This is a genomic window from Pseudomonas hunanensis (genome assembly GCF_013393325.1).
Taxonomy (GTDB): domain Bacteria; phylum Pseudomonadota; class Gammaproteobacteria; order Pseudomonadales; family Pseudomonadaceae; genus Aquipseudomonas; species Aquipseudomonas putida_P.
Genome location: NZ_QJRC01000074.1, coordinates 55,606 through 111,624, shown reverse-complemented (window position 1 = coordinate 111,624; position 56,019 = coordinate 55,606). Strand labels below are relative to the sequence as shown.

Below are 56,019 nucleotides of genomic sequence, written 5' to 3'. Positions count from 1 at the left end.
TGCCCAGGCGCTGCCGGTGCGGATCGAGACCCGCACGCGATTCTGGGTGAGGGTGCGGCCTTTGGCCTGAAACTGTCATTGGGGCAGCAGATCGTTTTTAAAAATATTTCTCGTTTGCATTGTCGGTTTTCCAATTTCACACGACCCCTCCTGCAAACCGCCACCACAGGCCTTTGAAGGAGCCCCTCATGCCACGCCGCGTTACCCCTCACTGCTACCCCAGAAAACCCCTCGTCGTTGCCATGTTCAGTGCCGCCTTGCTGCTGCAGGCCACGGTGATTCATCCGCTGAGTGCGGCAGGGCAGGCCCGTGCCGTCGAAGCCACTCGCAGCTATGCCATTGCCAGCGGGCCATTGGGCGCGGTGCTCAGCCGCTTTGCCAGCGATGCCGGGGTGGTGCTGTCGTTCGAGGCCGAGCTGACCCAGGGTAAGCACAGTACGGGTTTGCAGGGGACATACAGTGTCGACCAAGGGTTTGCCCGGTTGCTGGCAGGGAGCGATCTACAGGTGATGGCCGCCAGTAATGGAAATTACCTGCTTTTGCCGCGTACGAAGGATGGCGCACTCGAGCTGGGCGCAACCAGCATCAATGCCTCGGGCCTGGGGGCTACGACGGAAGGGACGGGGTCTTATACGACCGGGTCGACCAATACGGCGACCAAGATGAACCTGTCGATTCGAGAGACACCGCAGACGATTAGCGTCATTACCCGCCAGCGCATGGATGACCAGCAACTGCATACCATGAGCGAAGTGCTGACACAGGCCCCCGGAATTACCATGTCCCAGGACGGCGGCGAGCGCTTCAATATCTATTCACGCGGCAGCCAGATCAATACTTACCAGATTGATGGGGTGACCACGACGCAGGAAAACCAGACACGCACCATGCCTGGCACCTTGTTGGACATGGCCCTGTACGACCACGTGGAAATTGTGCGTGGTGCTACCGGCCTGATGACCGGTGCAGGCGACCCCAGCGGCGTAGTCAACGTCATTCACAAGCGCCCGACTGCGTATTTTCAATCCTACGTGCAAGGCACAATCGGCTCTTGGGACTACAACCGCCTCGAAGCAGACGTCTCCGGTCCGCTGATCGACAGCGGCAAGCTGCGTGGCCGCTTCGTGGCTGCCAAGCAGGACAACAACACCTTCATGGACTGGTACAGCCAGGATAAGAACATTGCCTATGGCGTCATCGAAGCCGATGTTACCGATACCACCTTGGTGCGTTTCGGCGTCGACTATCAGACCTACAAGGCCACTGGCGCCCCTGGCGTACCCTTGATGTACAACAATGGCCAGCAAACCAACTTCTCGCGCTCGACCAGCGCCGGGGCACGCTGGGCCTACGATGACTATGAAACCTTCAACTACACCATCAATGTCGAACAGCAGCTTGCCAACGATTGGCAGTTGAAAGTGGCCGCAAACTACATGGACGTAGACCGGGACGTCGGCGTAGCCTACTACGCAACCAACAGCCTGACCTCCAGCCTGGACCCGGCAACCAACCGTGCTAACGCTGAGCGAGGGAAATCGTGGGCTGACCAGACCCAAAAAGGGGTGGACGTGACCCTGCAAGGGCCATTTCAAGCGTTTGGACAGACCCACGAGCTGATAATCGGCTACAACTACCAGCAATATGACAACACGCACTTTTCCTACACCGGCGGCACCCAAGGTTTCGATTTCGATACGTGGGATAACGAACTGCCGAAACCGGCCAGCTACACGCCACTGCTGGACTTCAACATCAACTCACGGCAAAGCGGTTACTTTGCGGCAACACGCCTCAACTTCACCGATGATCTCCACGTGATCCTGGGGGCGCGCGGCAGCAACTACGAATACAACTATTACTCTAAGGTGCTCAATGCCATCCCCGAACGGGACCCTACCGTGTATGGAATGCGCGAACGTGGCGTGGTCACACCCTATGCCGGCATCGTCTACGACGTGACGCCTGAGCAATCGGTTTATGTCAGCTACACCGACATTTTCAAACCGCAATCGAACCGGGACATCGACAACAAACCACTGGATCCCGTGGAAGGCACCAACTACGAGGCCGGTTGGAAGGGTGAGTTCTTCGACCGCCGCCTCAATGCCAACGCCGCGATCTACTACATCAAGCGTGACAATCTGGGTGTTGCCACGGGCGAGACGATTCCAGGTACCAGCGACATCGCCTATAAAGCTGTCAGTGGTGCCGAAACCAAAGGTGTCGACCTGGAGCTTTCCGGCGAGGTACTGCCAGGCTGGAGCGTACAATCCAGCTACAGCTGGTCCCGTACCGAAGACTCCGATGGCAACCGCCAGCTGACCCAGTTGCCCACAGACACGTTGCGTTTCTGGACTACCTACCGCCTGCCTGGCGAATGGGACAAGCTCACCGTCGGCGGTGGCGTCAACTGGAACTCGGGTACGTCACTGTACTTTAGCCGCTACCAGACTCGGGCTAAACAGGATGACTACTATGTGGCCAGCCTGATGGCACGCTACCAAGTCACCGATCACCTCAGCACCACCCTCAATATCAACAACCTGTTCGACGAAAAGTACTATGCGGGCTTTGCTGGCAACTACGGGCACTACGGTGCACCGCGTAACGCCATGTTGAACCTGCGCTACGATTTCTGATCCAGCGCCCCAAAAGCTCAAGCGCAAAGGGGCAACCGTCCGGAAGCTTTGACACCACCCCATGTCTATCCGGAAAATAGCCCCCTTGTCTTGAGGATCATCGGAAATGGCTCTGCTTGGGCGTTACAACAGTTTGCAAATCGTGAAACACGTGGACTTCGGTCTGTACCTGGACGGCGGCGCCGATGGCGAGATCCTGCTGCCCGGGCGCTATATCCCGAAAAACGCCGAGACCGAGGTCGATGACTGGCTGAACGTGTTCATCTACCTGGACAGCGAAGACCAGCTGATCGCCACCACCGAGAAGCCCAAGGTGCAGGTGGGCGAGTTCGCCAGCCTCAAGGTCAAGGACATCAACGGTGCCGGTATCTTCCTTGACTGGGGCCTGTCCAAGGACCTGCTGATGCCGTACTCGGAAGAGGCACGGCCGCTGAAGATCGGCGATTACTGCGTGGTGCACGTGTACCTCGACAAGCGCACCCGCCGCATCACCGCCACCTCGCGTCTGGACCGCTACCTCGACGTTACCCCGGCCGACTACAAGGTTGGCCAGCCGGTCGAGTTGCTGGTGGCCGGCGAAACGCCGATGGGCTTCAAGGCCATCATCAACAACCGCCACTGGGGTTTGATCCACAAGAACGAGGTGTTCAAGTTCCTGCGCTCGGGCATGCACGAGAAGGGCTTCATCAAGGAAGTGCGCCCGGACGGCAAGATCTCGCTGAGCCTGCAGCCGGTCGGCGCGGCCCTGGCAGACACCCTGCAAGAGCAGATCATGGCGCGCCTGGAGGCCGAAGGCGGGGTGTTGGGTGTGTGTGACAAGAGCGATCCTGCGTTGATCAGCAAGCTGTTCAACGTCAGCAAGGGCAACTTCAAGAAGGCCATTGGCGGGTTGTTCAAGCAGGGCCTGATCGTCATCCATGACGATCGGATCGAAAAGGCCTGATCAGGCCTGCACGAAGGTACGGAAGTCCAGCTGCTCACCACCGGGACGGGTGTCGCGCAGCAGCGAGTCGCGGTCGGCGCTGAGGGCCAGGCTGATGGTCGAGCGGCGCTTGCCGGGGTTGCGCACTTCCATTTGCTCCTGGTGAGCTTTGAGGAAGTTTGTAGGCACCTTCAGGTGCTGCAGCTCATCGCTTTCCGGGTTGTGCAGCAGCAAGTTGACCCAGTCGGGCTGGCCCTTGCGCAGCAGCGCCACCGGCACTTCGAACCACCACAGGTTGCGCTTGCGGTCGAGGATGGCGAACAGGGTATTGCTGCTGGTCAGCACCGGCCGGGCCAGTGCTTCGTTGCGCCGGGCAATGGCGGCGGGTTTGTCGAGTTTCATGCAGGTTCCTGCGGGTTGACGCTATGAAGGCCTGCATTGTGAGGGGTGGCACCGGGCGGGGCAAGGCTTGTAACGTGCGGTGCGTATGCGGGCCCTTTCGCGGGCAAGCCTGCGAAAGGGCCGGTACTTCACCGGCGAACCGGCAGGCTCAATTCAGACGTTGCCCCATCGGCAGTGGTCACCGTCGCAGTAAAGCTGCGCAACTCGCCCATATTCTCCAACACCTGCGCAAACCGCGCCTCGCCCTGCGGGTCGCTGTTCACCAGCACGTCCCCAAGGTACTGCTGCGCCTCGGTGCCATCGGCCTCGGCATTGCCAAAGAACTCCACCCGCAGCAGGCTCGACGCCGGCCCCTGCACTTCTCCACGCAACACATTGCCTTCCAGCGCTAACAGCCGTGGTGCCTGCTGGTTATGGTTGGGTAGCGGCTGGCACGGCTTGGGCTCGCCCTTGGCATCGCAGATGATCGCCTGGTCTTGCTTGGCAAGGTCGGCCCCCACCCCACGCGACCCCACATACAGCGCATGCGCCTGGGCCGGCACGCCAAACACGATGGCGCCGGTGCGCTGGTCGGGCACGCATGAACCGCCGGCCTCGCAGCGGCGGATGTCCTGGCTGTTACCCCAGATGCGGTTGGCGCTCAGGCGCGTGGCGGTAATGTCCGGCTCCGGGCGTAGGGCCACGCCGATGCGGTTGCCGTGGATCAGGTTGCCGTCGAGGATGTTGCCCTCGCCGGTGACGCTGACACCGATCGAGTTACCGCTGAAGGTATTGGCCGCCAGGTAATTGCGCTTGCCCCAGTTGATCTGCAGGCCGTCGGAGTAGTTTTCGAACCGGTTGCGCACCACGCTGTTGTCGTTGCCCAGCAGAATCTCGATGCCTTGGGAGGGCTCAGGGTTGGCTGCGGTGGAGCGGAACAGGTTGTCGGCCACCAGGTTGAACGCCGCACCGCGGGTCAGCTCCAGGCCGTCGCCGTTGTCGATCAGCTGGTTGCGCAGCACCTTGTTGTAGTTCGTGGTGGTGGCGGTGGGGTTACCGGCGCCGTCGTCGCCGGTCAACATGATGCCCGCGCCGCCCTTGTTGGCGACGATGCGGTTGTCTTCGATCACGTTGTAGCTTGCGCGGTTGACCAGGATGCCGATGCAGAAATTGCGCACTTCCAGGCCGCTCAGGTGCACGCCCTGGGTGTCACGCAGCACCAGCCCGGGGTTGGTGGTGGTGCGCACGTTGGTGCCGAACTGGCCGGGCAGGGCGCCGGGGCAGGTGTGTACGCCCTGGTCCTTGATGTAGGCCGAGCCGTCGATGGCGATGTATTGGCCGTTTTGTGCCCAGGGCAGGCCGGTGATACGTACCGGGCCTTTGATCTCCGGCAGTGCGCGGCTGGGGCGGATGACATAGGGCGGCTTGCCCACGGCCGCAATATCGATGCGGTAGTGGCCTGGGTTCTGGTTGCTGGTTTCGATGGCCCAGCGCAGCGAGCCGGGTTGGCCGTCGTCGGCATAACGCTCGACACGCAGGGTTTCGGGGCTGGCCGGTGCGGCGGCCAGGGTGGGCAAGGGGAGCAGTGGCAGCAAGGCCACCAGCGCAGGCATCAAACGCATGGGTGTGGGTATCCGAAAACATTGTTCTTATCGAGTGTCCGCCTGCTTCGGGCGGACGTTTGCGGGGATTCTAGGGCAGCCGTACTGACTGCGCAGGGGCGCGGTGGCGATTGGGTGCGGTATTCGCCCGCAGATTTACCGCTCGGCTTATGGAAGGAAAATTCGTTGAAACTCCTGATGAAGGCGTTGGGTCCACCTACTGTCGACACGGTCCACGTGTCTCCATTTGCAGGAGTTTTGCCATGAGCGGTACCAAAGACAAAGCGAAAGGCCTGGCCAACGAAGCGATCGGCAACGTGAAGCAGGGAGTCGGCAAGGTGACCGACAACGACAAGCTGCGGGCCGAGGGCAAGGCACAGGAACTCAAAGGCGAGGCGCAGCAAATCAAGGGCAATGTGAAGGATGCGGTGAAAAAGCCTTGATTCGAGGTGGTTTGTGCCGCCCCCTTCGCGGGCAAGCCCGCAAAGGGGGCGGCACTGTCGTAAGCAAATTCTTCAATCATGGCCGGGAGCAGCACAGCAACGACAGGGTCTATTAGACTTGCCTGTTGTAATGATCAAGCGGCGAAAGGAGACGCTATGATTTTCCCCGACCTGCGCGGCCTGCCCCTGCACCGCGTGCTGGTACGCACCGTCAAGGAATTCCTCGACGACGAGATGTCCACCTATGCCTCAGCGCTGGCGTATCAGGCGCTGTTCTCGCTGTTCCCCTTCCTGTTGTTTCTGATTGCCCTGATCGGCTTTCTGCACTTGCCGGACTTCTTCTCCTGGCTGCGCTTGCAGTCGGAACTGGTGTTACCGCCCCAGGCGCTGGAGCAGGTCAACCCGGTAATCGACCAGCTGCAGCAGTCCAAGGGCGGGCTGTTGTCGGTAGGTATCGTGATTGCCTTGTGGACTGCCTCTGCCGGCGTGCGCCTGATGATGAGCGCCATGAACGCCGCCTACGACGTGCCTGAAGGCCGCCCGGTGTGGAAGCGCATCCCGCTGTCCATTTTCTACACCGTGGGCCTGGCCGGTATGCTGCTGGCGGCCGCGGCATTGATGGTGCTGGGCCCTCAGGTGATGGAGTGGATCGCTGCCCAGATCGGTATGCAGGAGTTCATCGTCACCCTGTGGACCATCCTGCGCTGGCCGGTGATCATCATCCTGTTGATGGTGGCGGTGGCGCTGATCTACTACGTGATGCCCGACGTGAAACAGAAGTTTCGCTTCATCACCCCAGGCTCGGTGCTGGCGGTGGTGGTGTGGATCGTGGCCTCACTGGGCTTTGCCTATTACGTGAAGACCTTTGCCGACTACAACGCCATGTACGGCAGCATTGGTGCAATCATCGTGCTGTTGCTGTATTTCTATATCTCGGCCGCCGTGCTGCTGCTCGGCGCCGAAATGAATGCGGTGATCGAGCACATGTCAGCCGAAGGCAAGAACCCGGGCGAAAAAGACTTCGACGGGGAAAAGCCCAAGGAAACCTTGACGGTACTGGGCCACGAGCACCCGAACCCGAGCGAGCCTCATACCGTCGAGCCGAACCCCCGATGATCCGTGACATTCTCAAGATGGGCGATGAACGCCTGCTGCGCATCGCCCCGCCAGTGCCTGAGCACATGCTCGGCACTGCCGAACTGCAGCAACTGATCGACGACATGTTCGAAACCATGCGCCATGTGGGCGGTGTGGGCCTGGCCGCGCCGCAGATCGGCATCGACCTGCAACTGGTGATTTTCGGCTTCGAGCGCAGCGAGCGTTACCCCGATGCCGAGGCGGTGCCGCAGACCATTTTGCTGAACCCGGTCATCACCCCGACCTCCAGCGAGGTCGAGGACGGTTGGGAAGGTTGCCTCTCGGTGCCCGGCCTGCGTGGCGTGGTGCCGCGCTTCAAGCATATCTGCTACGAAGGCATCGACCCCCAGGGCAACCCGATCAACCGCTTTGCCGACGGCTTCCATGCGCGGGTCGTGCAGCACGAGTGCGACCACTTGATTGGCCGACTGTACCCCTCGCGTATCCAGGACTTTGCCAAGTTTGGTTACACCGAGGTGCTGTTCCCTGGGCTTGAGGTCAGCGACGACTGACCCCGCTGCAAGGCGACAAGGCATTTGCTGCGCTGGTAGCGTTGCAGGCGGCCGGCCAAGGCTTCTGGCAGTTGTTGAGCCAGGTCGAAACCCAGGCGCTGATAGAAGGGGACAAGGTCGGGATGGCAGAACAGCCAGACAGGCCTGCGAGCCTGTACCAGCGCCGCCTCCACCAACCGTGCTGCCACCCCCTGACTGCGCTGCTGTGGGTCGACGAACAGGCCGGTCAGCCAGAAACCCTCACCCACCGCACTCAGGCTCAGCCCGGCAATGATGCCTGGGGCCCTTGCTACCCACAGTTCGGCGTCGCTTGCCGCGCGCATGCGTGAGCCGTGCTGGCGATAAAAGTGGTCCAGTAAACGGCGTTCTATGTCCGAAAGTTTCGAACAGGACATTTTTTCAGAAATGGCGAGCCCTACCCTGAAACGTGGCCAGAGGCTCTGGCCTGATGATTTGCGGCCACTTTGTCGCAGATTGTTGCAAAACCGGCAAGGGTGAATATCCGACTCTGGGGTTCAACTATTGCTGGCCGGGAGTAGAATTTTATTCGTCCCCCCTGGCAGTACGAAGCGGGATCGGTACTTCGTGCCATCTTCACCGTAGATGGCAACTTCTCCGCGCCGGATACGGCAATAGAAGTCAATCGATCAGCTTGAATGCTCAAAAGGCAAACCCACATGAAACCATTACTGATTCTTGCATTGGTCGGTATGTCCTCGTTCGCCCTTGCCGATGAGGTCACACCCGTCTCCAGCCAGCCTGTGGCCCAGCAGTACGACTACTCCATGAACCTGGACATCAAGCGGGTGATCAACTTGTCGACCATCCCCAATGTCTGCGAGGTGGTACCTGCGACCATGACTTACGAAGACCACCAGGGCCAGGTGCACACCATCCAGTACCGAGCCATGGGTGAGGGTTGCCAGCAGGGCTGATCGACAAATATCCATTCTACTAGGTGATGGCTCCATCGCCGGCAAGCCAGCTTGCCGGCGATGGAGCCATCACCTTTCAGAATTTTCTACAAGCCATGTCGATTCCTTCAGACATCGTTCGACAATAGGTGAAGGTACGCTCCACGCCGTGCCCAAACCCATTGTCCTGTCGGAGGAACCCCGATGAGCACCGCAGCCGAAACCGAGATCCGCCAACTGATCGAGCGCTGGATGCAGGCCGTGCGCGATCGCGACATCCCCAACATCACCGCCCCCTATGCCGATGACATTGTCGCCTTCGATGCCATCCAGTCCCTGCAATTCAAAGGCAAAGCCCCCTACACCGCGCACTGGGAAATGTGCATGAACATGTGCACGGGCCCCATGGTCTTCGAGCTTGCCGAACTCACCGTGCACGCCGCTGGCGGCCTGGCCCTGGCCCATTGGCTTAACCGCTGCGGGCCGGGGGATGACGAAAGCCAGTGCGGCTTCATGCGCGCCACCGTGGGCTATCGTCGTCAAGGTGGCCAGTGGCAGGTGATCCACGAGCATTGGTCGGCACCGTTCGACATGAAAACGCAAAAAGCCCTGTTCGATCTCAAGCCCTGAGCCGTTATCGCCAAACGCACTTTGCCAATGCTCTGGAGGTGACCATGAAATACCTGTGCCTGGTCTATTGTGACGAGGGGTTGCTGCACAGCCTTCCCGACAGCCCGGAAGACGCCGAATGCATGGCTTACGCCGAAACCATTCACGGTTCTGGGCGCATGCTGGCGGCCGAGGCGTTGAAGCCGGTGCAAACGGCGACCACGGTGCGCGTGCGCAAGGGGCACATGAGCCTGACCGATGGCCCCTTCGCCGAAACCAAGGAGCAACTGGCCGGCTTTTACCTGGTGGAGGCCCGCGACCTCAACGAAGCACTGAATATCGCCAAGGGCATCCCTGCCGCGCGGGTTGGCAGTGTTGAGGTGCGCCCGGTGCGCGAACTGCAACCCTGATAGCCAAGGAGAACAACCAGCATGAGCCTTGCACCCACTGCGCAAGCGCAACACGAGTTGTCCATCAGCCGCCTGATCGACGCACCACCGGCCAAGGTATTCCGTGCCTGGACCGACCCCCAGTGGCTGATGCAGTGGTGGGGGCCGCACGGCATGACCACCCCGGAGTGCGAGATGCAGTTATGGGCCGGCGGCCTGTTTCGCACCCTGATGCGGGCCCCGGATGGCAGCGAGTACCCGAACCAGGGCGTATTTCTGGAAATTGCCGCGCCGCGCCGGTTGGTGTTCACCGATGCCTTCGGCCCCGGTTGGGTGCCGTCGGACAAGGCCTTCATGACTGCCGTGATCAGCTTTGACGAGGAACAAGGCAAAACTCGCTATACCGCCCGTGCCTGGCACTGGACTGCCGCTGACTGCCGTGCCCACGAGGAAATGGGCTTCCACCAGGGCTGGGGAGAAAGCCTGGACCGCCTGGTGGAGGTGGTGACCCAGCGGATGCCCGACTAATGACGGCACTGGCGCAGGTGCGCGCCGAAGTCGAGGCGGTGTACCGGCGTGAGTCGCGGCGCATCCTGGCGACGTTGATCCGCTTGCTGGGTGACTTCGACCTGGCCGAGGAGGCCATGCATGATGCCTTCTTCATCGCCGTCGAGCGCTGGCAGCGCGACGGCATACCCGATAACCCAAGGGCATGGCTGGTTTCCACCGGGCGCTTCAAAGCTATTGATGCGTTGCGCCGACGCGCCCGTTTCGACCGCTCCCAGGCAGACCTGAGCATGCTGCTCGAAGGCCAGGCGCAGGATCCCAGTGACGACGAACTGCTGGCCGATGACCGCCTGCGGCTGATCTTTACCTGCTGCCACCCGGCACTGTCGGCTGACGCCCAGGTGCCATTGACCCTGCGCGAAGTGTGCGACCTGACCACCGAGCAGATCGCCCGTGCCTTCCTGCAAAGCCCGGCCACCATTGCCCAGCGCATCGTCCGCGCCAAGGCCAAGATCCGCGAGGCCGGCATCCCTTATCAAGTGCCGGAACTGAACGAACTGCGCGAGCGCCTGGATAGCGTGTTACGGGTGATCTACCTGGTGTTCAACGAGGGCTATTCGGCGTCATCGGGCGAGGCACTGCTGCAGCAGGACCTCAGTGATGAAGCCATTCGCCTGGCGCGGTTGCTTGTGCAGTTGCTGCCCGACCCGGAAGCGGTCGGCCTGCTGGCCTTGATGTTGCTGCAGGCGTCCCGGCAGCAGGCACGTATCGATGCCCAGGGCAACCTGGTGGTGCTGGAACAGCAGGACCGCAGCCTGTGGGACCGGCCACGCATTGAAGAGGGCTGCGAACTGGTGCGCCAGGCCCTGCAGAGCCGGGCGTTTGGCGCCTATACCGTTCAGGCGGCGATTGCTGCCGTGCATGCCGAAGCGGCAACGGCTGAACAGACAGATTGGGCTGAGATCGTTGGGCTTTATGACGTGTTGCAGCGTCATTGGCCGTCGGCGGTGGTGGAGTTGAACCGGGCGGTGGCGCTGGCGAAGCGAGATGGGCCGGAGGTTGGCCTGCGGGTAGTCGAAGGGATTCTGGCGCGGGGTGAACTGCTGGACTATCACCTGGCGCATGCGGCGCGGGCCGAGCTGCATTATCAGCTGGGGCAAATGGAGGAGGCGCGTGCGGCCTGGCGGCAGGCACTGGCGTTGACCCGACAGGCGCCGGAGCGGCGGCATATCGAGCAGCGGTTGAAACTCATTGAATGATGTTGGCGATACCGGCCTCTTCGCGGGCTTGCCCGCGAAGAGGCCGGTATTGGCTTATCAGTTTTCAGCTAGCCACAAAATTCGGCGGCGACACCAGTTCGACGGTCTGCTGCTTGCGCGGTGCCAGGATCTCGGCTTCACCCTGGACCACCAGCTCATCGTTCTGGTTGTACACATTGGTCGCGATGCGCACCTTGAACTTGGGCAACTTCTCGAGAATTTCCAGCCGCACGGTCAGGGTGTCGCCAATTTTCACCGGTTTCTGGAAGCTCATCTGCTGGCCCAGGTAGATGGTGCCAGGGCCAGGCAGGGTGCAGGCCACTGCAGCACTGATCAGCGCGCCGCTGAACATGCCATGGGCAATCCGCTCGCGGAACATGCTCTTTGCGGCGAACTCGGCATCCAGGTGAACCGGGTTGTGGTCACCGGACATCGCAGCGAACAGCTGGATGTCGCGTTCTTCGACGGACTTCTTGTACTCGGCTTTCTGGCCGACTTCGAGGGCTTCGTAAGGCGTGTTGGTGACCTGGGACATCGGTGCTTCCTTAAGCGTTGGGCGAGGGCGGCTATCATTCACTGCGCACAGGGCGGCCAAGGGCCAGCGCCTGTTCAAGCCAGCCGAGAATATCGGCGGTGACCTCGTCACGGTTGGTTTCGTTGAGTACTTCATGCCGCGCATCAGGATAGACGCGTAGCCGTACATGTCGATTGCCGGTCGCGCGCAGGGCGTCGGCCAGATGGGTAAGACGCTTGCCAGCACTGACCGGATCACATTCGCCACCAATTACCAGTATTGGCAGGTTGGGATCGATCTGCGCGAGGTTACTCGGCTGGCTGATCTGCGCCAACCCTTGCAGCAGGTCCAACCACAGCTGGTTGCTGCAGCGAAAGCCGCACAACGGGTCGTTGACGTACTGGTCGACCTCGCCGGGGTCGCGGCTGAGCCAGTCGAATGCTGTGCGGTTGGGCTTGAAGGCCTTGTTGAACGAACCAAACGACAACCACTCGATCAGTGCACTTTTACCCAACGGCCCTTGGCGCCAGGCCTCAAGCCGGGCAATCAGCCGTGCCACGCGGTACAGCGCCGCCGGCTGGTAGTTGGAGCCGCTGAGGATCGCCCCGTGCAGGCTGCCACTGTGGTGCAACAGGTAGGCCTGGGCAATATAGCTACCCATGCTGTGGCCAAGCAGGAACAGTGGCGTGCACGGGTATTGCTGGCCGATGTGCTGGGCCACGCGTCCGAGGTCGTTGACCACGGCATTCCAGCCATGATGGCGGGCGAACAGGCCGAGGCTGCCCTGTTCGGCGGTGCGCCCGTGGCCGCGTTGGTCGGCAGCGAACAGGGCAAAGCCGGCCTCGCTCAGGGCATGCCCCAGGCGTTGGTAGCGCCCGGCATGCTCGGCCATGCCATGGGCCAGCAGCACCACGGCCTTTACTGGCGTGGCCGGCAGCCATTGGTGTACGTACAGGCTGCAGTGCTCGCTGGCGGGTAGCCAGAAGGCGTCGTGGGGCATGGCGGGTCCTTGTGCGAGCGGTTACCCGGACAGTGTATGCACAACCGGCCGGATTGCAGGAAGGGCACAAATAAGATTCACAATGTTAATGGCGGCACTTGGCGTATATGCCGCCTTGGGCTTACCTGCTAACGTCGGATCAACGCCTTTTTGCCAGCAGGCAATCGGGTAGAGGACAAAAGGACGCAGTGCAGGTCCAGGCAGAGGAACAATAATAAATGCAAGCCGAATTCTGGAATGACAAGCGCCCGGCGGGCGTGCCTTCCACCATCGACATCAACGCCTACGCCTCGGTCGTCGAGGTGTTCGAACGCTCCTGCAAGCGCTTTGCCGACCGCCCGGCGTTCAGCAATCTGGGCGTGACGCTGAGTTATGCCGAGCTGGAGCGCCATTCGGCAGCCTTCACTGCCTGGTTGCAGCAGCACACCGACCTCAAGCCGGGTGACCGCATCGCGGTGCAGATGCCCAATGTGCTGCAGTACCCCATCGCCGTGTTCGGTGCCATGCGCGCCGGGCTGATCGTGGTCAACACCAACCCGCTGTACACCGAGCGCGAGATGCGCCACCAGTTCAAGGACAGCGGCGCCCGTGCGCTGGTGTACCTGAACATGTTCGGCAAGCGCGTGCAGGAAGTGCTGCCCGATACCGGTATCGAATACCTGATCGAGGCGAAGATGGGCGACCTGCTGCCCACCGCCAAGGGCTGGCTGGTCAACACCGTGGTCGACAAGCTGAAGAAGATGGTGCCGGCCTACAATTTGCCCCAGGCGGTGCCGTTCAAACAGGTGCTGCGCGAGGGCCGTGGGCTGTCGCCCAAGCCCGTGCCGCTGAACCTCGACGACATCGCCGTGCTGCAGTACACCGGCGGCACCACCGGCCTGGCCAAGGGCGCCATGCTCACCCACGGCAACCTGGTGGCCAACATGCTGCAGGTGCTGGCGTGCTTCTCGCAGCACGGCCCCGATGGGCAGAAGCTGCTCAAGGACGGCCAGGAGGTGATGATCGCGCCCCTGCCGCTTTACCACATCTATGCCTTTACCGCGAACTGCATGTGCATGATGGTCACCGGCAACCACAACGTGCTGATTACCAACCCTCGGGATATTCCCGGCTTCATCAAGGAGCTGGGCAAGTGGCGATTCTCTGCGTTGCTGGGCCTCAACACCCTGTTTGTTGCGCTGATGGACCATCCTGGTTTCCGCCAGCTGGATTTCTCGGCGCTGAAAGTCACCAACTCCGGCGGTACGGCGCTGGTCAAGGCAACCGCCGAGCGCTGGGAAGCCCTTACCGGGTGCCGCATCGTCGAAGGCTACGGCCTGACCGAAACCTCGCCTGTGGCCAGCACCAACCCCTATGGTCAATTGGCGCGCCTGGGCACAGTGGGTATTCCGGTGGCGGGTACTGCATTCAAGGTCATTGATGATGACGGCAACGAAATGCCGCTGGGCGAGCGCGGCGAGTTGTGCATCAAGGGGCCACAGGTGATGAAGGGTTACTGGCAGCAGCCCGAGGCCACGGCCCAGGCCCTGGATGCCGAAGGCTGGTTCAAGACCGGTGACATCGCGGTGATCGACCCGGACGGCTTCACCCGCATCGTCGATCGCAAGAAGGACATGATCATCGTCTCGGGTTTCAACGTGTACCCCAACGAGATCGAGGACGTGGTGATGGGCCACCCCAAGGTCGCCAACTGTGCAGCCATCGGCGTGCCGGACGAGCGCTCCGGCGAGGCGGTGAAGCTGTTCGTGGTGCCGCGCGAGGGCGGGCTGAGCGTGGATGAGCTGAAGGCCTACTGCAAGGCCAATTTCACCGGCTACAAGGTACCCAAGCACATCGTGCTGCGCGAGTCGTTGCCAATGACGCCGGTAGGCAAGATTCTGCGGCGGGAGTTGCGCGACATCGCTTGAGGTAAGTGTTGGCTACTTTGCGAGCAAGCCCGCTCCTACGTCGGTCTTTGTAGGAGCGGGCTTGCCCGCGATTGCCTCGAACAGCTCTAACAGGCCAATTACAGCCTGATCTGCGACATTTTGGTTAAAAACTCTAAAAATGACCTGTATTGTTCATTGAGTCATTTTTGTGACCGCAAGGCCTGTTTTGGCCTCTAGGCGACCCCAGGCAAAGCTGTTACTCTCGGCCCGCTTTCAGATGATCCGGTTTGCAACGAACCGTCATCTCATATCAATAATAAGCGCATCGACGCGTGAATCGAACTTCGCTGTTGCTGAAGGAGTGGGCTTCCATGATCGAAAATTTTTGGAAGGATAAGTACCCAGCCGGGATTACGGCGGAAATCAATCCTGACGAATTCCCCAATATCCAGGCAGTACTCAAGCAATCCTGCCAACGCTTTGCCGACAAACCGGCCTTTAGCAACCTGGGCAAGACTATCACTTATGGCGAGTTGTATGCGCTGTCGGGGGCGTTTGCCGCCTGGCTGCAGCAGCATACCGACCTCAAGCCGGGTGACCGCATTGCCGTGCAACTGCCCAATGTCCTGCAATACCCGGTCGCGGTCTTCGGCGCCATGCGTGCCGGGCTGATCGTGGTCAATACCAACCCGCTGTATACCGCGCGGGAGATGGAACACCAGTTCAACGACTCCGGCGCCAAGGCCCTGGTGTGCCTGGCCAACATGGCCCACCTGGCCGAAAAGGTGGTACCCAAGACCCAGGTCAAACACGTCATCGTCACTGAAGTGGCCGACCTGCTGCCGCCGCTCAAGCGCCTGTTGATCAACAGCGTGATCAAGTACGTGAAGAAGATGGTGCCGGCCTACAGCCTGCCACAAGCCGTGCGCTTCAACGACGCCCTGGCGTTGGGCAAGGGCCAGCCGGTTACCGAGGCCAACCCGCAGGCCAACGATGTGGCCGTGCTGCAATACACCGGCGGTACGACCGGCGTGGCCAAAGGCGCCATGCTGACCCATCGCAACCTGGTGGCCAACATGCTGCAGTGCCGGGCGCTGATGGGCTCGAACCTGCACGAAGGCTGCGAGATCCTCATCACCCCGCTGCCGCTGTACCACATCTATGCCTTTACCTTCCATTGCATGGCGATGATGCTGATCGGCAACCACAACGTGCTGATCAGCAACCCGCGTGACCTGCCGGCCATGGTCAAGGAACTGGGCAAGTGGAAGTTCAGCGGTTTTGTCGGCCTCAACACACTGTTCGTTGCCCTGTGCAACAACGAGGCGTTCCGTGCCCTGGACTTCTCGGCGCTGAAAATCACCCTGTCGGGTGGTATGGCCCTGCAACTGAGCGTGGCCGAGCGCTGGAAGGCCGTTACTGGTTGCGCCATCTGCGAAGGTTACGGCATGACCGAAACCAGCCCGGTGGCGGCAGTGAACCCGGCGGAGGCCAACCAGGTGGGCACCATCGGTATTCCGGTGCCATCGACCCTGTGCAAGATCATCGACGACGCCGGCGACGAGCTACCGCTGGGCGAAGTGGGCGAGCTGTGTGTGAAGGGCCCGCAGGTGATGAAGGGCTACTGGCAGCGCGAAGACGCCACTGCCGAGATTCTCGACAGCGAAGGCTGGCTGAAGACCGGTGACATCGCCCTGATCCAGGCGGACGGTTACATGCGCATCGTCGACCGCAAGAAGGACATGATCCTGGTTTCTGGCTTCAACGTGTACCCCAACGAGCTGGAAGACGTGCTGGCGGCCCTGCCGGGCGTGCTGCAGTGTGCAGCCATTGGTGTGCCGGACGAGAAGTCGGGTGAAGTGATCAAGGTATTCATCGTGGTCAAGCCGGGCATGACCGTGACCAAGGAGCAGGTGATGGAGCACATGCGTGCCAACGTTACCGGCTACAAGGTGCCGCGCCAGATCGAGTTCCGCGACGCACTGCCGACCACCAACGTGGGCAAGATCCTGCGCCGCGAATTGCGCGATGAAGAACTGAAGAAGCAAGGCTTGAAGAAGATCGCCTGATCAGAAGCCTGAACGGCCAGTGTGGGAGCGGCGCAAGGCCGCTCTCACACTGGCCGAGATACTTCTAGAGAAGGTGAGATCAGCGCAGTTTTTCAAGCATCTGGTAGTACCACATCCCCGCCGCCAGCAGCGGGTTCCCCAACAAGTCCCCCATCGGCACCCGCACATGCTTGCACTGGGCAAAGGTGTCGAACTTCTCCAGCGTCCCGGTCAACGCCTCGGCCATGATCTCGCCCATGATGTGGCTGGTGGCAATGCCATGCCCCGAATAACCCTGGCAATACCACACGTTGTCCGACAGCTTGCCCAACTGCGGGATGCGGTTGACCACGATACCCATGGCGCAGCTCCACTGGAACTCGATCGGCACGCCTTTCAATGCCGGGAAGGTGCGCTCGATGCACGGGCGCAGTTCGCCTTCGATGTCCCGTGAGTCACGGCCGGAATAGTTGGCGCCACCGCCGAACAACAAGCGCTTGTCGGCGGTCAGGCGGTAGTAGTCGAGCACGAAGCGGCAGTCGTACACCGCCAAGTCCTGCGGGTTGATCTGTTCGGCCAGCTCACCCAGCGGCGCAGTGGTGACGATGCCGCCCATGGCCGGGAAGATCTTGCCCTTGAGCTGGCGCTTTTCCAGTTTGTGATACACGTCGCCGGCCAGCATCACCTGGCGTGCCTCGACCCTGCCGTGGGCAGTGACTACCGCCGGGCGCGGGCCATGGACGATGTCCAGCACTTCGGAGTTTTCGAAAATCAGTGCGCCCAGGCTGTGCGCAGCTCGGGCTTCACCCAGGCACAGGTTGAGCGGGTGCAGGTGCAAATTGCGCAGGTTTTTCAACGCGCCCAGGTACAACGGGCTTTGCAGGTGCTCGGCCACGGCAGCGCGGTCGAGCAGTTGCACCTGCTCGCCCATGCCACGGCGCCGGGCCTCGGCCTCGAATGCGCGCAGCTCGTTCATGTGCGAGGGCTTCATCGCCGCATGCAGATGGCCGTGCTTGAGGTCGCAATCGATGCCATAGCGCGCCACGCGCTGCTCGATTACCTGGTGCCCGCGCCAGCGCAAGTGCCAGATGAAGTCATCGACTTCGCTGCCCAGGTGGCTACGCATCTGCGAGCGCATGGCCTCGTCGCCCGACAGGCTGCCGGTGACCTGGCCGCCATTGCGCCCACTGGCGCCCCAGCCGATGCGGTTGGTTTCGACGATGGCGACCTTCAGGCCACGCTCGGCCAGCTCTACCGCGGTGGCTACGCCAGTGAAGCCACCGCCGATGATGGCTACGTCCACCTGTACGGTACCCTTGAGTTGGGGGTACTCGGTGTGGTCGTTGAGGGTGGCGGTGTAGTAGGACGGCGCGCGCTGCGCCGGGCCGTTGTTCAATGCTGCGTTCATGGGTGTTCCTTGTTATGTAGGGGCTCAGGCCTGGTGCAGGTACCAGCGCCAGTCCTGTTCGCTGACTTCGGCCATGAACTGGCGGTACTCGGCGCGCTTGACCTTCAGGTACACGCCAAGGAAGTCTGCGCCCAATGCTTCACGGGCCCAATGGGAGTTTTGCAGGGCGTCGAGGGCGGTCAGCCAGTCGGTGGGCAGGTGTTCGGTGGCCTGGGCATAGCCGTTGCCTTCGACCGGTGCGCCAGGGTCCAGCTGTTCGCGGATGCCTCGGTGGCTGGCTGCAAGGATCGCGGCTGCAGCCAGGTAAGGGTTGGCATCGGCGCCGCAGATGCGGTGTTCCACATGTCGGCTGTTGGCCGGGCCGCCTGGCACGCGCAGGCTCACGGTGCGGTTGTCCACGCCCCAGGTCGGCGCCAGGGGCGCATAGCTGTTGGCCTGGAAGCGGCGGAACGAGTTGGCGTTGGGGCAGAACAGCAGCAGCGAGTCGCGCAGGTGGCGCAGCATGCCAGCCACCGCCTGGCGCAGCAACGGGGTGCCGGCTTTGTCTTCGCTGGCGAACAGGTTGTTGCCCGCGCTGTCGGCCAGGCTCAGGTGCATGTGCATGCCGGTGCCGGCCAGTTGCGCGAATGGCTTGGCCATGAAACAAGCCTGCATGCCGTGGGCATGGGCCACACCTTTCACCAGGCGCTTGTAGCGCACCGCCTGGTCCATCGCCTGCAGTGCATCGCCGTGCTCGAGGGTGATTTCCACCTGGCCGGGGGCGTACTCGGAGATGGCCGTGCGCGCAGGGATGCCCTGGGCCTTGCAGGCGGCGTACAGGTCGGCGAGAAACGGCTCGATCTGCTCCAGTTCGCGCAAGCCATAGACCTGAGTGCTGCGAGGGCGACCGCCATCGTTGTCCAGCGCCGGTTGCGGGCGGCCCTGGGCATCACGCTGCTGGTCGAGCAGGTAGAACTCCAGTTCGCAGGCCATCACCGGGTGATAGCCGTCGGCCTTCAATGCTTCGATGGTGCGCAGCAGCACATGGCGTGGGTCGGCGATGCTCGCCGGCAGGCCCTCGCTCGGGTGCATGCTCACCTGCACGGCGGCGGTAGGCACCCGGCGCCAGGGCAGGCGCACCAGGCTGCCGTCAAGCGGGTAGGCGCGGCAGTCGATATCGCCGACGTCCCACACAAGGCCTGAGTTTTCCACGTCGTCGCCGTTCAGGGTCAGGCCGAGGATGGTGCTGGGCAGTGGCCGGCCGGTCTGGTACACGGCCAGCAGTTCGTCGCGGTGCAGCAGCTTGCCGCGTGGTACGCCGTTGGCGTCGAGGATGAACAGCTCGAACAGCTCGATATCGGGGTTGTCGGCCAGGAAACGGGTAGCCTGCTCTACGGGTGCAAAGTGCATGATGGATTCGCTCACGAGCGCACAGGGCCTCCGCGCAAGCAGGCGGCCCAGTTGAGTCAAACGGCCAGGTGGAGGCCGGGTTTGGTCACAATGGCGTCAGCGAAGTGTCCGGTGGGCGTGCGTGGCGGCAGTGCCACAGGGCCCAGAAGGCGAGGATGACATGCACCAGCGGATTTTCCCCGGCACGTCTCCGGGCCTTCGCTAGCGAAGGGCGGCACGACGGTGGGGCGATGGGCTGGGCGGGAGTCATGCCTTTGATACTCACATGCGGCGTAAGGTTGATTAAAGCAGTGAATGGCAACCTTTACATCGTACCTGGCTAAACATTGCCTGGAAGGCCGCTCGTTCAATGTGGGAGCGGCCCTTTCGCGACTCAAGGCCGCTCCCACAGGGATCGTGCAGGCAGCAGAAAATCGGCAAATCTGCGACAATCGCCCGACTTACCGAATGCCGATCATGAAAAAGCAGGCTCACCTGCATCACTAAAAAGCCCCATGACTGACCACGCCATCGACAAACTGCTGCAAAACCTCGACCACGCCATGATTGCCGACCGTCATCGTCTGCGCCGGCAACTGCACGAACTGCGCAAGCGTCCCGATGAGGCAAAGCTGGCGCAGTGGGTGGAAAAGGTCCAGGCCTCCTGCGCCCAGGTCACCGCGCGCCAGCAAAGCGTGCCAACCGTGCGCTACGACGACAACCTGCCGATCGCCGCCAAGCGTGAGGAAATCAAGAAGGCCCTGGCCGAACACCAGGTGCTGGTGATTGCCGGTGAAACCGGCTCGGGCAAGACCACCCAGTTGCCGAAGATCTGCCTGGAACTGGGCCGTGGCAGCCATGGGTTGATCGCCCACACCCAGCCACGCCGGATCGCCGCGCGCAGCGTGGCGGCGCGGGTCGCCGAAGAGCTGGGCACACCCTTGGGCGGGCTGGTTGGCTACCAGGTGCGCTTCGAAGACCAGAGCGATGCCAACACCCTGGTCAAGCTGATGACCGATGGCATCCTGCTGGCTGAAACCCAGCATGACCGCTTCCTCGAGCGCTACGACACGATCATCGTCGACGAGGCCCACGAGCGCAGCCTGAACATCGACTTCCTGCTCGGCTACCTGAAGACGCTGCTGCATCGCCGGCCGGGCCTGAAACTGATCATCACTTCGGCCACCATCGACCTGGAGCGCTTCTCCAAACACTTTGACGGCGCGCCGATCATCGAGGTGTCCGGGCGCACCTTCCCGGTGGAAACCTGGTACCGCCCGCTGACCAGCGAGCAGGACGAGGAAGGTAACCAGATCGAGGACGACCTCACCGTCGACCAGGCCATCCTAGCCACCCTGGATGAAGTGGCGCAGCATGAGCGCAGCGAGGGCAAAAGCCCCGGCGATGTGCTGATCTTTTTGCCGGGCGAGCGGGAAATCCGCGATGCCGCGGAGATCCTGCGCAAGGCGCAATTGCGCCACACCGAGATTCTGCCGCTGTACGCGCGGCTGTCGCCTGCCGAACAGCAGCGCATTTTCCAGCCGCACACCGGGCGCCGCGTGGTGCTGGCCACCAACGTCGCCGAAACCTCGCTGACTGTACCTGGCATCCGCTATGTGATCGACACCGGTACTGCGCGTATCAGCCGCTACAGCTACCGCGCCAAGGTCCAGCGCCTGCCCATCGAAGCGGTGTCGCAGGCCAGCGCCAACCAGCGCAAGGGCCGTTGCGGCCGGGTCGAACCGGGCATATGCGTGCGGCTGTACAGCGAAGAGGATTTCAACAGCCGGCCAGCGTTCACCGACCCAGAGATCCTGCGCACCAACCTGGCGGCGGTGATCCTGCAGATGCTGCACCTGCGCCTGGGCGCTATCGATGCCTTCCCGTTCATCGAGCCGCCGGATGGCAAGGCCATCAGCGACGGCTTCAACCTGCTGCAGGAGCTTTCGGCGGTCAACCGCGAGAACCAGCTGACGCCTATCGGCCGCCAGCTGGCGCGTTTGCCAATCGACCCAAGGTTGGGCCGCATGCTGCTCGAAGGCGCACGCCAGGGCAGCTTGCAGGAAGTGCTGATCGTCACCAGTGCGTTGTCGGTGCAGGACCCGCGCGAACGCCCGCCAGAGCGCCAGCAGGCCGCCGACCAGGCGCACGCACAGTGGAAAGACGTGGACTCCGACTTCGCCGCGCTGGTCAACCTGTGGCGTGGTTTTGAGGAACAGCGCCAGGCATTGACCGCCAACCCGCTGCGCAACTGGTGCCGCAAGCACTTCCTGAACTACTTGCGCCTGCGTGAGTGGCGCGATGCCCATCGTCAGCTGGCGCTGATCTGCCGCGACCTGCAGTTGACGGTGAACAAGGAACCGACCGACTACCAGAAGCTGCACAAGGCGATCCTTAGCGGGCTGCTCAGCCAGATCGGCCAGAAGACCGAAGAAGGCGACTACCAAGGGGCCCGCCAGCGGCGCTTCTGGGTGCATCCGTCGTCGGGCCTGGGGCGCAAGCGCCCGCAGTGGGTAATGGCTGCCGAGCTGGTCGAAACCACCAAGCTTTATGCACGCATGGTGGCCAAGATCGAACCGGACTGGATCGAGCCGCTGGCCGGTCACCTGATCAAGAAGAACCACTTCGAGCCGCACTGGGAGAAGAAGCGCGGGCAGGTGGTGGCCTATGAGCAGATCACCCTCTACGGGCTGATTCTGGTCGGCCGTCGGCCTGTGCATTACGGCCCGATCGACCCGGTCACCTCACGCGAGCTGTTCATCCGTGAAGGCCTGGTGGGCGGCGAGATTCAGTCACGGGCCAAGTGCCTGGCGGCCAACAAACGCCTGCTTGAAGAGCTCGACGAGCTGGAGGCCAAGGCTCGTCGGCGCGACATCCTGGCTGACGAAGAAACGCTTTATGCCTTCTACGAAGCGCGTCTGCCGGCGGAAATCCATCAGACCGCGACCTTCGACAGCTGGTACCGCATGGGCAGCCAGAAGGACGCCAACCTGTTGATCATGCGCGAGGAAGACGTGCTGGCCCGTGAGGCTAGCGAAGTGACCGCCGCGCAGTACCCTGACAGCCTGCAAGTGGGCGAGCTGCGCCTGCCGCTGAGTTACCACTTCGAGCCCGGCCACCCCCGCGATGGCGTTACCGTGCGGGTGCCGGCGCCGCTGCTGCCAAGCTTGCCGGGCGAGCGCCTGGAATGGTTGGTGCCAGGCCTGCTGGAAGCCAAGTGCGTGGCGCTGGTGCGCAACCTGCCCAAGGCCCTGCGCAAGAACTTCGTACCGGTGCCGGACTTCGTCAAGGCGTCGCTGGCGCGCATGACCTTCGGCCAAGGGGCACTGCCGCAGGCCCTGGGCCAGGAGCTGTTGCGCATGACCGGTGCGCGCGTGCCGGACGAGGCCTGGGACGAATCGGTCAACTTGGTCGAAGGCCATCTGCGCATGAACATCGAGGTGGTCGATGGCCAGGGCAAGTTCCTGGGCGAAGGCCGTGACCTGGCCGAACTGACCGCGCGCTTTGCTGCCGCCAGTCAGGCTGCCCTGGCCGTGCCGCGTGATGCGAAAAGCGAACAGCCGGTGCAGGCCAAGGCCTTCAGCGAAGTGAAGCAGACCGCTCAGCAGAAGATCGCCGGCCTGTCGATGACCGTGTACCCGGCGCTGGTGGAAGACAACGGCACTGTACGTGAAGGGCGCTTCTCGACCCAGGCCGAAGCCGAGTTCCAACACCGCCGAGCATTGCAACGGCTGTTGTTGCAGCAATTGGCCGAGCCGGCCAAGTTTCTGCGTGGCAAGCTGCCGGGGCTGACTGAACTGGGCCTGCTGTACCGTGAATTGGGCCGGGTCGAGGCGCTGGTCGAAGACATTCTGCTGGCCAGCCTGGACAGTTGCATCCTCGAAGGCGAGCAACCGTTGCCACGTGATGGTGCGGCCTTGGCCGGGCTGGCCGAGCGTAAGCGCGGTAGCTGGGCCGAGCATGCCGAGCGCCTGGCACGCCAGACGCTGGAGGTGTTGAAACTGTGGCATGGCCTGCAGAAGCGCTTCAAGGGCAAGATCGACCTGAGCCAGGCGGTGGCACTGAACGACATCAAGCAGCAGTTGGGCAACCTGGTTTACCCGGGCTTCGTGCGCGAAACGCCAGGGGCCTGGTTCAAGGAACTGCCGCGTTACCTCAAGGCGGTGGAGCTGCGCCTGGAGAAGCTGGGGTCGCAAGTGCAGAAGGACCGGGTGTGGAGCGGTGAGCTGGCCAACCTGTGGGCGCAGTACAAGGCCCGTGCCGACAAGCATGCCCAGGAAGGCAAGCGCGATGAGCAACTGGCCTTGTACCGCTGGTGGCTGGAGGAATATCGGGTGTCGCTGTTTGCCCAGCAGCTGGGGACCAAGGTGCCGATTTCCGACAAAAGATTGAGCAAACAATGGAGTCAGGTGGAAGGCTAAACTTCCACAGTTGTGGCAATATTGATGCAATTTGGGGCCGCTTTGCGGCCCTTCGCGGGCACGCCCGCTCCCACAGGTACAGCAGTGTTCTCGGGGGCGACGCGATCCTTGTAGGAGCGGGCTTGCCCGCGAACGAGGGCGCAGCCCTCGCCTTTAAATTGGTACTAAAGTGCCATTATCCTGTCATGTTTCCAGCCAGCGCCCTGTGGCGATGGCCTTTGACCAGAGGAACGACCGTGCATAACGTCGTGATCAGCGGCACCGGCCTGTACACCCCGGCCCAGAGCATTTCCAACGAAGAACTGGTGGCCTCCTTCAACGCCTGGTCGCAGCAATTCAACCAGGACAACGCCGCCGCCATCGAGCGTGGTGAAGTCGAAGCGGCGCCGCTGTCCGATGCGGCATTCATCGAAAAGGCCTCCGGCATCAAAAGCCGCTTTGTCATGGACAAGGCCGGTATCCTCGACCCGCAGCGTATGAAGCCACGCCTGCCAGAGCGCAGCAACGATGAGCCGTCGGTGCTCTGCGAAATGGCCGTGGCTGCTGCCCGCCAGGCCCTGGAGCGCGCTGGGCGCACCGCTGCCGATGTCGACGGGGTGATCGTCGCCTGCTCCAACCTGCAGCGCCCGTACCCGGCCATTGCCATCGAGGTGCAGCAGGCGCTGGGTATCCAGGGCTTTGCCTTCGACATGAACGTGGCGTGTTCGTCGGCCACCTTCGGCATCCAGACCGCCGCCAATAGCGTGGCCCTGGGCCAGGCCCGGGCAGTGCTGATGGTCAACCCGGAGGTGTGCACCGGCCACCTGAACTTCCGTGACCGTGACAGCCATTTCATTTTCGGTGATGCCGCCACCGCGGTACTGATCGAGCGTGCCGACCAGGCCACCTCGGCGCACCAGTTCGACATCGTCAGCAGCAAGCTGTGGACCGAGTTCTCCAACAACATCCGCAACAACTTCGGTTTCCTCAACCGTGCGGCGGAGGAGGGCGAAGGCGCAGCAGACAAGCTGTTCATCCAGGAAGGCCGCAAGGTGTTCCGCGAGGTGTGCCCGAAAGTGGCCGAGCTGATCGGTGAGCACCTGCAGGAAAACGGCCTGCAACCGAGCGATGTGAAGCGTTTCTGGCTGCACCAGGCCAACCTCAGCATGAACCACCTGATCGTCAAGAAACTGCTGGGACGTGAAGTGGCCGAGCAAGATGCACCGGTGATTCTGGACCGTTACGCCAATACCAGTTCGGCCGGGTCGGTGATTGCCTTCCACCTGTACCAGGATGACCTGCCCAAGGGCTCGCTGGGTGTGTTGAGCTCGTTTGGTGCGGGGTATTCGATTGGTAGCGTGATTCTGCGCAAGCGCTGATTGCTTGGGGCCGCTTTGCGGCCTATTCGCAGCACAGTTTCACAGGCAAAAAAAAGCGGGAAACGCCGGATGGGGTCGGCGTTTCCCGCTTCAGGTGAAGCAGAGGCGTTTGCAGCTTAGAACTTGGCTTCCAGGTCTACCTGCAGGGTGTCTACGTCAGCATCGCTGTTCGGCAGGTTGGAGTAGTCGGTCTTGGCCATCATGTAGGCCGCGCCCAGGGCGAAGTTCTTGTCGATTTCGTAACCCACTTTGAACTTGTGGCCACGGGAACCGGTGAAACCGTTGCCGAAGTCAGAGTCGGTGAACAGGCTGACGACACCGTTGCGCTGCACGTCGCGGTAGTTGTAGTCCAGGCTCCAGGCACCGATCTTGCTCTTCAGGCCGGCCAGCCATGCCTTGTCCTTGCCATCGGTGCTTTCGGTGTTCTTGACGAACTGGCCGTAAGCCGACAGAGGGATGGCGAAGCCGGTAAAGTCGACCTGGCCGAAGCCTTCCACCAGGTTGAATTCGTCGGTAGTGTTGCCCAGCGAGCGCAAGGCTGCCGAGGCCTTGTCGTTGTCGTAGCCGTAGATGCTGCCACCAACGGTAACCTTGACGGTATCCGCCGCGTTGAACTTGGTACCCAGCTGGGCCGCATACAGCTGTGCGTCGTGCTTGAACTGCACGCCGTCGCCGTCGACGTTGTCCTTCAGGTTGTAGTGGCCGATGCTGCCGAACACTTCGGCCGGGCCGAGGTTGGTCTTGTAGGTGGCGGCCACACCTTCCGGGTTGATGTCGCTGTCCCAGATGATGTCGCCCATGCTCACCCATGGCTGCATCATCTTGCCGCCGATCAGGTGCAGGTTCGGCACGGCGGTCGGGTGCCAGTCGAGGTAGGCCAGGTCGACCCACAGCGATTTCTTCTCGAAGTAGTTGTCCAGGCTCTGGTTGGTCGAGCGGGCGTCGGCGCTGCTGCCGGTGGCCACACGCACACCGGCGTCGACCTGCGGGTTGATCTCGCTGTAGAAGCCGACACGGGCACGTACGCGCTCACGGTCCTGGTTACCACTGCGGGAGATCGGGTTGTCGACGTTGACGTCTTCGTAGCGCAGGCGCACGTCACCCTTGATCTGGGTCTTGGCGGCCCATGCCACTTTTTGTTCAAAGGAGCTCATACGTTCGGACTGAGCTTTCTGGTCGGCCTTTTCCTTGGTTTCTTTTGCCAGGTCGCCCTGCAGTTCGTTGTACTGCGCCTGGTTGATCGAGCCATTGGCGCGGAGCATTTCGAGCAGCTTGGCGTCGACAGCAGCACTGGCCGGGGCGCTCAGAGCCAGCATCATGCCGGTGAGGCTCACTCCGGTAAGTGTAGAAACAAGACGCATAAGGTTCTCCCTACTGAAAAAAATGGGGGAGGCTCAAGCGCCTGCCCCTGCGTTGGCATGTCTTCGGAAAGGGCCTGAATAGACAGGTTCTGGGGTTCCGGAAAACAGGCGCAAGTATTGCGGGGGGCAATGACAGATTAATGTCTAATTAGTGGCACTGTTGTTAAGTAATTGAGAATAAAAGGATCAGCCTGGCGATCGTCATTTGAGTGGCGGGCATTCCTTGGGGATACTGAAGGCCTTCAGACAGCGAGCCGAAACCGTGACCAGCCTGTACAGCCTTGCCCATTTACGTGATCTTCCGGCGGCCACCTGGGATGCCCTGGTGCCGGCTGGTCAACCGTTCCTGCGCCATGCGTTTCTCAGTGCCATGGAGGACAGCGGCAGCGTGGCGCGCAACACCGGCTGGGCCGCCGAGCACCTGGTGCTGGAGCGTGACGGGCAGGTAAGGGCGCTGTTGCCGGCGTACCGCAAGTGGCACTCGTTTGGCGAGTACGTGTTCGATCATGGCTGGGCCGATGCCTGTGAGCGGGCCGGCATCGCCTACTACCCCAAGTTGCTCGGCGCGGTGCCGTTCAGCCCGGTCAGCGGGCCACGCCTGCTGGCGGCTGACCCGGCTGACGGCTTGCTGATGCTGCAGGCCCTGCCGGAGTATCTGGGCAAGGGCGGGCTATCCGGTGCGCACATCAATTTCACCGACCCGGCACTGGATGCGCAGCTGGCTGGCTTGCCTGGCTGGATGGAACGCCTGGGTTGCCAGTTTCACTGGCAAAACAGAGGGTATCGCGACTTCCAGGACTTTCTCGACAGCCTCAGCTCACGCAAGCGCAAACAGATGCGCAAGGAGCGCGAGCAGGTGGCGGGGCAGGGCATCGACTTTCGCTGGTACCGCGGCGATGAGCTGGACGAGGCGCAGTGGGATTTCGTCTTCCTGTGTTATGCCAACACCTATGCGGTGCGCCGCCGTGCACCTTACCTCACCCGCGATTTTTTCAGCCTGCTGGCCGAGCGCATGCCAGAGGCCGTGCGTGTGGTAATGGCGCGCCAGGGCGGGCGTGATGTGGCGATGGCCTTGAGCCTGGTAGGTGGCGACAGCCTGTTCGGCCGTTACTGGGGCTGCCTGGATGAGTTCGACCGGCTGCATTTCGAGACGTGTTTCTACCAGGGCATGGACTTTGCCATTGCCGAGGGCTATCAGCGTTTCGATGCCGGGGCACAGGGTGAGCACAAGCTGATTCGCGGGTTCGAGCCGGTGTTGACGCGCTCCTGGCATTACCTGCTGCACCCAGGACTACGGCGGGCGGTGGAGGAATTTCTGCAGCAGGAGCGGGAAGGGGTGAAGGGGTATGCCGAGGAGGCCAGGGAGATGTTGCCCTATCGTCGGGACTGAGTTGTTTCAGGCTGTCACCCATCCTGTGGGAGCCTAATCGACCCCGACAAAGCCCCCGGTCTGGTGGTGCCACAAGCGGGCATACAAGCCTTGTTGCTCCAGTAGCTCACTGTGGCTGCCACTTTCGACAATCCGCCCCTTGTCCAGCACCACCAGCCTATCCATGCGGGCAATGGTCGACAGCCGGTGGGCGATGGCAATCACTGTCTTGCCCTGCATCAGCGTCTCCAGGCTTTCCTGAATCGCTGCCTCCACTTCCGAGTCCAGCGCCGACGTGGCTTCGTCCATGATCAGGATCGGCGCATTCTTCAACAGCACCCGGGCGATGGCGATGCGCTGGCGCTGGCCACCCGACAACTTGACCCCGCGTTCACCTACATGGGCATCGAAGCCGGTGCGCCCCTGGGCGTCCGACAGCTGCGGGATGAACTCGTCGGCGCGGGCACGACGCACGGCTTCGAGCAACTCGGCCTCGCTGGCGCCGGGGCGGCCATATAGCAGGTTGTCGCGGATCGAGCGGTGCAGCAACGAGGTGTCCTGGGTGATCATGCCAATTTGTGCGCGCAGGCTGGCCTGGCTCACTTGAGCAATGTCCTGGCCATCGATGAGGATGCGCCCACCCTGCACGTCGTACAGGCGCAGCAGCAGGTTGACCAGGGTCGACTTGCCCGCCCCGGACGGGCCGATCAAGCCGATTTTCTCGCCTGGGCGAATGTTCAGGTCAAGCCCTTCGATAACGTAGGCGGCTTTGCCGTAGTGGAAATCGACGTCCTCGAATCGCACCGCGCCTCGGCTGACCTTGAGTGCCGGCGCATTGGGCAGGTCGGTGACCGTGACTGGCTGGGCGATGGTCTGCAGGCCGTCCTGGACCATGCCGATGTTCTCGAAGATGCCGTTGACCACCCACATGATCCAGCCCGACATGTTGACGATACGGATCACCAGGCCGGTGGCCAGGGCGATGGCGCCGACCGTGATCATTGATTGGCTCCACAGCCACAGCGCAAGCCCCGTGGTGGTGACCACCAGCAGGCCATTGAGGGTGGTGATGACCACGTCCATGCTGGTGACCACGCGCGATGCAAGCTGGGTTTTTTCGGTCTGTTCGCGGATCGCTTCGCGTGCGTATTGCTGTTCGTAATCGGTGTGGGCGAACAGCTTCAGGGTGGCGATGTTGGTGTAGCCATCGACGATGCGCCCCATCAGCTTGGAACGGGCGTCGGAGGAGATCACCGAGCGTTCCTTGACCCTTGGCACGAAGTAGAAGAGCGCGGCGATGTAGCCGACGATCCACAGCAGCAGCGGCAGCATCAGGCGCCAGTCGGCCTCGGCGAACAGCACCAGCGAGGTGATGGCGTAGATCAGCACGTGCCACAGCGCGTCCACGGCCTGCACAGCGGAGTCGCGCAGGGAGTTGCCGGTCTGCATGATGCGCTGGGCGATGCGCCCGGCAAAGTCGCTTTGGAAGAAGTTCAGGCTCTGCTTGAGCACGTAGGTGTGGTTTTGCCAGCGGATCAGGCTGGTCATGCCGGGGTTGATGGTCTGGTGCACCAGCAGGTCGTGCAGGCCGAAAAACACCGGCCGCAGCAGCAGGATCACCACCAGCATCCAGATCAGCTCGCCACTGTGCTCGCTGAAGAAGTTGGCATTGGGCGTGCCCTGGGCCAGGTCGATGATGCGGCTGAGGTAGCTGAACATCGCCACCTCGATCAGGGAGGCGAACAGGCCGACCACCAGCAGGGCCAGGAAGCTAGGCCACACCTGGCGCAGGTAATACAGGTAGAACGGCCACACGGTAGTCGGCGGTGACTCGCTGGGGGCTTCGCGAAAAATGTCGATCAGTTGCTCGAAACGGCGGTACAGCATGGGTAACGGCACTCCTGTTCCATCCTGCCCTCAGGCGGTTTCACGTCCCTGTGAAGCCTGCGGTCAGTCGATGCGTTTGGCCGACTTGATGTACACCGGGTCCGCCGGTACATCGCGCATGCCTTTCTTGATGGTGGTCGGCGAATTGACGATCTGGTCGACCACTTCCATGCCCTTGGTCACCTTGCCGAATACGGCGTAGCCACGGTCACGCCCTGGGTTGAGGAAATCGTTGTCGGCCACGTTGATGAAGAACTGGCTGGTGGCGGAGTTCGGGTCCGAGGTGCGCGCCATCGACAGGGTGCCACGGGTGTTCAGCAGGCCATTGCTGGCTTCGTTCTTGATCGGGTCGTTGGTGTTCTTCTGCACCATCTGGTCAGTGAAGCCGCCGCCCTGCACCATGAAGCCCGGGATCACCCGGTGGAAAATCGTGTTGTTGTAGAAACCGCTGTCGACGTATTGCAGGAAATTCTTCGTGCTGACCGGTGCCTTCTCGGCGTTCAGCTCGATTTCGACCTGGCCGAAGCTGGTGTCCAGCAGAACGTGCGGGGTCTTGTCAGAGGCCATGACGCTGGTGGCGAAGGCGACCGAACAGGCGGTGAGCAGGAGTTTTTTCAGCATGGGCTCAAAGATCCTTGAGAGGTGGAGGCGGCTGCGAGGAACTGCAGCAGGGTCTGGTTGAAGACCTCGGGTTGATCGAGGGGTGTAGCGTGCCGGGAATCGTCGACGACGACCAGCCTGGCATTGGGCATAAGGGCGACGTAGCGTTCTTTCAGTTGTATCGGGGTGTAATCGTGGTCGGCGGCGATGACCAGGGTAGGACAGTGGATCTGCCCGATGCGTTCCTGCACGCCCCAGTCGACAATGGCGTCGAAACTCTTGAGGTAGGCGCGTTTGTCATTGCGTGCCCAGCGCTGGGCCATCGTCTGCCGCAGGTTTGCTTGTCGGGGCATGGGGAACAGCCGCTCGGCCAGGCCCTTGCCAACGGTTTCGACACTCAGGACACGCGCCAGGCCCCAGCGCTTGAACCACCATACCCAGTCACTGCGGGTGCGGCGCTTGACCTCGGGGGCACTGTTGACGATGCACAAGCTGCGCAGCCATTGCGGGTGGTCGACGGCAAACTGGAAGCCGATCATGCCACCCATGGACAGGCCGACGAAGTGTACGGGGCCTGTGTGCAGGTGTTCGAGCAAGGCCAGCAGGTCGGCACTGAAGGTGGCGATCTGGTAACCGTCGCGGGGTTTGTCGGAACGGCCGTGGCCACGGATGTCCATGAGGATTACCCGGTAGTGGCGGCTGAGCGCCGGCACCTGCAACTCCCAGTCCTGGCAGCTTGAGCCCAGACCGTGCAGCAACACCAGGGGTTCGCCCTGGCCATATTCCTCGTAATGCAGTGCGCATCCTTCGTGTTCGAAATAGGCCATGGGCGCGGTCCTCTCAAGCTTGTGGGGGGGCTGCGAAGGGCACGTCCAGTGGCGCGGTGTCGAAATTGCGCAGCAGGTCGATGAGAATCTGCGTAGCCGGGCCCAGGGTCTTCTCTTTGCTCGAATAAAGGTAGAACAGCGGGTGACGGCTGCCACCCTGATCTAGCGGTAAAGGCTTGAGCACGCCTTCGCGCAGTTCACGCTCGATCATGTGCCGGGGCAGCCAGGCAAAGCCCAGGCCGCTGCTGACGAAGGTGGCAGCGGTGCCCAGGCTGCCGACGGTCCAGCGTTGTTCGGCACCCAGCCAGCCGACGTCGCGTGGCTGGGCGCGGCCGGAGTCGCGGATCACCACCTGCAGTTGGCTTTCCAGGTCCTGGAAGGTCAGTTCGCGGCCCAGGCGGTGCAGGCTGTGTTCGGGGTGAGCGACGGCGACAAACTCGACCGCGCTCAGTTCGGCGCCCAGGTAGCCGCCGATGCTGTAACTGCTGATGGCCAGGTCGGCGATGCCTTCGTGCATCACTTCTTCCACGCCAGACAGCACTTCTTCACGCAGGCGCACCCGGCAGCCGCGGCTCTGTGGCATGAATGCGGCCAGCGCGCGCACCAGGCGGGCACTGGGGTAGGCGGCATCGACCACCAGGCGCACTTCGGCTTCCCAGCCCTGTTCCATGTGGTGGGCAAGGTCTTCGAGCTGGCTGGCCTGCTTGACCAGGTGGCGCGAGCGGCGCAGCAGCACATTGCCGGCCTCGGTCAGCACCGCCTTGCGGCCATCGATGCGCAACAGCGGCACACCCAGTTGCTCTTGCATGCGGGCCACGGTGTAGCTGACCGAGGACTGCGAGCGGTGCAACGCCTCGGCGGCCTGGGCAAACCCGCCGTGATCGACCACTGCTTGCAGGGTTCGCCACTGGTCTAGGGTTACGCGCGGCGCTTTCATCTTTCGCTCCTGTTGTCCTAAGCTGCGCTCTTTCAAGGAGAGCGGCCGATGAAGAAATGTTGTGCGGCAATACTGATGTGCCTGCCCCTCGCGGCCATGGCGTACCCCATCGATGTGGAGAAAGAGCTGACCGGGGTCAAGCTCGACTACACCGCCTATGACACGGCCTACGACATCGGCGCCATCACCCTCAACAACTATGGGCAGGTCCCGGCGGCGTGCAAGGTGACCTTTCGCAATGGCCCGGAGGCACCGCGCGTGCGACGGGTGAACGTACCGGCCGGTAAAAGCGTCGATGTCACCGCCAAATTCAATCGGCAGATCATCAAGCTGCGGATCGCCTTGAGCTGCAGCGCGGAACAAACTGATTAATCGATTGATTGAACCCACTTTTTACGCTTTTTTATCGATAGGTCAAGCCTTAATCTCACCTCCATCGAATCGCAACCCTATTTGCCGATGGAGGCACCCCATGTCCCGCGTACTGATCATCGAAAGCAGCGCCCGCCAGCAGGATTCCGTTTCCCGTCAGCTGACCGCTGATTTCATCCAGCAATGGCAGGCTGCTCACCCGGCCGATCAGATCACGGTGCGCGACCTGGCGGTCAACCCGGTGCCGCATCTGGATGCCAACCTGCTGGGTGGCTGGATGAAACCCGAAGAACAGCGCAGCGCCGCCGAATTGGATGCCCTGGCCCGATCCAACGAATTGACCGATGAGTTGCTGGCAGCCGACGTGCTGGTGATGGCCGCACCGATGTACAACTTCACCATCCCCAGCACCCTCAAGGCCTGGTTGGACCATGTGCTGCGCGCCGGCATCACCTTCAAGTACACGCCTACTGGCCCACAAGGCCTGCTGACCGGCAAGCGCGCCATCGTCCTGACTGCCCGCGGCGGTATCCATGCCGGTGCCAGCAGCGACCACCAGGAACCGTACCTGCGCCAGGTGATGGCCTTCATCGGTATTCATGATGTCGACTTCATCCATGCCGAAGGCCTGAACATGAGCGGCGAATTCCACGAGAAGGGCCTCAACCAGGCCAAGGCCAAGCTGGCGGCGGTAGCCTGAGATTCACTGAATTCCCAACCCTGACACCTGTTGTTGCTCCTTTGGGTGTATCTGCCCGGCCTGCATGGCCGGGTTTTTTTTGCCCGGCATTTTGTGCAGGCCAGTGCAGCCCCTACATTCCTCATGGTTGAACTCATTTGCCGCAACCCGCTAAGGTCGCGGCCTTGATTCACGAGAGGCAACCATGGGCTACCTGATAATCGTCGCGCTGATCCAGGCGTTTTCCTTCAGCCTGATCGGCGAGTACCTGGCCGGGCACGTCGACAGCTACTTCGCTGTGCTCGCACGGGTACTGTTGGCGGGCCTCGTGTTCCTGCCGCTGACCCGCTGGCGCCAGGTCGAGCCGCGCTTCATGCGCTCGATGCTGCTGATCGGCGCGCTGCAGTACGGCATCACCTACGTCTGCCTGTACCTGAGCTTCCGCGTGCTCACGGTGCCAGAGGTGCTGCTGTTCACCATTCTCACGCCGTTGCATGTGACCCTGATCGAAGACGCCATGAACCGGCGCTTCAACCCTTGGGCGCTGCTGGCCGCGCTGGTTGCGGTGGCGGGCGCCGGGGTGATCCGCTTCGACAGCATCAGCGGCGAGTTCTTCATCGGCTTCCTGTTGCTGCAGCTGGCCAACTTCACCTATGCCGCCGGCCAGGTGCTGTACCGCCACCTGGTTGCGCGCTACCCCAGCGACCTACCGCATTACGCCCGCTTTGGCTATTTCTACCTCGGCGCCTTGCTGGTGGTGCTACCGGCCTTTTTGTTGTTCGGCAACACGCAACACCTGCCGAGCACCGATGTGCAATGGCTGGTGCTGCTGTTCCTGGGCCTGTGCCCGACCGCGCTGGGGCTGTACTGGTGGAACAAGGGCGCATGCCTGGTTTCTGGCGGCACACTGGCGGTGATGAACAACCTGCATGTGCCGGTCGGGCTGCTGCTGAACCTGCTGATCTGGAACCAGCACGAGCCGCTGGGGCGGCTGTTCATCGGCGGCGGGATCATCCTGGCGTCGGTGTGGCTGAGCCGCCTGGGTGGCCGTGCGCAGGCGCCGATGGCCGGCAAGGCCTGACATGCACACCATCTTCGTCATCGTCGCACCGATTTTCGCCTTGATTCTGGTCGGCTACTTGTGCCGCAAAACCAACAAGCTGGGCGACAAGGCCGCCGCCGAAATCAACAAGATGGTGGTCTGGCTGTGCCTGCCGGCGTTGCTGTTCAAGGTGACGGCCACTGCCACCTGGAGCGAGATCTGGCACCCGGGGTTCATCGCAGCCTTCGGCGCGGGGGCCCTGGCCATGTTCGTGATCACCCTGCTGTGGCGCTTGACCAGTGGCCATGGCCTGGTAGCGTCGAGCATCGACGGGCTCAGTGCCGGGTATGCCAACACCGGCTATATAGGCATCCCGTTGTGCCTGCTGCTGTTCGGCCAGGCGGGCTTGCAGCCGGCGCTGATCTCCTCTTTGATCGTGGTGTGCCTGGTGTTTGCCATTTCCCTGACGCTGATCGAGGTCGGGCTGCAGGAAGAACGGCAAATCGGCCGCGCCATCGTGGTGGTTGGCAAGGCGTTGGCGAAGAATCCGTTGGTGATCTCGCCATTGGCGGGGGCGGCCTGGGCGGTGTCTGGCTGGGGATTGGCAGAGCCGGTGATGCATTTTCTCGACATGCTGGCGTTGGCGACCACGCCGTGCGCGCTGGTGTCGTTGGGCGCCTTCCTGGCCGAAAAGCGCTCAGGTGCGCAGGCCAGCCCATGGCCGCTGGTGGTCATGAAACTGGTGGGGCAGCCGGCGCTGACCTGGGTGCTGGCGTACAAGGTGTTCAGCCTGCCGAGCATGTGGGCGGCTTCGGCGGTGCTGCTGGCAGCGCTGCCGACCGGGACCGGCCCGTTCATGCTGGCGGAGTATTACAACCGTGAGGCGGGGCTGATTTCGCGCACGATCCTGCTGTCGACGGTGGCGTCGCTGGTGACCTTGACCGGGTTGCTGTACCTGCTGGGGTATGCGGGGTAGCGGCTGCTGTACTATGGCCGCGCGGCGCAGGCTGTGATAATGGGGGCAATCACAGGGGCCTTATCATGCTGACCATCTCCAACAATGTGCATCTGCCGGATGCCGACATCGAACTGACCTACATCCGTGCGCAAGGCGCGGGTGGGCAGAATGTCAACAAGGTGTCCAGCGCCGTGCACCTGCGCTTCGACATTCCGGCCTCGTCACTGCCCGAGTTCTACAAGGAACGGCTGTTGGCGCTGCGTGACAATCGCATCACCGGCGACGGCGTGTTGATCATCAAGGCCCAACAGTACCGCACCCAGGACCAAAACCGCGCTGACGCCCTGGCGCGTCTTGCCGAGTTGATCATCGCGGCCGCCAAGACCGAGAAGAAACGCCGCCCCACCAAGCCCACCCTCGGCTCGAAGACCCGCCGCCTTGAAGGGAAAGCCAGGCGGAGCACTGTCAAGGCGGGCAGGGGCAAGGTGGATTTCTAGTGCAGCCCCGGTAATCTCAAGCCTCGCTCAGCTGTTCCAGGCGATGCTGGACAGGCTCTTGCGCCAAACGCCCGCTCAACCCCACCCGCATGTCATTGCCGCTCGGCTGCTGATACAGGCTCAAGCCGAACTCTGGCAACACCGCCAGCAGGTAGTCGAAGATATCCCCCTGGATCCGCTCATACTCCGCCCATGCCGTGGTGGTGGTGAAGCAGTAGATTTCCAGCGGCACGCCTTCGGCGGTGGTCTGCATCTGCCGCACCATGCAGGTCATGTGCGGGTGAACGTTGGGGTGGTTCTTCAGGTAAGCCAGGGCAAACGCGCGGAAGGTGCCGATGTTGGTCAGCTTGCGGCGATTGGCCGACAGCTCGGCGACAGGCCCCAGGGCTTCGTTCCAGGTCTGCAGCTCCTGGCGCTTGCCTGCCAGGTAATCGCCAAGCAGCTGAACCTGGCTCAGGCGCTGTTCCTCTTCGCGGGTAAGGAAGCGCACGCCGGCGGCATCGATGAACAGGCTGCGTTTGATTCGCCGGCCCCCGGATTGCTGCATGCCGCGATAGTTGCGGAACGACTCGCTCATCAGGCGCCAGGTGGGGATGGATACGATGGTCTTGTCGAAGTTCTGCACCTTCACCGTGTGCAGGGTGATATCCACCACGTCACCATCGGCACCTACCTGCGGCATTTCGATCCAGTCACCCACATGCAGCATGTCGTTACTGGTCAACTGCACGCTGGCGACAAACGACAGCAGGGTGTCCTTGTACACCAACAGCAGCACCGCCGACATGGCACCCAGACCCGACAGCAGCAGCAACGGCGAACGGTCGATCAGGGTGGCGACGATGACGATCGAGGCGAAGATCCACAACATCATCTTGGCCAGTTGCACGTAGCCCTTGATCGAGCGGGTGCGGGCGTGTTCGGTGCGAGCATAGATGTCGAGCAGGGCATCCAGCAGGCACGACAGCGCCATGGTCATGAACAGCAGGGTAAACGCCAGGGCGACATTGCCGAGGAAGTGCTGGGCGGTATCTGACAGCTCCGGCACCAGCTTTAGGCCGAACTGCAGTACCAGCGACGGGGTGGTTTGCGCCAGGCGGTGGAACACCTTGTTGTGGCGCAGGTCGTCCAGCCACTTCAGCGCTGGCTGGCGGGCCAGCAGGCGCGCGCCGTGCAGCATGAGGAAGCGCGCCAGGCGGCCGACCACCAGAGAAATCAGCAGCAACACCGCCAAGCCGATGGCAGCGTGCAACATGGGATGTTGGTCGAGGGTGCCCCACAGGTCGAGGGAGTCACGCCAGATTCTTTGTATATCCATGGGCTTGCGTACAGTCTTGTTGCGAAACGAAGCATCATTAGAGCGCGGATGGCGACAAAGTTGCCAAAAGAAATTCGGCTAAGGCGGCAGAAAACGTTACCCTATGCAACTGAATTTCCCGCACTTGCCTGAGGTTACCTCCGTGTTCTCCCAATTCGCCCTGCATGAACGCCTGCTTAAAGCCGTGGCCGAGCTTAAATTTGTCGAGCCAACCCCGGTGCAGGCCGCGGCCATCCCCCTGGCCCTGCAAGGGCGTGACCTGCGCGTGACCGCGCAGACCGGCAGCGGCAAGACCGCGGCTTTCGTGCTGCCGCTGCTCAACCGTCTGGTCGACCTGAGCGGCCCGCGTGTCGAAATCCGCGCGCTGATCCTGCTGCCGACCCGCGAACTGGCCCAGCAAACCCTCAAGCAGGTACAGCTGTTCTCGCAGTTCACCTACATCAAGTCGGGCCTGGTCACCGGCGGCGAAGACTTCAAGGAACAGGCCGCCATGCTGCGCAAAGTGCCGGACGTGCTGATCGGCACCCCGGGCCGCCTGCTTGAGCAACTGAATGCCGGCAACCTCGACCTGTCCCATGTGAAGGTGCTGATCCTCGACGAAGCCGACCGCATGCTCGACATGGGCTTTGCCGAAGACATGGAGCGCCTGTGCAAGGAGTGCGAGAACCGCGAGCAGACCCTGCTGTTCTCCGCCACTACCGGTGGCGCGGCCCTGCGCGACATCATCGGCAAAGTGCTGAAAGACCCTGAGCACCTGATGCTCAACAGTGTTTCGCAACTGGCCGAAGGCACCCGCCAGCAGATCATCACCGCCGACCACGACCAGCACAAAGAGCAGATCGCCCAGTGGCTGCTGGCCAACGAAACCTTCGACAAGGCGATTATCTTCACCAACACCCGCGCCATGGCCGACCGCATCTACGGTCACCTGGTGGCCAAGGACGTGAAAGCCTTCGTGCTGCATGGCGAGAAAGACCAGAAGGACCGCAAGCTGGCCATCGAGCGCTTCAAACAGGGCAGCTCCAAGGTACTGGTAGCCACCGACGTGGCAGCCCGTGGCCTGGACATCGACGGCCTGGACCTGGTGATCAACTTCGACATGCCACGCAGCGGTGACGAGTACGTACACCGTGTGGGCCGCACTGGCCGTGCCGGTGGTGAAGGCCTGGCGATCTCGCTGATCACCCACAACGACTGGAACCTGATGTCGAGCATCGAGCGCTACCTCAAGCAGCAGTTCGAGCGCCGGGTGATCAAGGAAGTGAAGGGCACTTACAGCGGGCCGAAGAAGGTCAAGGCTTCGGGCAAGGCTGTTGGGGCCAAGAAGAAGAAAGTTGACAAGAAGACCGGTGACAAGAAGGCTGCCGCCAAGCGCAAGCCAACCGCCAAGCCGAGGGCCAACGCACCGCTGGCCAGCGCTGATGGCCTGGCGCCGCTCAAGAAGCGTAAGCCTGCTGCCGAGTAACATTCTCAAACAGTGTTGTCTTCTTCGCGGGCACACCCGCTCCCACAGGGTCATCACAGATCTTAAAGGCTGTGTTGTACCTGTGGGGACGGGCTTGCCCGCGAAAACCTTGGCACAGGTGACAACTAGTCAGCCTTCTTTTCCGCCGTTTTCAATTCCTTGATCCGCTGATCGATCAGCTGACACTTGTCGGGCAAGTCTTTGCTCGCCGTCTCCAAATCCATCCCCTGAAGCTCGTCATTGATCTCCTTGGCCTTCTGTGGGTTCTGTTCGGTCAATTGCGTGACCAACCCGGCAAGCTCTTCACGTTTTTGCGTTGCTTCTTCCGGTGTGCAGGCCCAGGCGGGCAGGGCGCAGAGCAGGGCTGTGGCGCAGGCAATGGGCAGTAGCGGTTTCATCCTTTCTACCTCCAGCGGTGGCTATGCGCGGTGGAGGGCTAAAGGGGCGTGGTAGTTCAGCGTTAACGACCGATGGCGGAAACAGTCACTCAGCCAGCAAGGTGGGGGCGCGCCGTCATGTCTATGCCTAATGCCTTCATTACGGTCAGGAACGACTTCAGGGTCGGGTTGCCGTGCTCGCTGAAAGAGCGGTAGAGCTGTTCGCGAGACAGGCCAGTTTCTTTGGCCAGTTCGCTCATGCCCTTTGCACGGGCCACCACGCCAACCGCTTTGGCAACATAGCCGGCATCGCCAGTCTCAAGTGCGTCGGTCATGAACTGCGCGATTGCTTCGGGCGTTGTGAGGTACTCGGCGGGGTCGAATTCGGAAAAGGTTTCAGTCATTTTGCATCCTCCACGAACGCAGAATCTGGTGGGCTGCCTTGATGTCACGCTGTTGGCTGCTTTTGTCGCCGCCACATAACAGAATGACGAAAGTGTTGCCCGTCTGATGGAAGTACACCCGGTAGCCAGGCCCGTAGTGAATCCTGAGTTCACTGACGCCATGGCCAACCGGAGATACGTCGCCAGGTAAACCCTCCATTAACCGGTTGATCCGAGAAATGATGCGGGCTCTGGCGCTGCTGTCCCGCAGGCCGGTCACCCAATGTCTGAAACTGCTGGATTCGATTTTCTTCAACGAGTGAATGTAGTTTATAAACTACAGGCGGCAAGTCAGCAAATGGTTTCTGCCTGTTGCCGCCTAAGCGGCTTCTAGCAATGGCATTTCTTCCAGCGTTCATTTTTCGGAACACCGTCCTCACCGGCAGGTCCCAACCTGTGTACCCCTTCCGTCCACAGCAGGAGCCCATCACCATGAGCATCGCCTACGACTGGGACCTGATCGAACGCTTGCTGCACGAAGTGCAGAATGGCGCCGGTCACAGCTTCACGCCCCGCCCCTATGCCGAGCAGCACGCCGCCGCATTGGCCGCCAAGGGTGAGCCACTGGGCGACTTGGACCACCTGAAAACCCGCGCCTGCGAGTATGAAAAGCTGCTGTTCGAGCGTGGCTTTATCGAGAGCCGGCACGAAGACGACGGCGGCAATGGAGAAAACTTCGTGCTGACCGAACGCGGTTCGCGCTTGATGAGCCTGATCGACAGCAGCATCCCCGGCTTCGAGCACCCGCGCCAAGTGCTGGATGAGCAGGAAGATGCCTTGGACGAAGCGACGTTCGAACGGGTATCTGCGAAGGCACAGATTGCTTGATGTCGTTTTAAGGCTGGCAAGTGCGGCGCTGGAAACCCGATAATCGGTAGCTTCTGAACGCTGCCGAGCCTTGCCCATGCCCACGACGATCCCAGAGGCCCGCTTATGAGCGCGGTCCGCAAGAACCCAGACGCCTTTGCATTCCAGGTGATGCTGGGGCTGTGCCTGATCTGGGGTTGCCAGCAGGTGCTGATCAAGACTGCTGCTGTCGACATCGCCCCGGTGATGCAGGCTGCGCTGCGCAACGGTATCGCTGCCGTGCTGGTGGGCCTGATGCTGTGCTGGCGTGGCGGTTGGGAGCAGGTCGGCAGCACCTGGCGCGCCGGGCTGGTGGCAGGCGGGCTGTTCGGCGTGGAGTTCCTGTTCATTGCCGAGGGCCTGAAACTGACTTCGGCGGCGCATATGTCGGTGTTCCTCTATACCGCCCCCGTGTTTACCGCATTGGGCCTGCATTTCCGGCTGCCCAGCGAACGCTTGCGGCTGTTGCAGTGGTTGGGGATTCTACTGGCCTTCGGTGGAATTGCCATGGCGTTTGCAGGCGGCATGTCGTTCGAGCAGATGGATGGCCGAATGCTGCTGGGCGACGCCTTTGGCGTGATCGCCGGGCTGGCCTGGGGCGCGACCACGGTGGTGGTGCGCTGCTCACGGCTTTCGGAGGCGCCAGCCACCTTGACCCTGTTCTATCAGTTGGCGGTCGGTTTTGCCGGGCTGCTGCTGATTGCCCTGCTCAGCGGGCAGATCGGCGCAGTGTCGCTGACGCCGCTGGCGATGGGCAGCGTGCTGTTCCAAGGGATCGTGGTGTCGTTCATCAGCTACCTCACCTGGTTCTGGTTGCTGCGCAAATACCTGGCGTCGAACTTGGCGGTGTTTTCGTTCATTACCCCGCTGTTCGGGGTGACGTTTGGTGTATTGCTGCTAGATGAGCCACTGAGCGTGAATTTTGTGGTTGGGGCGTTGATGGTGCTGCTGGGGGTGATTCTGGTGAGTGCCGAGCCTTGGGTTAAGCAGCAGTTGCGGCGGTTTGTAGGGTAGTACGGGCCATTCGCACTAGCCCCCCGGCCACTACCAACCCGCCTGCAGCCAGCATCAGCGCCGGCTGCAGCCCGCCGCTGTAATGGCTGCTGAGCGCCGCAAGCAACGGCCCGCTCAACTGCCCCAGGGCAAAGCACGCGGTCAGCAGCCCGGCATTGCGCTGGGTGGCATGTGGTGCCAGCTCCCGCGAGCGCTGCATCACCAATTGCATGCAGGCCAGGAATGGCCCGCCGCACAGCACAACACCCAGCGCTAACCCAATGCCCCCGCCCATCAGGCAGGCCAGCACGCCCAGCCCTTGCAGCCACAGGGTGGCCGTCAGCCAGTTCGCGGTGCTACCGCCACGGCGCAGACTCACCAACAGCACACCCAACGCCGCCGCCAGGCCGAACGCCGGCCAGAACAGATCGGCCAGCCACTGCCCGCGAAATTGCTGATTGGCCATCTGTGACAGGAAGGTGGCCGGCAGGATGTAACCCACGCCATACAGTGCATACACCAGCCCCAGGCAGCCAATGCCGACGCTGCGGGTCGGGCCTTGCTGCTCTGGCGACGGAGCTGGCGCGGCTTGCAGCGACCGTGGCAGCCAAGGCCGCACGGCCAGCAGCATCACCAGTGCAGCCACGGCATAGATCAGCCACAGTGCTGCCGAGCCCAGCCCCAGCAGATGCGCCACCAGTGCCAACAGCCCCGTCACGGCGATGCCCAGGCCGGGCCCTGCAAACACCAGGGCACCTAGCCGTTGGCGGTTGTGGGCATTGGCCACCTGTTGGCTGAGGCTGGTGATCATCACCAGCACCCAGGCACTGGCCACGCCGGTGCCAAAGCGCAGCAGCAGGTGGCCCCAGAAGCCCTCTGCAGCCCAGGAGACCAGTGTCAACAGCACGCACAACCACAGCCCGCTATGCAGGCGCAGGCGCACCTGGCCTGGCGAGCGAGCGAACATGGCGTCCACCGCGCCAATGAAATAACCCAGGTAGTTGGCCGCCGCCACCAGCCCTGCGACTGTCAGGTCGAACTGGCCTTCGGCAATCAGTTGTGGCAATTGCGGGGTGAGGGCGAAACGGCCGATGCCCATGGCCATCATCAGCGCCACGGCGCTGGCCAGCAGTTGAATGAGTGGCGACATGACAGGTCTCCTGCACGGATGTAAGCGATGGTCGGCAGGTTAGGATGGTTTCATTTTCAATAAAATTGAATAATGATGATCAAGTTGTTCTGTTTTGGAGAATGCCGTGGAGTTCAGCCAGCTGCGTATCTTTCAAGCCGTGGCCGAGGAAGGCTCGGTCACCCGTGCCGCCGAACGCATGCACCGGGTGCCATCGAATCTTTCGACACGTTTGCGCCAGCTTGAGGAACAACTGGGTGTCGAGCTGTTCCTGCGCGAACGCCAGCGTTTGCAGCTGTCGCCTGCGGGCAAGGTGCTTCTGGACTATGCCCACCGCATGTCGGCCCTGCGCGACGAGGCGCTGGCCGCCGTGCGTGGCGGCCAGCCAGCCGGGGACTTCGTGCTTGGGACCATGTACAGCACGGCGGCGACCCATCTGCCGGCATTGCTGGCGCGTTATCACCAGGCATACCCGGCAGTGAACCTGCAAGTGCGCGCCGCACCCAGCGGCGAGCTGCTCGAAGGCCTGCTCAGCCACCGCCTGGATGCCGCTCTGGTGGATGGGCCGCTGAACCTGGCCGGGCTGGATGGCGTGCCGCTGTGCGATGAGCAACTGGTGCTGATCACCAGCCCCGAGCACCCGGCGGTGCATACTGCCAAGGACGTGGCAGGCAAGGCGGTGTTCACCTTCCGTCAGGGCTGCTCGTACCGCATGCGTCTGGAGGCGTGGTATGCCCATGCCCATACGCCGATGGGCCGGGTGATGGAGATCGAGTCGTACCAGAGCATGCTGGCCTGTGTAATCGCCGGTGCGGGTGTGGCGATGATGGCCCAGTCGATGCTCGACAGCCTGCCCGGGCGCGACCGGGTGAGGGTACACCCGCTGCAGGCGCCGTTCGACCAGGCGGTTACCTGGCTTATGTGGCGTCAAGGGATGCGCGGGGCTAATCTGCAGGCATGGATCGACCTGCAACAAAGCGAAACGATTAGCCAGTCGTCGGAATGCGCCGCCACGGCTTGATCCGCGTCAAAATGGCCCTTATCTGTAGGAGCAGAGGCATGCGTAATACAGGACATCGGGCTATGATCTGTATGAAGCATCGCAGGATTGATTCGCCGTGAGGTTGACCCGTCAAGGGGGCATTATGAATAAACCACTGTCAAACTGGCTCCACGACCTGGCGGTCGCCTTGGGGCTGATTCCACCACCCTTGCAGCCGGTGCCGATCCCGACTGATGAAGAGCAGCGCAAGCGCCAACCGCGTCGTCGCTGATTAAAGACAAAGGCCGCTGCACCTGGGTGGGTGCAGCGGCCTTTTAGTGTCTGCTGATTGTCTATTGCCGGTCCGGGCGATAGCTATCAGGCCAGATTCACTGCACCGACTGGTTTGCGCGACATCAGGCTAACCACCACAAAACTCACCAAGCCAATCGCCAGGCTGTAGTAGATCGGTGTATTGGCCTCCAGCCCGTCCTTGAACATGAACAGCAGCGCAGTGGCAAAGCCCAGCGACATGCTGGCAATCGCACCGGCGGTGGTCGCACGTTTCCAGAAGATTGCCCCGATCAGCGGGATCAGCATGCCGCCGACCAGCAGGTTGTAGGCCAGGGTCAGGGCGTTGATCACATCGTTCACCATCAGCGCGATGCCCAGCACCACCAGGCCGGTGAGCAGGGTGAACAGGCGGCTGAGCCCCAGGCTCGATTGCTTGCCGCCACGCAGCTTGGGCAGCAGGTCTTCGGTCACAGTGGTCGAAGCGGCCAGCAGGCCGGCACTGGCGGTGGACATCATGGCTGCCAGTGCTGCGGCCATCAGCAGGCCACGGATGCCATCGGGCAGGGTGCTCTTGATCATCTCGGCAAAGGCGTTGTTCGGGTTGGCCAGGTCGGGCATCAGCACATGTGCAGCCATGCCGATGGCGGCGCAAGCCAGGCCGTACACCACACAGTACACACCGGCGACGGTGCCGGCACGCTGGCAGACCTTTTCATCGCGAGCAGTGAATACACGCTGCCAGATGTCCTGGCCGATGAGAATGCCGAAGAAGTAGATCAGGAAGTAGGTAACGATGGTGTCCCAGCCAATGGTGGTCAGCTGGAAGCTGGCCGCTGGCAATTTGGCCACCAGGGTGTCCCAACCACCGGCCTTGTACAGGCACACCGGCAGCAGGATGAACATCAGGCCGACGGTCTTGATCACGAACTGGACGATGTCGGTCAGGGTCAGCGACCACATGCCGCCAATGGTCGAATACAGCACCACCACACCGCCGCCGAGCAGCAGCGAAGCCCAGAACGGCAAGTCCAGCAGCACTTGCAATACGGTGGCCATGGCCAGGGTCGAGGTGACGCCGATCATCAGCGCGTAAGCCAGCATGATCACGGCGCTGGCCTGACGTGCGGTAGGGTTGTAGCGTTGCTCAAGCACCTGGGTCACGGTGAAGATGCGCAGGCGCAGCAACGGTTTGGCCAGGAACAGGTTGATGGCGATGATGCCCAGGCCCAGGGCTGCGCACAGCCAGAAACCGGAAATGCCGTGAACGTAGCCCAGGCGCACAGTGCCAACGGTAGAAGCGCCACCGAGCACGGTGGTGGCCATGGTACCCATGTACAGCACCGGGCCGAGGTTGCGCCCGGCTACCAGGTAGTCTTCATGGGTTTTCGCGCGTCGCATGCCGTACCAGCCCAGCCCGAGCATGCCGGCGGTGTAGATCATTACAACAATGATGTCCAAGGCCATTGGGGGTCTCCCGATTATCTTTATTATGGCGAGATCGACCACGCGGGCGGGTTCACGGCGCCCGGCGGTCTTGTCGTGTTGTTGGCGGGCCTCTGTGGCCCTCCCTCATGGCTCCTGCCGGGGTATTGCAAGTACTGCCAGCTCTTTTGTAGGAGCGGCCTTGTGTCGCGATTGGGCCGCAGAGCGGCCCCGGCAATCTATGCATCACGGCCACAAACCGGGGGCCGCTTTGCGGCCCGATCGCGACACAAGGCCGCTCCTACAAAGGGCCGTCGGTCAGCGGCGCACGACGCCTGGTAGCACGCAGAGCATTTCGAACAGCAGGTTGGCACCGAGCAGCGAGGTGTTGCCGGTGGTGTCGTAAGGCGGGGAGACTTCGACGAGGTCACAGCCGATCAGGTCCAGGCCTTGGCAGCCGCGAATGATCTCCATCGCCTGGATGGTGGTCAAGCCGCCGATTTCCGGGGTACCGGTGCCGGGTGCCCAGGCCGGGTCGATGCCGTCGATGTCGAACGACAGGTAAACCGGGCCGCCGCCGACCTTTTCCCGTACTTCGGCCATCAGTGGCTCCAGCGATTTGTGCCAGCACTCTTCGGCCTGAACCACGCGGAAGCCCTGGCGGCGGCTCCAGTTGAAGTCATCGGCGGTGTAGCCCTGGGCGCGCAGGCCGATCTGTACCACGCGGTCGCAATCGAGCAGGCCTTCTTCCACGGCGCGGCGGAAGGTGGTGCCGTGGGCGATCTTCTCGCCGAACATGTGGTCGTTGACGTCGGCGTGGGCGTCGATGTGTACCAGGCCGATCTTGCCGTGCTTCTTGTGCAGCGCACGCAGGATCGGCAGGGTGATGGTGTGGTCGCCACCCAGGGTCATGGGGATGACGTTGTGCTCGACGATCTCGTCATACGCCTCTTCGATGATGCGCACGGCGTCCAGCAGGTTGAAGGTGTTGATTGCCACGTCACCGATGTCGGCTACCGACAGCGAGTCGAACGGGGCGGCACCGGTGGCCATGTTGTAGGGGCGGATCATCACCGACTCGGCGCGGATCTGCCGTGGGCCGAAGCGGGTGCCGGAGCGCAGCGAGGTTCCGATGTCCAACGGTACGCCGATGAAGGCGGCATCCAGGCCTTTGGCGCTTTGCAGGTGGGGGAGACGGAGCATGGTGGCGATGCCGCCGAAACGCGGCATTTCGTTGCCGCCCAGTGGTTGGTGGAGAGTCTTGTCCACGGTGGGCCTCATCAGTCGGTCGATTGTTCTGTTTGTTCGAACCTGTGCCGCCGCGCGCCTTTCAAGTGTGGTTTTGCCGGCGGGCAGGGACATTTCGGCCAAGTCTGCTCAAGGTAGTGCCCGGGAAGAATCGCTACCGACAAATACTTAGTTCAGGATTTTCTGAACTAAAGGCTGGCGCAGCGGTTAAACTGCGCGCAAATACCCTCGTGGAACCGTTGCACCATGGCCTCGACCCTGCCCGACCTGAAACTGCTGCGCATCTTCATCAGCGTGGTGCGCCACCAGGGCTTCGCCAACGCCCAGCGCGAACTGAACCTGTCCACCTCGGCCATCAGCACCTACATGAGCCAGCTGGAGGGCGCTTTGGGTATCGTGCTGTGCCACCGTGGGCGTGGGGGCTTCAGCCTGACCAGCAAGGGCGAGCTGTTCCATCAGGAAACCCTGCGCCTGCTGGCCGAGCTGGACGGCTTCGAGCAGTATGCCGCCGCCCTCAAGGGCGAGTTGCGCGGCACCCTCAATCTTGGGGTGATCGACTCCACGGTCGGCGACCGTGCCTTGCCGCTGGCCGAGGCCATCGGGGCCTATAGCCAGGAACACCCGGCGGTGCACCTGCATCTGTCGGTGTCCAGCCCTTACGAGCTGCAACTGGGTGTGCAGGACAACCGCCTGGACCTGGCCATCGGCGCGTTTTCTTCGCGCATGAGCGGGCTGCTTTACCAGCCGCTGTACCGTGAACAGCATTGGTTGTACTGCAGCAGCCGCCATCCGCTGTACACCGAGCGGCGCATTCCCGAGCAGGTGGTGACCCAGCAGCGCATGGTCGGGCGCGGCTACTGGAGCCAGGCCGAACTGGCCCGGCATGGCTTCAAGCACAGCGCGGCAACAGTGGAAAGTATGGAGGCGCAGTTGATCCTGATCCTTTCCGGCGCCTACATCGGCTACTTGCCCGAGCACTACGCCCAGGCCTGGGTCGACAAGGGCGACTTGCGCGTGCTGTCGCCGTCGACTTTCGGTTACCAGGCCCCGTTCTCGCTGATCATTCGCCGTGGGCGTAGCCGTGAACCGTTGATCCAGACCTTCCGTGACCTGCTGAAAAGCCAACTCAACGTGGGCTGAGATGCGACGTATTCATGCATTCCGTCGGGAGGCGTTAAATTCTGGCAAAAGCTGACCGCTATCCTGATAGCGCTCTGCTACACATCAACTTGCGCTGATGATTTTCCCTTCATTTCATCCTGCAAGGATCGCCCAAGATGCGCATGAATTTGCCCGTCACTGAGCACGAAAGAACCTTCTCCAGCGATCAACGCCTGATTTCCACCACGGACCTCAACAGCCGCATCACCTACTGCAATGACGCCTTTGTGGCGATCAGCGGTTTTACCTACGACGAGCTGGTCGGCCAACCGCACAACCTGGTACGCCACCCAGATATGCCGCCGGCGGTGTTCGACCATATGTGGGAGACGATCAAGCAGGGCAAGCCGTGGATGGGGGTGGTCAAGAACCGGGCGAAGAATGGCGATTACTACTGGGTCAGCGCCTACGTCACGGCGATTTACGAACAAGGCCGCATCAGTGGCTACGAGTCAGTACGCTCGGTGCCCACAAGGGACCAGATTCGCCGTGCCGAAGCGCTGTACGCTCGCTTGCGCGATGGGCGCGGGCCGGTGCCGTGGGCGGCTCGCCTGGGGTACGGTCTGGGCCATGGCTGGCCACTGATCGGCGCAGGCCTGGTGTCGGCGGCGGGTTACCTATGGCTACCGCCCTATGCGGCGCTTGGTGTACTGATGGCCAGCTTGCTGCTGGCCTGGTACCTGATCGAGCACCGGCAGAACCAGGTCATCCGCCGCACGCTGGCTGAGCACCCCAAGGCCTTTACCAGCCCGTTGGTGGCGTTGACCTACAGCGACAATCCAGGCCTGCAAGGCCAGCTTGACCTGGCCATCATCAGCGAGGAAGCACGCCTGCAAACGGCCCTCACCCGGCTTGTGGATGCCGGGGTCGGGGTGAAGTCGCGGGCGGCGCAATCTTCCGATCTGTCCGATGCCCAGGCGCAGATGCTCGACCGCCAGCGCAGCGAAACCGATCAGTCGGCCACGGCCATTGCGCAAATGGCGGCCACCATCCAGCAGGTTACCCACAACGTGCAGAGCACGGCGCATGCGGCGGGTGATGCCGACCAATTGGCGCAGCAGGGTAGCGAGCTGGCGCTGCAGAGCCTGAAGGCCATGGGTAGCATGAGCGATGCGGTCAATGACATTGGCCAGGCAGTGAATGCCCTGGCAGAGCAAACCCAGTCGATAGGCAGCGTGGTCGACGTGATCACCTCGATTGCCGAGCAGACCAACCTGCTGGCGCTTAATGCCGCCATTGAAGCGGCGCGTGCCGGCGAACAGGGGCGCGGGTTTGCCGTGGTGGCTGATGAAGTGCGTTCGCTGGCCCAGCGCACCCGCGCTTCGACCGACGAGATTCACCACATTATCGCCTCCTTGCGGGCCGGGGCAGAGCGGGCAGTGAGCACGGCCAGCCGGGGCGAGCAGATCTCTCGGGACAGCGTGCACAGTGTCGAGGCGGTGCAGGCGGCGCTGAGCGGGATTGCCCAGGCGGTCAGTCGCATCACCGGCATGAGCCAGCAGATGGCGACGGCATCGGAGCAGCAAAGCCATGTGGCCGAGGACATCAACCAGCAGATCGTGAGAATTGCCCAACTGTGTGACCAGAGTGCCGGGCAGGCCAGGCAGGGCGCGCAGATCAGCCAGGACCTGGAGCGCATGGCGGAGTACCTGCATAGCCTGGCGGAGCGGTTCAACCGCTGAGAAGGCCGGGCCCGCCAAGCGGGCCCCGGTTCTGTGGCAAACTGTCTCCGCCAAGGAGAACCCCATGCCCAGACCCCGCTGCGAGCGCTGTCAGCGCCCGCTCGACCACTGCCTATGCCCACTGATCCCCGCACTCGACAGCAGTACCCGCGTGATTCTGCTGCAGCACCCCAGTGAAACTGCCCATGCCCTGAATACCGCGCGCCTCGCGGCCCTTGGCTTGAACAATGCCGAGTTGCGGGTGGGTGAGGTTTTCAACGACTTGGGCGATTTGCTCGCGACGCCTGGTTACCGGCCGGCCCTGCTATTTCCGGGCGACGATGCTCGGGTGCTGACGGCTTATGGTGAGGCCGAGGACAAACCGTTGCTGCTTATCGTGCCCGACGGCACCTGGCGCAAGGCGCGCAAGTTGTTGTACATGAACCCGCTATTGGAAGGGTTGCCGCGGGTCACGCTGGGGGCTGTCGCGCCTTCACGTTACCGGCTGCGCAAGGCGCCTGAGGCGGGGGCACTGTCGACTATCGAAGCGGTGGTGGGAGCATTGAACGCGTTGGAGCAACCCGTTTGCTTTGATGCACTGCTGGCGCCGTTCGAAGCGTTGATCGAGGGGCAGATCAGGGCCATGGGCGAGGAGACGTTCCAGCGTAACCATGGCACCGAGTGAGGGCTGGGGGCTGCAATGCAGCCCCGGCTGATTCAAGCCCGATCAGCGCATCTCAGGCAGACGCGCCTCAGTGCGCACTTCGGTAGTCGCCAGCGCCTCTGGTGGCAGCGAAATACGCTGCTTGGTCAGCAACTCACCCATGGTCGCCAGCACGCGGTAGCGCGAGAACTCCTCGGTATAACGCACCTCGGTATAGCGGCGGTCTGCGTTGTACAGCTCGTTCTCACTGTCCAGCACGTCCAGCAAGGTACGCTGGCCCAGGCCGAACTGGTCCTGGTAGGCCGCACGTACGCGCTTGGTGGTCTCGGCGTATTCACGCGCGGTCGGCAGCTGTTTGCTGGCATTGTTCATGGCGTTCCACGCCAGGCTCAGGTTCTCGGTCAACTCACGCAGGGCGTTGTTGCGGATGTCCAGGGCCTGGTTGATCTTGTGCGCGTCGGACTGCAGGCGCGCCTTGTCACTACCGCCGCGGAACAGGTTGTAGTTCATCTCCACGCCAGCTTGCCAGTCGTTGTTGTTGTGGCCTTTTTCGCCGCCGGTGTTGTTGTTGGCACCGGTTGCCAGAATGGCGTCGAAGCGCGGGTAGAAGGTCGACTTGCCCACTTCGTACTGCTGCTCGGCCGCATTGACGTCAGCCTGTGCAGATTTGATGTAAGGGTTGTTCTGGCGCATGCTGTCGCGTGCCCCCTCGAGGCTCTCAGGCACCTCGCCCTTGATGGTTTGCGGGCTTTCCAGCTCGTCCGGCGCGCGGCCGATCACGCTGAAGAAGTTGGCCTCGGCATCGGCCAGGTCGACTTCGGCGGTGTCCAGGTTGTTTTCCGCCAGGGCGCGACGGGCGCGGGACTGGTCAAGGTCGGCGGTGCTGCCAACGCCGCGCTCGTTACGCAGGCCGATCTGGTCGTTGACGCGCAGGTGGGCTTGCAGGTTGTTCTTGGCCAGGGTCACCAGCTCGCGCCGCTTGAGCACTTCCAGGTACACCTCGACCGCACGCAGGGCGACATCCTGGGCAACAGCCTGGGTGTAGTAGGCGCGGGAGGTAGAGACAGCCTCGGTGCGGCCCACTTCATTCGAGGTGTTGAAGCCGTCGAAGATCATCTGCCGCAGGCGCAGCTCGGACTGGGTGTAGCTGAGGGTTTCCTTGTTGTGGTTACCCTCGGCACGGGTGGTGGTGTTGTCCGAACGCTGGCGGCCGTAGCCGGCGACCAGGTCCACGGAAGGGTAGTAGCCACCACGCGCAAACTTCACGTCTTCATCGGCCGACAGCTTGCTGTTACGGTTGGAGCTGACTTGTGGGTGGTAGTCCACGGCGCTTTGGACGGCCTCGGTGATCGACATCGCCTGTACGTTGGCACTCGCCAGGGCCAACAGTAATGCACTGGTGATGGGGTTCAAAACGCGCATGGTACATCTCCCTGATCCTGGAATTTATCCTGCTGTTCGCCAAAAAAATGACGATAAAGTTATCGCGTATAGTGTTGCAGGTTTTTAACAAGACAGCTAAGTACATTCAACGCGATAGATAAGAAGATTTATTCATATCAAATTGCCATATAAGACTTTTATTGTCTAATCAATTTCACTTACAGCCCTCGGAACGATGCTGTTAGTCGCTCTGAAAACCAATGTTTACAAGGCTTGCACACGGTTCCAGAACTATTTCCGATAAAGAAGGTGGCAGTTAGGCGAAAGTGATATTTGGCGACAAAATATTGTCACCTTGGCTTCTGAAGTGTTTTTTGCTTGAGGATATACAGACTGACGAGTACAGCGCTGGTCAACATGAAGGTACGCGCCCAGAACAGCGGCACCAGGTAGCACGACAGGCCAATGCTGGCCCACATCAGGCCGATGGCGTAAACCTTGCCCTTGAGGGGGATGCCTTCACCACTGAGGTAGTCACGGATCCATGGCCCGAGCTTGGGGTGATGGACCAACCAGTGGTGAAAGCGCGGTGAGCTGCGGGCAAAGCAGGCCGCCGCCAATAGCAGGAACGGGGTGGTGGGCAGTACCGGGAGAAAAATCCCCAACACCCCCAGCGCAACGCTGAGCCAGCCGGTGGCCAGCAGCAGGTAGCGCATAGGCAGCTTAGTGGTGGCGTGGCTTGAGCAGCGCCGGTTTTTCGTCAGGGGCGTGCAGCAGCAGGAACAATGCACTCAGCGCCTCGGGGATCTGTACGATCATGTCGTCCTGCAGGTTGGCGTTGCTGGCAATGTCGGCGAACTCTGGTTGTTCATCGAACAGGCCTGAGCCAACCATGATCGGCAGCAGCATCTCGCTGACTTCTTCCTCGGCGTTCTCGAACCAGGCCTCTTCACGCAGGAACACGCCTTCCATGAAGCCGATGCACCAGCCGCGCAGGTCGGAATCGTCCGGCTCGTCGGTCAGGTCGAGTTCGCATGGCAGGTCGAATTCTTCGTCGCTGGCCAGCTGGCGGGCAATGTGCGCTTTCAATGCCACCAGGGTGGCTTCGATTTCGGTGCGCTGGGCGTCGCTGGCGTAGTGCGGCTCTTCGGCGAACAGGGCGTCGATCCATTCGCGCTCGGGCACGTCCTCGGCGTTGATCGACAGGGCGGTGAGGTAGCCGTGTGCGGCGACATAGTCCAGCGCTTCTTCGTGCAGCTCGTCGGCGTCGAGGAAGGCTTGCAGGCGGGTCAGTTGCTCGGCGAAGGACATTACAGGGCTACCTTGGGGAATAAACGATAACGAATTCTAGCACCTTGCAGCGGCAGCGGGGCAAAGGGAACGTCTATCGCCGTGGTGCCTGTGCAGGACGGCGCTGCGGTATACTCCGCGATTTTTCATCCAGGGGCAGGTTTTACCGGTCGCCTGGCAAAAACCGCTTACGCATTTGGCGTGTGCGGGGCGGGTTTTTCGTCCAGCCTGTTGTATTCAGGGTGGTACGGCGATTTGGAGTTGCACATGCTCGAACAGGCTCAGCGCGTTCTCAAGGACATCTTCGGCTACGACAGTTTCCGTGGGCGCCAGGCAGCGATCATCGAATGCGTGGCCAATGGCGGCGATGCCCTGGTGCTGATGCCCACCGGCGGCGGCAAGTCGTTGTGCTTTCAGGTGCCGGGGCTGCTGCGTCCGGGCCTGACGGTGGTGGTCTCGCCACTGATCGCGTTGATGGACGACCAGGTCGCCACGCTTGACGAACTGGGCGTTTCGGCGGCCGCGCTGAATTCCACCCTGAGCGCGGAACAGCAGCGTGAACTGGCCGGGCGCCTGCGCCGTGGCGAGGTAAAAATGCTCTACCTGGCGCCGGAGCGCCTGGTGCAGCCGCGCATGCTGGATTTTCTGCGTGACCTGGACATCTCGCTGTTCGCCATCGACGAGGCCCACTGCGTTTCGCAATGGGGCCACGATTTCCGCCCCGAGTACCTGCAACTGGGCCAACTGGCCGAACTGTTCCCGCATGTGCCGCGCATTGCGCTTACTGCCACTGCCGATATGCGCACCCGCGAAGAAATCGTCCAGCGCCTACACCTGCAAGGCGCCGAACGCTTCCTCTCGAGCTTCGACCGACCCAACATCTTCTACCGCATCGTGCCCAAGGAAGCGCCGCGCAAGCAGTTGATGGCTTTTCTCGGCGAGCGCCGCGGCAACGCCGGTATCGTTTACTGCCTGTCGCGCAAGAAGGTCGACGAAACCGCCGCATTCCTCTGCCAGCAGGGCTTCCCGGCGCTGCCGTATCACGCCGGCCTGGCTGCCGAGACACGCGCGGCCAACCAGCACCGCTTTCTCAACGAGGAGGGGCTGATCATGGTCGCGACCATTGCCTTCGGCATGGGTATCGACAAGCCCAACGTGCGCTTCGTTGCCCACCTCGACCTGCCTAAATCGCTTGAGGCCTATTACCAGGAAACCGGCCGCGCCGGCCGTGACGGCCTGCCGTCCGATGCCTGGATGGCCTATGGCCTGCAGGACATGGTGATGCTCAAGCAGATGCTGCAGAACTCCGAAGGCGATGAGCGCCACAAGCGCATCGAACAGCACAAGCTCGACGCCATGCTGGCGCTGTGCGAAGAAACCCGCTGCCGCCGCCAGTCGCTGCTGGCCTACTTCGATGAAACCCTCGAACAACCGTGCGGCCACTGCGACAACTGTGTCGACAACATCCAGACCTGGGACGCTACCGAGCCGGCGCGCCAGGCGCTGTCGGCGGTGTTCCGCACCGGCCAGCGCTATGGTGTCGGCCACCTGGTCGATGTGCTGCTGGGCAAGGACAACGAGAAGGTGCGCAATTTCGGCCACGAGAAGCTATCGGTATTCGGCGTTGGCAAGGGCCTGGCCGAGGTCGAATGGCGTTCGCTGTTCCGTCAGTTGGTGGCGCGCGGCCTGGTCGACATCGACCTGGAAGGTTACGGCGGCCTGCGCCTGTCCGACAGCTGCCGGCCACTACTGCGCGGCGAGGTGACCTTGCAACTGCGCCGTGACCTCAAGCCGCAGACCACGGCCAAGGCCTCGTCGTCCAGCGGCGGCAGCCCGGCCAGCCAGCTGGTGCGTGCCGAAGAGCGCGAACTGTGGGAAGCGTTGCGCACGTTGCGGCGCAAGTTGGCCGAGGAGCACAGCGTGCCGCCGTATGTCATCTTCCCCGATTCGACGCTGCTGGAAATGCTGCGCAGCCAGCCGGTCAGCCTCAGCGACATGGCCCAGGTAAGCGGTGTGGGCGCGCGCAAGCTGGAGCGCTATGGCCAGGCGTTCCTCGAAGTACTGAACAACAGTGGCGGCACCGAAGAGGCACCGAAAGTGGTGCTCGACCTGCGCCACGAACTGGTCAGCCTGGCCCGAGCCGGCATGACCCCGGCGCAGATCGCCGGGCAGCTCAACTGCAGCGAGAAGAACGTCTATAGCCTGCTGGCCGAGGCACTGGGCCGCCAGGAGCTGAGCCTGGAGCAAGCCATCGACCTGCCGGAAGACCTGATGATGGAAGTGCAGGACGCGTTCCTGGATGGTGAGGGCGAGCTGCCACCGGTGTCGGCCATTGCGCCGCAGTTCGGGGCCCGGGTGCCGGAGGGCGTGCTGTATTGCGTGCGCGCGGCGCTGGCGGCGGAATTCGAACTGTAAACGCAGGCAGGATCGAAGGCAGAAGCGCCATCTGCTGACCTTTGTCATGCTTTTTGACGATTATCGAACAAGTAAGCAGGACCGAGCCTTGCCTCGTGGGGCAGGGCATGGTTAGCTGCCTAATAATTAGATCTACTCAATGAGTTACTTATGCCCCTGACCGACAACCAACACCGCTTCGGCATGCAGCTGGCCCAGATGTCCCGGGGTTGGCGCGCCGAACTGGACCGCCGCCTGGCCGGGCTCAACCTGTCCCAGGCGCGCTGGCTGGTGTTGCTGCACCTGGCCCGTTTCGAAGAAGCCCCGACCCAGCGTGAGTTGGCCCAGAGCGTGGGCGTTGAAGGCCCGACCCTGGCGCGTCTGCTCGACAGCCTGGAGGCGCAAGGGTTGGTGCGCCGGCAAGCAGTGGTAGAAGACCGGCGGGCCAAGAAGATCTTGCTGTGCCCCCCGGCCAAGCCACTGATCGACCAGATCGAGACCATCGCCAATCAACTGCGGGTGGAACTGTTTACCGGCGTGGATGAGGCAGAATTGCAAGTTTGCATGCGGGTGCATGCGAAGATTCTGGCCAACCTCGAGAAGTCCTGAAGGCCCTTGGGGCTGCAACGCAGCCCCAAAAAATCAGAAGGTATGCCCCAGGTTCAGATACACCGCATGCTCATGCGCACTGTTGGTGCCGTAGGTGAAGTTCAACGGCCCCAACGGCGTCTCCAGCCCCAGGAAGATGCTCGCCGCATTGATGTACCCACTGTCGAACTCGTTGTCGTTGTTCCATGCCCGCCCACGCTCCAGCGACCCGCCGATGTACAACGGGAAGTCCAGCGGCACATAGGCCCTTGGCGTCAAGCGGCGGTAGTAGACCATGCGCAGCAGGCTCACGTTCTGCCCCGACACCGAGTCCTGGCGAAAGCCTGACAGCTCTCGCGCTCCGCCCATCACGAAGCTCGACGTCACCACTTCGGTGTCATCCAGCGTGCGCCCATAGCGACCGCCCAGCACGAAGGTGTTCGGCCCACTGCTGATCGCCTTGTCCAGGTTGAACAGCCACTGCCGGTAATCCTGGTCGGAGTCCAGCGACTTGTCGTATTTGCGCAAGGT

Annotated in this window: 54 protein-coding genes (2 of these 54 cut by a window edge); 31 read left to right on the top strand and 23 right to left on the bottom strand. The window is 62.1% G+C overall.

Features of this window, described 5'->3' with window-relative positions:
- The 3 genes from DM807_RS07430 to DM807_RS07420 all read left to right on the top strand — a co-directional run.
- On the top strand, positions 1–70 hold the 3' end of the coding sequence (locus DM807_RS07430; protein ID WP_060515019.1) for a FecR domain-containing protein. The gene continues 872 nt to the left of window position 1, outside the view; 70 of the gene's 942 nt are visible here — the last part of the coding sequence; its start codon lies off the left edge, out of view; its stop codon occupies positions 68–70.
- Positions 71–188: 118 nt separating this feature from the next.
- The gene (locus DM807_RS07425; protein WP_179027214.1) at positions 189–2,642 is read left to right on the top strand and encodes a TonB-dependent siderophore receptor; all 2,454 of its coding nucleotides are present in this window, start codon (positions 189–191) and stop codon (positions 2,640–2,642) included.
- Positions 2,643–2,748: 106 nt separating this feature from the next.
- Positions 2,749–3,585, top strand: a complete 837-nt coding sequence (locus tag DM807_RS07420; protein WP_012273644.1) for a CvfB family protein — start codon at positions 2,749–2,751, stop codon at positions 3,583–3,585.
- Here DM807_RS07420 and DM807_RS07415 read toward each other — a convergent pair whose 3' ends face one another.
- Positions 3,586–3,966 (bottom strand): hypothetical protein, encoded by a 381-nt coding sequence (locus DM807_RS07415; RefSeq protein WP_012273643.1) that lies wholly within the window; start codon positions 3,964–3,966, stop codon positions 3,586–3,588.
- A 128-nt stretch (positions 3,967–4,094) separates the two neighbouring features.
- Entirely contained in the window at positions 4,095–5,567 is a 1,473-nt protein-coding gene (locus DM807_RS07410; RefSeq protein WP_179027213.1) for a right-handed parallel beta-helix repeat-containing protein, read from the bottom strand.
- A gap of 242 nt (positions 5,568–5,809) precedes the next feature.
- Here DM807_RS07410 and DM807_RS07405 point away from each other — a divergent pair, with 242 nt between their 5' ends.
- The 3 genes from DM807_RS07405 to def all read left to right on the top strand — a co-directional run bounded on the left by DM807_RS07405 (position 5,810) and on the right by def (position 7,638).
- Positions 5,810–5,989 carry a CsbD family protein gene (locus DM807_RS07405; protein ID WP_003254639.1) on the top strand — a complete coding sequence of 60 codons (180 nt, stop codon included), beginning with the start codon at positions 5,810–5,812 and terminating at the stop codon, positions 5,987–5,989.
- 156 nt (positions 5,990–6,145) lie between these two features.
- Positions 6,146–7,105, top strand: coding sequence for a YihY/virulence factor BrkB family protein (locus DM807_RS07400; RefSeq protein WP_012273641.1), 960 nt, complete (start codon positions 6,146–6,148; stop codon positions 7,103–7,105).
- Positions 7,102–7,638, top strand: coding sequence for a peptide deformylase (gene def / locus DM807_RS07395; protein WP_012273640.1), 537 nt, complete (start codon positions 7,102–7,104; stop codon positions 7,636–7,638). The genes DM807_RS07400 and def overlap by 4 nt, the downstream gene beginning before the upstream one ends.
- Here the strand turns inward: def and DM807_RS07390 are convergent.
- Positions 7,593–7,961 (bottom strand): GNAT family N-acetyltransferase, encoded by a 369-nt coding sequence (locus DM807_RS07390; RefSeq protein WP_012273639.1) that lies wholly within the window; start codon positions 7,959–7,961, stop codon positions 7,593–7,595. The genes def and DM807_RS07390 overlap by 46 nt on opposite strands.
- Positions 7,962–8,315: 354 nt before the next feature.
- Between DM807_RS07390 and DM807_RS07385 the strand changes: the two genes are divergently transcribed.
- From DM807_RS07385 to DM807_RS07365, 5 genes are all read left to right on the top strand, one after another.
- The gene (locus tag DM807_RS07385; protein ID WP_060494661.1) at positions 8,316–8,573 is read left to right on the top strand and encodes a DUF2790 domain-containing protein; all 258 of its coding nucleotides are present in this window, start codon (positions 8,316–8,318) and stop codon (positions 8,571–8,573) included.
- Between the two features lie 183 nt (positions 8,574–8,756).
- Positions 8,757–9,182, top strand: coding sequence for a YybH family protein (locus DM807_RS07380; protein ID WP_179027212.1), 426 nt, complete (start codon positions 8,757–8,759; stop codon positions 9,180–9,182).
- Between the two features lie 44 nt (positions 9,183–9,226).
- On the top strand, positions 9,227–9,571 hold the full coding sequence (locus tag DM807_RS07375) for a YciI family protein (RefSeq protein WP_012273636.1): 345 nt from the start codon (positions 9,227–9,229) through the stop codon (positions 9,569–9,571).
- A gap of 21 nt (positions 9,572–9,592) precedes the next feature.
- Entirely contained in the window at positions 9,593–10,078 is a 486-nt protein-coding gene (locus tag DM807_RS07370) for an SRPBCC family protein (RefSeq protein WP_012273635.1), read from the top strand.
- Positions 10,078–11,316: an RNA polymerase sigma factor gene (locus DM807_RS07365; RefSeq protein ID WP_012273634.1), complete on the top strand. Its 1,239-nt coding sequence runs from the start codon at positions 10,078–10,080 to the stop codon at positions 11,314–11,316. Before DM807_RS07370 ends, DM807_RS07365 begins: the two co-directional genes overlap by 1 nt.
- Positions 11,317–11,380: 64 nt before the next feature.
- On the opposite strand, the gene DM807_RS07360 is transcribed toward DM807_RS07365, so the two are convergent.
- Both DM807_RS07360 and DM807_RS07355 read right to left on the bottom strand, forming a co-directional pair.
- Positions 11,381–11,851 carry a MaoC family dehydratase gene (locus DM807_RS07360; protein WP_012273633.1) on the bottom strand — a complete coding sequence of 157 codons (471 nt, stop codon included), beginning with the start codon at positions 11,849–11,851 and terminating at the stop codon, positions 11,381–11,383.
- A gap of 34 nt (positions 11,852–11,885) precedes the next feature.
- Entirely contained in the window at positions 11,886–12,830 is a 945-nt protein-coding gene (locus DM807_RS07355) for an alpha/beta hydrolase (RefSeq protein ID WP_012273632.1), read from the bottom strand.
- A 218-nt stretch (positions 12,831–13,048) separates the two neighbouring features.
- Here DM807_RS07355 and fadD2 point away from each other — a divergent pair, with 218 nt between their 5' ends.
- A complete protein-coding gene (gene fadD2 / locus DM807_RS07350) occupies positions 13,049–14,737 on the top strand; it encodes a long-chain-fatty-acid--CoA ligase FadD2 (RefSeq protein WP_069943269.1) in 1,689 nt (562 codons plus the stop codon).
- 332 nt (positions 14,738–15,069) lie between these two features.
- Positions 15,070–16,767 carry a long-chain-fatty-acid--CoA ligase FadD1 gene (gene fadD1, locus DM807_RS07345; RefSeq protein ID WP_179027211.1) on the top strand — a complete coding sequence of 566 codons (1,698 nt, stop codon included), beginning with the start codon at positions 15,070–15,072 and terminating at the stop codon, positions 16,765–16,767.
- A gap of 79 nt (positions 16,768–16,846) precedes the next feature.
- On the opposite strand, the gene DM807_RS07340 is transcribed toward fadD1, so the two are convergent.
- Positions 16,847–18,154 (bottom strand): NAD(P)/FAD-dependent oxidoreductase, encoded by a 1,308-nt coding sequence (locus DM807_RS07340; RefSeq protein ID WP_179027210.1) that lies wholly within the window; start codon positions 18,152–18,154, stop codon positions 16,847–16,849.
- Between the two features lie 24 nt (positions 18,155–18,178).
- Entirely contained in the window at positions 18,179–19,543 is a 1,365-nt protein-coding gene (locus tag DM807_RS07335; RefSeq protein WP_012273628.1) for a glutamine synthetase family protein, read from the bottom strand.
- A 494-nt stretch (positions 19,544–20,037) separates the two neighbouring features.
- Between DM807_RS07335 and hrpA the strand changes: the two genes are divergently transcribed.
- Positions 20,038–23,943, top strand: a complete 3,906-nt coding sequence (gene hrpA / locus DM807_RS07330; RefSeq protein ID WP_179027209.1) for an ATP-dependent RNA helicase HrpA — start codon at positions 20,038–20,040, stop codon at positions 23,941–23,943.
- A gap of 236 nt (positions 23,944–24,179) precedes the next feature.
- Positions 24,180–25,301, top strand: coding sequence for a beta-ketoacyl-ACP synthase III (locus tag DM807_RS07325; RefSeq protein WP_179027208.1), 1,122 nt, complete (start codon positions 24,180–24,182; stop codon positions 25,299–25,301).
- A 116-nt stretch (positions 25,302–25,417) separates the two neighbouring features.
- Here DM807_RS07325 and DM807_RS07320 read toward each other — a convergent pair whose 3' ends face one another.
- Entirely contained in the window at positions 25,418–26,662 is a 1,245-nt protein-coding gene (locus tag DM807_RS07320; RefSeq protein WP_012273625.1) for a putative porin, read from the bottom strand.
- 262 nt (positions 26,663–26,924) lie between these two features.
- Between DM807_RS07320 and DM807_RS07315 the strand changes: the two genes are divergently transcribed.
- On the top strand, positions 26,925–28,052 hold the full coding sequence (locus tag DM807_RS07315; protein WP_179027207.1) for a GNAT family N-acetyltransferase: 1,128 nt from the start codon (positions 26,925–26,927) through the stop codon (positions 28,050–28,052).
- Positions 28,053–28,085: 33 nt separating this feature from the next.
- On the opposite strand, the gene DM807_RS07310 is transcribed toward DM807_RS07315, so the two are convergent.
- The 4 genes from DM807_RS07310 to DM807_RS07295 all read right to left on the bottom strand — a co-directional run bounded on the left by DM807_RS07310 (position 28,086) and on the right by DM807_RS07295 (position 32,282).
- Positions 28,086–29,918, bottom strand: coding sequence for an ABC transporter ATP-binding protein (locus DM807_RS07310; protein WP_012273623.1), 1,833 nt, complete (start codon positions 29,916–29,918; stop codon positions 28,086–28,088).
- A 63-nt stretch (positions 29,919–29,981) separates the two neighbouring features.
- A complete protein-coding gene (locus DM807_RS07305; RefSeq protein WP_012273622.1) occupies positions 29,982–30,539 on the bottom strand; it encodes a peptidylprolyl isomerase A in 558 nt (185 codons plus the stop codon).
- Positions 30,533–31,345, bottom strand: coding sequence for an alpha/beta fold hydrolase (locus tag DM807_RS07300; RefSeq protein WP_179027206.1), 813 nt, complete (start codon positions 31,343–31,345; stop codon positions 30,533–30,535). The genes DM807_RS07305 and DM807_RS07300 overlap by 7 nt, the downstream gene beginning before the upstream one ends.
- A gap of 13 nt (positions 31,346–31,358) precedes the next feature.
- Positions 31,359–32,282, bottom strand: a complete 924-nt coding sequence (locus tag DM807_RS07295) for a LysR family transcriptional regulator (RefSeq protein ID WP_012273620.1) — start codon at positions 32,280–32,282, stop codon at positions 31,359–31,361.
- A gap of 48 nt (positions 32,283–32,330) precedes the next feature.
- On the opposite strand from DM807_RS07295, the gene DM807_RS07290 reads away from it, so the two are divergent.
- From DM807_RS07290 to arfB, 5 genes are all read left to right on the top strand, one after another.
- A complete protein-coding gene (locus tag DM807_RS07290) occupies positions 32,331–32,654 on the top strand; it encodes a hypothetical protein (protein ID WP_012273619.1) in 324 nt (107 codons plus the stop codon).
- A 100-nt stretch (positions 32,655–32,754) separates the two neighbouring features.
- Positions 32,755–33,354, top strand: a complete 600-nt coding sequence (locus DM807_RS07285) for an FMN-dependent NADH-azoreductase (protein ID WP_060492949.1) — start codon at positions 32,755–32,757, stop codon at positions 33,352–33,354.
- A gap of 184 nt (positions 33,355–33,538) precedes the next feature.
- Positions 33,539–34,414: a carboxylate/amino acid/amine transporter gene (locus DM807_RS07280; RefSeq protein WP_012273617.1), complete on the top strand. Its 876-nt coding sequence runs from the start codon at positions 33,539–33,541 to the stop codon at positions 34,412–34,414.
- 1 nt (position 34,415) lies between these two features.
- Positions 34,416–35,351, top strand: a complete 936-nt coding sequence (locus DM807_RS07275; protein WP_179027205.1) for an AEC family transporter — start codon at positions 34,416–34,418, stop codon at positions 35,349–35,351.
- A 65-nt stretch (positions 35,352–35,416) separates the two neighbouring features.
- On the top strand, positions 35,417–35,830 hold the full coding sequence (gene arfB / locus DM807_RS07270) for an alternative ribosome rescue aminoacyl-tRNA hydrolase ArfB (protein ID WP_012273615.1): 414 nt from the start codon (positions 35,417–35,419) through the stop codon (positions 35,828–35,830).
- A gap of 16 nt (positions 35,831–35,846) precedes the next feature.
- Here arfB and DM807_RS07265 read toward each other — a convergent pair whose 3' ends face one another.
- Positions 35,847–37,148 carry a mechanosensitive ion channel family protein gene (locus DM807_RS07265; protein WP_179027204.1) on the bottom strand — a complete coding sequence of 434 codons (1,302 nt, stop codon included), beginning with the start codon at positions 37,146–37,148 and terminating at the stop codon, positions 35,847–35,849.
- 103 nt (positions 37,149–37,251) lie between these two features.
- On the opposite strand from DM807_RS07265, the gene DM807_RS07260 reads away from it, so the two are divergent.
- Positions 37,252–38,613: a DEAD/DEAH box helicase gene (locus DM807_RS07260; RefSeq protein WP_069943273.1), complete on the top strand. Its 1,362-nt coding sequence runs from the start codon at positions 37,252–37,254 to the stop codon at positions 38,611–38,613.
- A gap of 125 nt (positions 38,614–38,738) precedes the next feature.
- Here DM807_RS07260 and DM807_RS07255 read toward each other — a convergent pair whose 3' ends face one another.
- The 3 genes from DM807_RS07255 to DM807_RS07245 all read right to left on the bottom strand — a co-directional run bounded on the left by DM807_RS07255 (position 38,739) and on the right by DM807_RS07245 (position 39,689).
- A complete protein-coding gene (locus tag DM807_RS07255) occupies positions 38,739–39,011 on the bottom strand; it encodes a hypothetical protein (protein ID WP_012273612.1) in 273 nt (90 codons plus the stop codon).
- A gap of 89 nt (positions 39,012–39,100) precedes the next feature.
- A complete protein-coding gene (locus DM807_RS07250) occupies positions 39,101–39,394 on the bottom strand; it encodes an addiction module antidote protein (protein ID WP_012273611.1) in 294 nt (97 codons plus the stop codon).
- On the bottom strand, positions 39,387–39,689 hold the full coding sequence (locus DM807_RS07245; RefSeq protein WP_060515449.1) for a type II toxin-antitoxin system RelE/ParE family toxin: 303 nt from the start codon (positions 39,687–39,689) through the stop codon (positions 39,387–39,389). The genes DM807_RS07250 and DM807_RS07245 overlap by 8 nt, the downstream gene beginning before the upstream one ends.
- Before the next feature lie 176 nt (positions 39,690–39,865).
- Here DM807_RS07245 and DM807_RS07240 point away from each other — a divergent pair, with 176 nt between their 5' ends.
- Together DM807_RS07240 and DM807_RS07235 are read left to right on the top strand one after the other, a co-directional pair.
- Positions 39,866–40,261, top strand: coding sequence for a hypothetical protein (locus tag DM807_RS07240; protein WP_012273609.1), 396 nt, complete (start codon positions 39,866–39,868; stop codon positions 40,259–40,261).
- A gap of 105 nt (positions 40,262–40,366) precedes the next feature.
- Positions 40,367–41,293, top strand: a complete 927-nt coding sequence (locus DM807_RS07235) for a DMT family transporter (RefSeq protein ID WP_060492945.1) — start codon at positions 40,367–40,369, stop codon at positions 41,291–41,293.
- Here the strand turns inward: DM807_RS07235 and DM807_RS07230 are convergent.
- Entirely contained in the window at positions 41,262–42,422 is a 1,161-nt protein-coding gene (locus tag DM807_RS07230; protein WP_179027203.1) for an MFS transporter, read from the bottom strand. The two genes, DM807_RS07235 and DM807_RS07230, sit on opposite strands and share 32 nt — an antisense overlap.
- A gap of 106 nt (positions 42,423–42,528) precedes the next feature.
- Here DM807_RS07230 and ptrR point away from each other — a divergent pair, with 106 nt between their 5' ends.
- The gene (ptrR, locus tag DM807_RS07225; protein WP_179027202.1) at positions 42,529–43,422 is read left to right on the top strand and encodes a putrescine utilization regulator PtrR; all 894 of its coding nucleotides are present in this window, start codon (positions 42,529–42,531) and stop codon (positions 43,420–43,422) included.
- Positions 43,423–43,546: 124 nt separating this feature from the next.
- The gene (locus tag DM807_RS27880) at positions 43,547–43,675 is read left to right on the top strand and encodes a PA1414 family protein (RefSeq protein ID WP_009683677.1); all 129 of its coding nucleotides are present in this window, start codon (positions 43,547–43,549) and stop codon (positions 43,673–43,675) included.
- Positions 43,676–43,761: 86 nt separating this feature from the next.
- On the opposite strand, the gene DM807_RS07220 is transcribed toward DM807_RS27880, so the two are convergent.
- Entirely contained in the window at positions 43,762–45,141 is a 1,380-nt protein-coding gene (locus tag DM807_RS07220) for a sodium:solute symporter family protein (protein ID WP_012273605.1), read from the bottom strand.
- A gap of 276 nt (positions 45,142–45,417) precedes the next feature.
- Entirely contained in the window at positions 45,418–46,368 is a 951-nt protein-coding gene (speB, locus tag DM807_RS07215) for an agmatinase (RefSeq protein WP_179027201.1), read from the bottom strand.
- Between the two features lie 225 nt (positions 46,369–46,593).
- Here speB and DM807_RS07210 point away from each other — a divergent pair, with 225 nt between their 5' ends.
- From DM807_RS07210 to DM807_RS07200, 3 genes are all read left to right on the top strand, one after another.
- Positions 46,594–47,487, top strand: coding sequence for a LysR family transcriptional regulator (locus DM807_RS07210; protein WP_012273604.1), 894 nt, complete (start codon positions 46,594–46,596; stop codon positions 47,485–47,487).
- Between the two features lie 137 nt (positions 47,488–47,624).
- On the top strand, positions 47,625–49,190 hold the full coding sequence (locus DM807_RS07205) for a methyl-accepting chemotaxis protein (protein ID WP_060492942.1): 1,566 nt from the start codon (positions 47,625–47,627) through the stop codon (positions 49,188–49,190).
- Positions 49,191–49,254: 64 nt separating this feature from the next.
- On the top strand, positions 49,255–49,854 hold the full coding sequence (locus tag DM807_RS07200; protein ID WP_179027200.1) for a tRNA-uridine aminocarboxypropyltransferase: 600 nt from the start codon (positions 49,255–49,257) through the stop codon (positions 49,852–49,854).
- Positions 49,855–49,896: 42 nt separating this feature from the next.
- Here the strand turns inward: DM807_RS07200 and DM807_RS07195 are convergent, their stop codons facing one another.
- The 3 genes from DM807_RS07195 to DM807_RS07185 all read right to left on the bottom strand — a co-directional run bounded on the left by DM807_RS07195 (position 49,897) and on the right by DM807_RS07185 (position 52,527).
- On the bottom strand, positions 49,897–51,255 hold the full coding sequence (locus tag DM807_RS07195) for a TolC family outer membrane protein (protein WP_012273601.1): 1,359 nt from the start codon (positions 51,253–51,255) through the stop codon (positions 49,897–49,899).
- Between the two features lie 311 nt (positions 51,256–51,566).
- Positions 51,567–51,932, bottom strand: a complete 366-nt coding sequence (locus DM807_RS07190) for a YbaN family protein (protein ID WP_012273600.1) — start codon at positions 51,930–51,932, stop codon at positions 51,567–51,569.
- Between the two features lie 7 nt (positions 51,933–51,939).
- The gene (locus DM807_RS07185; protein ID WP_012273599.1) at positions 51,940–52,527 is read right to left on the bottom strand and encodes a YecA/YgfB family protein; all 588 of its coding nucleotides are present in this window, start codon (positions 52,525–52,527) and stop codon (positions 51,940–51,942) included.
- Between the two features lie 246 nt (positions 52,528–52,773).
- On the opposite strand from DM807_RS07185, the gene recQ reads away from it, so the two are divergent.
- Complete coding sequence (gene recQ / locus DM807_RS07180) at positions 52,774–54,921, top strand: DNA helicase RecQ (protein ID WP_012273598.1); 2,148 nt, start codon at positions 52,774–52,776, stop codon at positions 54,919–54,921.
- Between the two features lie 150 nt (positions 54,922–55,071).
- Positions 55,072–55,509, top strand: a complete 438-nt coding sequence (locus tag DM807_RS07175) for a MarR family transcriptional regulator (protein ID WP_012273597.1) — start codon at positions 55,072–55,074, stop codon at positions 55,507–55,509.
- Between the two features lie 33 nt (positions 55,510–55,542).
- Here DM807_RS07175 and DM807_RS07170 read toward each other — a convergent pair whose 3' ends face one another.
- Positions 55,543–56,019: the final stretch of a patatin-like phospholipase family protein gene (locus DM807_RS07170; protein WP_012273596.1), read on the bottom strand. 1,710 nt of this gene lie beyond the right edge of the window; 477 of the gene's 2,187 nt are visible here — the last part of the coding sequence; the start codon falls outside the window, past its right edge; the stop codon is at positions 55,543–55,545.

What these genes read in the sequence shown, in the direction of transcription:
- DM807_RS07425 (WP_179027214.1), top strand. Translation starts at nt 189, where the DNA reads ATGCCACGCCGCGTTACCCCTCACTGCTACCCCAGAAAACCCCTCGTC.
- DM807_RS07420 (WP_012273644.1), top strand. Translation starts at nt 2,749, where the DNA reads ATGGCTCTGCTTGGGCGTTACAACAGTTTGCAAATCGTGAAACACGTG.
- DM807_RS07415 (WP_012273643.1), bottom strand. Translation starts at nt 3,966, where the DNA reads ATGAAACTCGACAAACCCGCCGCCATTGCCCGGCGCAACGAAGCACTG.
- DM807_RS07410 (WP_179027213.1), bottom strand. Translation starts at nt 5,567, where the DNA reads ATGCGTTTGATGCCTGCGCTGGTGGCCTTGCTGCCACTGCTCCCCTTG.
- DM807_RS07405 (WP_003254639.1), top strand. Translation starts at nt 5,810, where the DNA reads ATGAGCGGTACCAAAGACAAAGCGAAAGGCCTGGCCAACGAAGCGATC.
- DM807_RS07400 (WP_012273641.1), top strand. Translation starts at nt 6,146, where the DNA reads ATGATTTTCCCCGACCTGCGCGGCCTGCCCCTGCACCGCGTGCTGGTA.
- def (WP_012273640.1), top strand. Translation starts at nt 7,102, where the DNA reads ATGATCCGTGACATTCTCAAGATGGGCGATGAACGCCTGCTGCGCATC.
- DM807_RS07390 (WP_012273639.1), bottom strand. Translation starts at nt 7,961, where the DNA reads ATGCGCGCGGCAAGCGACGCCGAACTGTGGGTAGCAAGGGCCCCAGGC.
- DM807_RS07385 (WP_060494661.1), top strand. Translation starts at nt 8,316, where the DNA reads ATGAAACCATTACTGATTCTTGCATTGGTCGGTATGTCCTCGTTCGCC.
- DM807_RS07380 (WP_179027212.1), top strand. Translation starts at nt 8,757, where the DNA reads ATGAGCACCGCAGCCGAAACCGAGATCCGCCAACTGATCGAGCGCTGG.
- DM807_RS07375 (WP_012273636.1), top strand. Translation starts at nt 9,227, where the DNA reads ATGAAATACCTGTGCCTGGTCTATTGTGACGAGGGGTTGCTGCACAGC.
- DM807_RS07370 (WP_012273635.1), top strand. Translation starts at nt 9,593, where the DNA reads ATGAGCCTTGCACCCACTGCGCAAGCGCAACACGAGTTGTCCATCAGC.
- DM807_RS07365 (WP_012273634.1), top strand. Translation starts at nt 10,078, where the DNA reads ATGACGGCACTGGCGCAGGTGCGCGCCGAAGTCGAGGCGGTGTACCGG.
- DM807_RS07360 (WP_012273633.1), bottom strand. Translation starts at nt 11,851, where the DNA reads ATGTCCCAGGTCACCAACACGCCTTACGAAGCCCTCGAAGTCGGCCAG.
- DM807_RS07355 (WP_012273632.1), bottom strand. Translation starts at nt 12,830, where the DNA reads ATGCCCCACGACGCCTTCTGGCTACCCGCCAGCGAGCACTGCAGCCTG.
- fadD2 (WP_069943269.1), top strand. Translation starts at nt 13,049, where the DNA reads ATGCAAGCCGAATTCTGGAATGACAAGCGCCCGGCGGGCGTGCCTTCC.
- fadD1 (WP_179027211.1), top strand. Translation starts at nt 15,070, where the DNA reads ATGATCGAAAATTTTTGGAAGGATAAGTACCCAGCCGGGATTACGGCG.
- DM807_RS07340 (WP_179027210.1), bottom strand. Translation starts at nt 18,154, where the DNA reads ATGAACGCAGCATTGAACAACGGCCCGGCGCAGCGCGCGCCGTCCTAC.
- DM807_RS07335 (WP_012273628.1), bottom strand. Translation starts at nt 19,543, where the DNA reads ATGCACTTTGCACCCGTAGAGCAGGCTACCCGTTTCCTGGCCGACAAC.
- hrpA (WP_179027209.1), top strand. Translation starts at nt 20,038, where the DNA reads ATGACTGACCACGCCATCGACAAACTGCTGCAAAACCTCGACCACGCC.
- DM807_RS07320 (WP_012273625.1), bottom strand. Translation starts at nt 26,662, where the DNA reads ATGCGTCTTGTTTCTACACTTACCGGAGTGAGCCTCACCGGCATGATG.
- DM807_RS07310 (WP_012273623.1), bottom strand. Translation starts at nt 29,918, where the DNA reads ATGCTGTACCGCCGTTTCGAGCAACTGATCGACATTTTTCGCGAAGCC.
- DM807_RS07305 (WP_012273622.1), bottom strand. Translation starts at nt 30,539, where the DNA reads ATGCTGAAAAAACTCCTGCTCACCGCCTGTTCGGTCGCCTTCGCCACC.
- DM807_RS07300 (WP_179027206.1), bottom strand. Translation starts at nt 31,345, where the DNA reads ATGGCCTATTTCGAACACGAAGGATGCGCACTGCATTACGAGGAATAT.
- DM807_RS07295 (WP_012273620.1), bottom strand. Translation starts at nt 32,282, where the DNA reads ATGAAAGCGCCGCGCGTAACCCTAGACCAGTGGCGAACCCTGCAAGCA.
- DM807_RS07290 (WP_012273619.1), top strand. Translation starts at nt 32,331, where the DNA reads ATGAAGAAATGTTGTGCGGCAATACTGATGTGCCTGCCCCTCGCGGCC.
- DM807_RS07285 (WP_060492949.1), top strand. Translation starts at nt 32,755, where the DNA reads ATGTCCCGCGTACTGATCATCGAAAGCAGCGCCCGCCAGCAGGATTCC.
- DM807_RS07280 (WP_012273617.1), top strand. Translation starts at nt 33,539, where the DNA reads ATGGGCTACCTGATAATCGTCGCGCTGATCCAGGCGTTTTCCTTCAGC.
- DM807_RS07275 (WP_179027205.1), top strand. Translation starts at nt 34,416, where the DNA reads ATGCACACCATCTTCGTCATCGTCGCACCGATTTTCGCCTTGATTCTG.
- arfB (WP_012273615.1), top strand. Translation starts at nt 35,417, where the DNA reads ATGCTGACCATCTCCAACAATGTGCATCTGCCGGATGCCGACATCGAA.
- DM807_RS07265 (WP_179027204.1), bottom strand. Translation starts at nt 37,148, where the DNA reads ATGGATATACAAAGAATCTGGCGTGACTCCCTCGACCTGTGGGGCACC.
- DM807_RS07260 (WP_069943273.1), top strand. Translation starts at nt 37,252, where the DNA reads ATGCAACTGAATTTCCCGCACTTGCCTGAGGTTACCTCCGTGTTCTCC.
- DM807_RS07255 (WP_012273612.1), bottom strand. Translation starts at nt 39,011, where the DNA reads ATGAAACCGCTACTGCCCATTGCCTGCGCCACAGCCCTGCTCTGCGCC.
- DM807_RS07250 (WP_012273611.1), bottom strand. Translation starts at nt 39,394, where the DNA reads ATGACTGAAACCTTTTCCGAATTCGACCCCGCCGAGTACCTCACAACG.
- DM807_RS07240 (WP_012273609.1), top strand. Translation starts at nt 39,866, where the DNA reads ATGAGCATCGCCTACGACTGGGACCTGATCGAACGCTTGCTGCACGAA.
- DM807_RS07235 (WP_060492945.1), top strand. Translation starts at nt 40,367, where the DNA reads ATGAGCGCGGTCCGCAAGAACCCAGACGCCTTTGCATTCCAGGTGATG.
- DM807_RS07230 (WP_179027203.1), bottom strand. Translation starts at nt 42,422, where the DNA reads ATGTCGCCACTCATTCAACTGCTGGCCAGCGCCGTGGCGCTGATGATG.
- DM807_RS27880 (WP_009683677.1), top strand. Translation starts at nt 43,547, where the DNA reads ATGAATAAACCACTGTCAAACTGGCTCCACGACCTGGCGGTCGCCTTG.
- DM807_RS07220 (WP_012273605.1), bottom strand. Translation starts at nt 45,141, where the DNA reads ATGGCCTTGGACATCATTGTTGTAATGATCTACACCGCCGGCATGCTC.
- DM807_RS07210 (WP_012273604.1), top strand. Translation starts at nt 46,594, where the DNA reads ATGGCCTCGACCCTGCCCGACCTGAAACTGCTGCGCATCTTCATCAGC.
- DM807_RS07205 (WP_060492942.1), top strand. Translation starts at nt 47,625, where the DNA reads ATGCGCATGAATTTGCCCGTCACTGAGCACGAAAGAACCTTCTCCAGC.
- DM807_RS07200 (WP_179027200.1), top strand. Translation starts at nt 49,255, where the DNA reads ATGCCCAGACCCCGCTGCGAGCGCTGTCAGCGCCCGCTCGACCACTGC.
- DM807_RS07195 (WP_012273601.1), bottom strand. Translation starts at nt 51,255, where the DNA reads ATGCGCGTTTTGAACCCCATCACCAGTGCATTACTGTTGGCCCTGGCG.
- DM807_RS07190 (WP_012273600.1), bottom strand. Translation starts at nt 51,932, where the DNA reads ATGCGCTACCTGCTGCTGGCCACCGGCTGGCTCAGCGTTGCGCTGGGG.
- DM807_RS07185 (WP_012273599.1), bottom strand. Translation starts at nt 52,527, where the DNA reads ATGTCCTTCGCCGAGCAACTGACCCGCCTGCAAGCCTTCCTCGACGCC.
- recQ (WP_012273598.1), top strand. Translation starts at nt 52,774, where the DNA reads ATGCTCGAACAGGCTCAGCGCGTTCTCAAGGACATCTTCGGCTACGAC.
- DM807_RS07175 (WP_012273597.1), top strand. Translation starts at nt 55,072, where the DNA reads ATGCCCCTGACCGACAACCAACACCGCTTCGGCATGCAGCTGGCCCAG.